We start from the raw sequence: 56,883 nt of genomic DNA on the forward strand, positions 1-56,883 counted from the left end.
CGACGTATGGCGCTCACCTCACGAAGCGAAAGCCCTGGTCGGAGTGCTTCCCGACGGCGTCCGGATGTTCGACAGGCTGAGCGGCCCGGAGCTGCTGGCGTACCACGGGCTGCTCCGCGGCATGCCCGCCGACGTGGTCGACCAGCGTGCCCGTGACCTGCTCGACGTCCTCGAACTCGGCGTCGACAACCGCACCTTGGTGGTCGACTACTCGGCCGGGATGAAAAAGAAGATCGGCCTGGCCTGCGCACTGTTGCACGCGCCCCGGCTGCTCGTGCTGGACGAGCCGTTCGAGGCGGTCGACCCGGTCTCGGCCGCGCTGATCCGCGACATCCTCCAGCGGTACGTGACCGGCGGCGGCACCGTGGTCTTCTCCAGCCACGTCCTGGAGGTGGTGGAACGCCTCTGCTCACACGTCGCGATCCTGTCCGACGGGGTGCTGCGCCTGCACGGCACACTCGCCGAGGTCCAGGCCGATCGACCGTTGCAGGACGTGTTCGTGCAGGTAGTCGGTGGCCGGGTGGCGACCGGCTCGGAGCTGGCGTGGCTGTGACCCCCTGGTCGTTCGTCCGCCTGAAGCTCCGGATCACCGGCAACGGCCTGCGCGGCCGCACCGCCAGGATCGTGGTCTTCGTCCTCGGCGCGGTCGCCGCCGGGTTCGCCGCGGTCGTCGGATACTCGGTCTTCGCGGTTCCCGGCCTGCTCGACAACCCGCGCGCCGCCGGTCTGCTCTTCCCGTTCGGTGGCGCGCTGCTCGTCCTCGGCTGGTTCTTCCTGCCACTGCTCTTCTTCGGTGTCGACGACTCGCTCGACCCGGCGCAGTTCGCGCTTCTGCCGCTGCCCCGCCGCACGTTGATCACCGGCCTCGCTGCCGCCGCGCTGGCCGGCATCCCGGCGCTGGCCACCCTCGCGGCCACGGCCGGAACTGTCGATTCCGCAGCCCGGCTCGGCGGGCCCGGCGCTGCGTTCGCCCAGGTGCTCGGCATCATTTCCGGGCTGGTCCTGTGCGTGGTGATCAGCCGGGCGCTGACCAGCGCGTTCGCCAGCGCGCTGCGGTCGCGCCGGGCCCGCGATCTGGCGACCATTCTGCTGGCCGTGGTGGCCGCATCGATCGGACCGGCCCAGCTGCTGCTGCTCGGGCTGGTGAACCGGGCCGACTGGGACAGCGCCGCCTCGATCGCCTCGATCGTCGGCTGGACCCCGCTCGCCGCCCCCTACACGCTGGGTCTCGATGTCGCGGCGGGACGGGTCTGGGCCGTACCCCTGAAGCTTTTGATCGTGCTCGTGATGATCGCCGCCATGCTCTGGTGGTGGAGCCGCACGATCGAAGCCGCGATGTCCGGCACCGCCGGCAGCCGAGCCATCGGCCGCGCCACCAGGAAGAACGACAATCGTGATCCGGTCGCGCGGCTGCTTCCCCGGTGGGCGCCGCGATCCCGGTTCGGCGCGCTGACGGCACGGGAGACCAGGTACTGGTGGCGCGAGACCCGGCGGCGGGCCGCGCTCATCACCCTCGCGGTCGCCGGGGTCTTCCTGCCGCTCTCCACCGTCTTCGGCACGGGCGGCGCGGGCGCCGGGGGACTCGCGGTTCTGGTGGGCGCGATCGCGCCCATCGGTTTGGCCAACCAGTTCGGGTACGAGGGAAGCGCGAACGCCACCAACCTGGCAACCGGAATCCCGGGCCGGCTGGAGGTGCACTCCCGAGCCGCCGCGCACGCCCTGTTCACCGTGCCGATGCTGCTGCTCGTCGCGATCGTCACCGGGTTCGCGGCGGGCGGACCGGGCGGCGTCCCGGCACGGGTCGGCATGCTGCTGGCGGTGTACGGATTCGGTCTCGCACTGGTGCTGCCGATCTCGGTGCGGTTCGCGTACGCCCTGCCGGATCCGACGACGCCGTTCGCGCTCTCCTCCGGCGGCGGCATCAGCAAGGCACTGCCCAGCCTGGGTGCGATGGTGGGCGCGCTGATCGGCGCGATCCCGGTGCTGATCGGCGCCTATCTGCTCGGCCCGGTCTGGACGTGGGTAGGTCTGCCGCTCGGTGCTGGGTACGGCCTGGGCGCGTACCTGATCGGAGCGAATCTGGCGGGATCCATGCTGGACCGGCGGATGCCGGAGGTGGTGGCCGCGGTGACGACGCGTTAGCGAATCTTGCGCAGCCCGTCGCGTTTCACGAAGATGACCCGTCGCTCAGTGGCGTCACCGGACGGGCCCAGCACGTAACCGTCGATCCAGAGCCAGCCGTCGTAGGTGATCCGCTGATCGACCCGGATCACCCGGAAGGTCAGGGATCGGGCTCCGGCGAACTGGACACTGGCCGCACCACCCACGTAAAGCACGTCCCCGGCCTGGGGCAACGCTTCACTCATAGGCGGGCCGCCTCCCGTCATCACCGCGATCGACATTACCCAAATCGGGTGATCGGATGACAGGTCGGCAACCGTCCACTTTCGAGTGCTGTCAGGGCCGCCCGGCCGTACGCGACTCGGGGCCGACCAGGCCGTCCTGGCGTACGAAGATCCGCCGCCGCTGCAGCGCGTTGCCGGCCGGACCGAGGACGTAGCCCTCCAGCCAGATCCAGCCGTCGTAGGTGACCCGCGGGTCGACCCTGATGATGCGGAATGTCAGCGCCCGATCGCCCGAGAACTGGACGCTCGCTTCGGCACCGACCATGACGATGTCGCCCGGTCGCAGCACCACTCGACGTCTCCCTCCGTGGACCAGCCGACTACAAAATAGTTCCTGATCAATTAAATGGGATAGCGGCATGCACAATCTGTAATAGGGAGAATGATCGGATGAACACCGACGAACCGGGCGGCCGAATTCACTCATCCGATCCGTTCGCCGTACCGGACTCGGAAAAATCGGCCGTACGCCGCCTCCGAGGCCGGTTCGCCGCGCCCGTCACGATCTGGACCACGCCCGGACCGGGCGGTCTCACCGTCTCGTCCACCGTGGTCGCCGACGGCGACCCGGGCCGGATCCTCGGCCTGATCGACGAGGAGAGCGACTTCTGGGACGCGGCCGCTCAGTCCGGGCGCTTCGCGGTCGTCACGCTGACCTCCGCCGACCGGCAGCTGGCCGACCGGTTCGCCGGCCTGATGCCGTCGCCGGGCGGTCTCTTCGCCATCGGCGACTGGCAGGACACCCCGTACGGCCCGGTTCCGGCCGGCACCGCCACCTGGGCCGGCTGCCGCCTGGAGAGCAGCCGCGAGTGCGGGTGGGCGCTGCTGGTCGAAGGGGTGATCGAATCGATGAGCGTTTCTGATCTCGGGACCCCGCTGGTCCACTATCGGGGGCGGTACACCGGGCTCGCCTGACTACCACTGGGCGCAATCAGACCACCACTGGGCGCAGACGACGACCGGCGGGCGGTGACCTGGCACACACCTTCGTACGGTGCCGGGACAAGACCGAGCCCGAAGGTGGTGAATCCCCGTGCCTGCTTCAGCCGATAGATACCTCGAAGTCCAGCGCTCCGAGGAGTTCGCTCAGCTCCGCCACAAGCTGCGCAGCTTCATCTTCCCGACGACGATCGCATTCATCGTCTGGTACGCCCTCTATGTACTGCTCTCCGCGTACGCGCGGGACTTCATGAGCATCAAGCTGATCGGCAACATCAACATCGCCCTGGTGTTCGGCATCCTCCAGTTCGTGTCGACGTTCGGGATCGCCTGGTTCTACGCCCGGTACGCGGCGAAGGAGCTGGACCCGCGCGCCGACGCCGTCTACAACGAGCTGGAGAACACCCCCGAGGCCGCCGCCACCACGCCTGAGGGGAGTGCCAGCTGATGGACTTCCTCTTCGCAGCAGAGGCGAGCACCAGCACCTCGCGCACCCTGACCATCACCCTCTTCCTGGTCTTCGTCGCGATCACGCTCGGCATCACGATCTGGGCCAGCCGCCAGACGAAGACCGCCACCGACTTCTACGCCGGCGGCCGGCAGTTCTCCGGCTTCCAGAACGGCATGGCGATCGGTGGCGACTACATGTCGGCCGCGTCGTTCCTCGGCATCGCCGGCCTGATCGCCCTCTACGGGTACGACGGCTTCCTCTACTCGATCGGCTTCCTGGTCGCCTGGCTCGTCGCGCTCCTGCTGGTCGCCGAGTTCCTGCGCAACTCCGGCAGGTACACGATGGCCGACGTGCTGGCGTTCCGGATGCGCCAGCGGCCGGTACGCACCGCGGCCAGCGTCTCCACCATCGTCGTGTCGATCTTCTACCTGATCGCGCAGATGGTCGGCGCGGGCGCGCTCGTCTCGCTGCTGCTCGGGATCAAGCCGGACACCACGTTCCTCGGCATGGACGCGAGCACCGCCAAGGTCGCCACGATCATCCTGGTCGGCGCGCTGATGATCGTCTACGTGACGGTCGGCGGCATGAAGGGCACCACGTACGTCCAGATCGTCAAGGCGTTCATGCTGATGAGCGGCGCGCTGATCATGGTGCTGCTGGTGCTGGCGCACTACAAGTTCAACCTGTCCGCCCTGCTCGGCGACGCGGCCGCGCAGTCCGGCAAGGGCGACGCCTTCCTGGAACCCGGCCTGCGGTACGGCATCGAGTCGGCGAGCGCCTCGGCCACGTTCTACAGCAAGATGGACCTGCTCTCGCTCGGCCTCGCGCTGGTCCTGGGCACGGCCGGCCTGCCGCACATCCTGACCCGGTTCTACACCGTGCCGACCAGCCGGATCGCGCGTAAGAGCGTGCTTTGGGCGATCGGCATCATCGGCACCTTCTACCTCTTCACCCTGGCCCTCGGCTTCGGTGCGGCGGCCCTGGTCGGTGGCGCGAACATCACGGCGCAGGACAAGGCCGGCAACACCGCCGCGCCGCAGCTCGCTCAGGTGCTCGGCATCGAATATCTGGGCGGCGAAACCGGCGGCGCGATCATGCTGGCGGTCATCGCGGCGGTCGCGTTCGCCACCATCCTGGCTGTTGTGGCGGGACTCACACTGGCCTCCTCGTCGAGCCTCGCGCACGACTTCTACGCCAGCGTGATCAAGCGAGGCAACGCCTCCGAGCGTGACGAGGTACGCGTCGCCCGATTCGCGGCCCTCGGCATCGGCGCGGTCGCGATCGCCCTGTCGATCTTCGCGCAGAGCCTGAACGTCGCCTTCCTGGTAGCGCTCGCGTTCGCGGTGGCGGCGTCGGCGAACCTGCCGGCGATCCTCTACAGCCTCTTCTGGCGCCGGTTCAACACGGCGGGCGCGCTCTGGTCCATCTACGGTGGCCTGGGCTCCGCGGTGCTCCTGGTGTTCTTCTCACCGGTCGTGTCCGGTTCACCGACGGCCATGTTCCCGGACCAGGACTGGCACTTCTTCCCGCTGTCCAACCCGGGCATCATCTCGATCCCGCTCGGCTTCCTCTTCGGCTGGCTCGGCACGATCATCTCCAAGGAGACCGACCCGGAGAAGTACGCGGAACTCGAGGTCCGGTCGCTGACCGGCCACGGGGCACACTGACTCGACACCTAGCACGGGCCGGCGAGTCGCCACGCCGGCCCGTGTGTCGAATCTCATAACCGGAGAAAATCTCCTACCTTCGTGCCGAAGCGAGCGGCGGGTCCAGATCCTTCGCCTTGACTACGTAATCTGGATCCATGTCAGCCACCTCCTCCCCTAGCGGCTACCCCTCCGGACGGGCGTCCGTGCCCGCTTATGGGGGCCGGGCTCAGGCCCGTCCCTCGGGAGGCACGCGCGACGACTACGACAACTACGACGACTACGCGCCGTCCGACCGGCCTCCGAGCGGGCCTGGCGGCCCCGGCGGTCCCGGTGGACCTGGCGGTCCCGGGCGCTCCTTCAAGGGACGCCGCCCGCGTCCGCGCTGGAAACGGATCGCGCTGGTGGTGGGCATCGTCCTGCTGATCCTGGCCGTGATCGCCGGCGTCTCGGCGTACGGATACTTCAATGGCCTGGACAACAACCTCAAGCGCACCGACGCGTTCTCCGAGATCACCGCTGAGCGGCCGGCCAAGACCGTCGAGGGCGCGTTCAACATCCTGCTGGTCGGCAGCGACTCGCGGGACCCGGACGCGAAACAGGACACCAAGAACGCCTGGCGCGCCGACACGCTGATGGTCATGCACGTCCCGGCCGACCACAAGTCCGCTCAGCTCGTCTCGATCCCTCGTGACCTCTGGGTGCAGATCCCGGCCGGCAACAACGACGCCTGCACCTCGGGCAGCCGGGCGAAAATCAACGCGGCCTTCGCGTTCGGCGGCATCCCCCGCGCCGTGCGGACCGTCGAGTGCATGACCGACGTGCGCATCGACCACGTCATGGCGATCGACTTCGGCGGCTTCAAAGAGGTCACTGACGCGATCGGCGGCGTCGACCTCAAGGTGGACCAGAGCATCACGTCGATCCACAAGCCGTACCGGAAGTTCACCAAGGGCATGATGCACATGGACGGCGCCCAGGCGCTGGACTGGGTGCGTCAGCGCAAGCAGTTCGCCCGCGGCGACTTCGCCCGCATGCAGCACCAGCAGGAGTTCCTCAAAGCCGTCATGGACAAGGCCGCGAGCGGCGGCACCCTGTCCAGCCCGACCAAGCTGGACGCCTTCCTCGACTCGGTCTCGGCGGCGGTCACGGTCGACGAGACGTTCTCGCTGAAGGACATGGCACTGCAGTTCCGCAGCCTGCGCGGGGAGAACCTGACGTTCATGACCAGCCCCAACAAGGGCAGCGACACCATCAGCGGCCAGTCCGTCGTGGTGTCCGACCGGGAGAAGGCAATCGCCCTCTACAAGGCGATGGCCGACGACAAGATGGCCGAGTACATGGCCGCAAATCCGGTCAAGAAGTAACTTCCGGCCGCAGGTGGGACGGCTTCTTCAGATTGAAACTTGGTAGATCTTCAGTTGTACGCAGGGTGTCCGTAAGGTTATGCAGCCCATCCTCCCACCCCCTTGGAGAGCTGCATGACCGTCACGGCCGACCGTCCGACGCCGTCATCGGATCTTGCCGCTCTGCTCGACCCCGACGCGCCTGACGGGCCACGGGAGATCCGGTCCCGCAAGGCGAAAAAGGTTCGCTCGCCGCTCTGGGCCCGGATCACCACATCGGTCGGTGTCGTGCTGCTGGTGGCGAGCGCGGGCGGGCTGGTCGGCGGCAAGGTTCTGATCAGCAAGACGACCGACAGCATCGCGCTCGAGAACCTGACCGGCGACGCCAAGAAGACCGAGGCCGAGGGCGGCGGCGCCACCCTCGATGGACCGATCGACATGCTGCTGATGGGCGTGGACGCCCGGGAGCGGTGGGCCGCCGACGAGCTGCGGTCCGACACGATCATCGTTCTGCACATCCCGGCCAGCCACGACCAGGCGTACCTGATCTCGATCCCGCGCGACACCGAGGTCACCGCTCCGGCGTTCGAGCCGAGCAAATACTCCGGCGGCACCGTCAAGGCCACCGAGGCGTTCTTCTTCGGCGCGCAGAACGGCGGCGGCTGGACCGGCGGCGCCCAGCTGCTCTCGAAGACCCTGAAAGCCGAGACCGGGATCAGCTTCGACGGCGCCGGCATCATCAACTTCGGCGGCTTCAAGCAGGTCATCGACGAGCTAGGCGGCGTCAAGATGTGCGTCGACCAGCAGGTCACCTCGAAACACATGAAGCTGGTCGGCGGCGAGCCGATGTGGCTGGCCGAGGCCCGCAAGACCGGCAAGCCGATGAAGGACGTCGTGCACGAGGTCGGCTGCAAGCAGATGGAGGGCTGGGAGGCGCTCGATTACGCCCGCCAGCGCTACGGCCTCAAGAACGGCGACTACGACCGCCAGCGCCACCAGCAGCAGCTGATCAAGGCGATGGCGAAGAAGGCCTCCAGCAGCGGCACTCTCACCAACCCGCTCAAGGTCAGCTCGATCATCAAGTCGGCGGGCGAGGCGCTCGTCCTGGACATCGGCGACATCCAGCTCACCGACTTCGTCCTCGGCCTCTCCGGCGTCGCGGCGAACGACATGGTGTTGCTCCGGACGAACAACGGGACCTTCTCCGGCAACGGCAACGGCCGCGAGGTCTTCAACGACACGAGCAAGGCCATGTTCCAGGCGGTCAAAGAGGACAAGCTGGCCGAGTTCGTACTCGACAACCCGGACGTCGTCGCAACCGAGAAGTGACGCCGTAATCTGTTCCCGTGTTCGGACCACACGTACCCAGCATCACCTCTGACGAGGTTCAGCCCGGCGCCTTCCTCCTCGACGTTCGCGAACCCGACGAGTGGACCGCCGGGCACGCGCCCGGTGCCCACCACCTGCCGATGATGGAGGTCCCGGCCCGGATGGCCGAGGTGCCGACGGACGGCGACGTGGTGGTGGTCTGCCGGGCCGGTGGACGCTCCGGTCAGGTCGTCGCCTATCTGATCAACCAGGGGTGGGACAACCTCCGCAACCTCGACGGCGGCATGCAGGCCTGGGCCGCCGCCGGGCGCGATGTAGTGAGTGAGGACGGACAGCCGGCCCGCGTGATCTGAAAGTCCCAGGGACATGCCCGCCGACAACTACCGTCCGCTCGTCTTCGCCCATCGTGGCGGGGCGGACGCATTGCCCGAGCACACGCTCGGGGCGTACCTGCGCGCGCTGGACGAGGGCGCGGACGGCCTTGAGTGCGACGTGCGCCTGACCCGTGACGGCCATCTGGTCTGCGTGCACGACGGGCGCCTGGAACGGACCAGCAACGGCCGGGGACGGGTCAGCGCCAAGACCCTGGCCGACCTGGAGACGCTGAACTTCGGCTCCTGGCACCCCGGGTACCCGGTGGAGGAGGAGCTGCCGGACCTGTCCCGGCTGCTCACCCTGGAACGGTTGCTGGAAGCGCTGCTCTCCTCCGGCCGGCGGGTCCGCCTGCTGATCGAGACGAAACACCCGTCCCGGTACGGCGCCGAGGTGGAACGCCGGCTCGTGCGGATGCTCCGTCACTACGGACTGGCCGACCCGAAGCCGGACGACCGCGTACAGGTCACCGTGATGTCCTTCGCGGCGCTCGCGCTGCGACGCATCCGCGCCCAGGCGCCAGGCGTACCGCGGGTCTTCCTCATGGAGTTCGTCCCGCCCGGCCTCGGCCGCGGACGGCTGCCCTTCGGCGCGCACGCCGCCGGACCCGGCGTCGAAGTGATCCGGGCACGGCCCGGGCTGCTGCCGGCGATCCGCGCGGCCGGACACCAGACGTACGTCTGGACCGTGAACGAACCGGCGGATCTCGAGCTGGTCCTGGCACACCGGGTGGATGGTGTGATCACCGATCGTCCCCGGTTCGTGCTGGACCAACTCGACAGAGTGTGACCTACGACACTCAACGGCCACGAGCTGCAGGATCCGCTTAGGTTCATCTGCCCAAAACCCGGCGGGCGAGGCACACTCGCAGACATGCCGGACCGCCGTCCCGACTACGTGACACTGACCCGGGGTCAGATCGCGGCGCTCGACCGCGTCAACACGGGTGAGCCGGGCCTGTCCGTGCTCCAGCAGTTCGTCCGTCTCGCGCAGGACGTGCTCGGCGCACGCGGCGCGGGCTTCGCGGAGTACGCGACGGGCCACGCCCGGATCATCTCGGCCACCGGCGTCTGCGAGCCGGCGCTCGGCCGCCGTGTGGAGCGGCCGGGCAACCCGTCGCTGCTGCCTCTCGACTCGGTGAACAGCGCGTTCGCCGGCAAGATCGAGGGTGGCGAGCTGCGCCACATGCTCGGCGCGCGTTGCGAGATGAACCGCGTGGTGGTCGGTTCCCTGCACGTCTACTTCGGCGATGACGACGGTGACCCCGGCCCCGAGCACCACGCCGTCATGGAGCTGATCGCCGGCCACCTGGGCCGTCTCTACGGGCGGCAGGCCGGGCTCCCGGTGCACCCGGAGCCGGCCCCCGAGCAGGCCCTGCGCCAGGAGGACCGCGACCTCTGGGTTGCGGTCACCAGCCACGAGCTGCGTACGCCGGTCACCGTCATCAAGGGGTACGCGGACACCCTCACCAACCACTGGGAGACGCTCGGCGAGCCGGGGCGCAGGGAGGCCGTCCGGGTCATCGGCACCCGCGCCGGCGAGCTGGCCCGTCTGCTGGACCGTCTGCTCTCGGCCACCACCGACGACGGCTCGGTCGGCACGTCACCGGCCGGCCCGTTCGACCTGGCCGAGGCGTTGCGTGAGGCGGCCGGCGAACTGCCCGGCGCCCTGCGGGGACGGATCCGCTTCGGCGAGCTGCCGGCCGGCCTGCCGAAGGCGTACGGAAACCGCGACTCGATCGCCACGATCCTGACCGAGCTGGCCACCAACGCCGAGCGCAACTCGGAACCGGACACCCCGATCGAGGTCTGTGCCGGCACCGACGACGACACGCTGCGGTTCCGCGTCTCCGACCAGGGCGTCGGCATCGCTCCGGAAAACGTGGAACGTGCCTTCGAGCGTTACTGGCGGGCCGGCGACAACGGCCGCCGGCCCGGCGCCGGCCTGGGCCTTTACCTGGTCCGCCGGTTGATAGAGCGCCAGAACGGCTGGGTCTCGCTGCGCCCGAGGGACAGCGGCGGCACGGTCGCCGAAGTACGCCTTCCGCGTGCCTGAATCCTGCCATTTCCGGACACGGGGTGGCCCACGTCACGGGTTCCGAGTAACAACCGCCTACGCTGTTTCCTCGTGAGCAAGCGTCGGAAGTCCCGCGAAACCGCCCCGAAGACCAAGCAGCGCGACATTTTCGTCGCCCGCCCCTTCGAGGGCCTGGCTGATGAGCCGGAGTGGGTCGCGCTGCGCGAGCTGGTCCCGGCGGCCTCCGCGCCGCTGACTCTCAAGCCCGAGGTCGTCGAGGAGTTCGGCGACCGCCCGGTCACCCTCTCCACCGTGCTGCCGATGGCCTGGCCGGCGATGACCCGCAGCGACGGCCGTGTCTTCATCGGCCTTCAGCGGCACGTCCAGTCCGGTGACGTCTCCCGCGACCTGGCCGTGGCGATCATCAGCGCGCTGCAGACCAAGCCCGGTGACACGGTCGCCGTCCCGGCGCTGCCCGGCGAGGGCCCGCGCCTGCAGGATCTCCTGGTCGATGGCCCGCTCGACATCACCATGCACGACGGCTTCGAGTACTGGCTGGACGCCGACCAGATCCAGGACTCCAACGTGCGGGCGTCGCTTGAGCGGGCGAACGCCTCCATCTACCCGACGGTCCGGCTCGCCGCCGCGAAGGCCGCGTACTGGTGCCGGGTCGCCCCGGAAAAGAGCCACATCCGCTGGGTGCTCCCGGAGGCCGAGGACCAGGCTCTGGACGCGCTGGCCCGGCTCTCCGCCGCGGGCGAGCTGCTGCTCGGCGAGAACACCAAGTTCGCCGGCATGTTCCGCGCCCACGGCGTGCTCGTCCCGGTCTGGGACGTACCCGGCGAGCCGGAGGGCACCGACTTCGAGGCCCCGCTCGCCGACTTCGCCAAGCGGTACGCCGACACTCTCGCCGTCAACGCGCCCCTCGACGCCGCTGCCCGCCGCGCCAAGCAGGGCCTGATCGGCCGCCAGCTCACGCTGCGCTGACCCGTTATGGGCTAGTTAGCGGATCGCGGGTAATCGGGCAGCTCATGCACCTTGGGCCGCCCCGGCCGCTGCCCAGCTCGGAACCGCTGATCCGGATCACTTCGATCCCGGCGCGTTCCAGCTGGGCGTTCGTCTCGACGTTGCGCTCGTAAGCGACACAGAGCCGAGGGGCGAGCGCCAGCGTGTTGTTTCCGTCGTCCCACTGCTCCCGCTCGGCGGTCACCGGGTCGAGGCCGGTGTCGATCACCCGAAGATGGTCGATGCCCATCGCCTCGGCGGCCGCTTCCAGGAACGGGCGTGGCGCGCGGACCAGCAGGTCGTCCTCGAGCCCCGTGGTCACGGTCCAGGCAACGAGCGAGCCGGCGACGTTGGGGTACATCACCACGGCGTCGACGTCGACCATCGTGCAGACGGTGTCGAGGTGCATCGTGGCGCGTTCCTGGGCGATCGGCACGGCCAGCACGGTGTGCGCGAGGCCGGCGGACAGCACCCGGCGAGCGAGCCGTTCGGCGCCGGCCGGGGTGGTGCGCTCGCCGACGCCGATGGCGAGCACGCCGGGCGCCAGGACCAGCACGTCACCGCCTTCGACGTGTTCCAGCGCCGGGTCGTACAGCAGTGGCGCCGCGGCGAAGCGCGGGTGATAGCGATAGATCGCCTGGGTCAGCGTGGTTTCCCGGCGGCGAGCCGGCATGGCCAGGCTGGTGACCGCCACCCGGTCGCCCACCCAGACCGACGAGTCGCGGGTGAAGAGCAGGTTCGGCAGGGGGTCGATCACGAAGTCGTACCGGTCCATCATTTCGTAGACCAGGCCGCCGGCGCCGGGCTTGATCTCCTCGTGCGCCAGGCCCGCCATCAGGACACCGGCCAGGCGCGCCGGTTCCAGATCGCGAAGGTACGACGTGACGACCGCCCGCAACGAGTCGCCGAGCCGTGGATCGGTCAGCACACCCGCGGTCAACTCCTCGCGGGCCTGCTCCACGGCAAGGGTCTCGGTCAGCAACGTTTCGAGGTACAGCACCTCGACGCCGCGGGACCGTAAGGCCTCGGCAAACGAGTCATGTTCCTCTTGGGCCCTGCCGACCCACGGAATAGCGTCGAAGAGCAGGGAGTCGTTGTTACGTGGCGTCAGCCGAGCCAGCTCAGCACCGGGCCGGTGCAGCAGGACGGTGCGCAGGGTGCTCACTTCACTGTCGACGTACACATGGCCGACGTTAGCGGGTACCGAGTGCGATCAGGTCGTGACGTTCTGACTAGATCTTGGGACGACCATGCATCCCACGGACGGTGGCGATAACTTGTCAGGGTGCGACGAGACTGCGGCACTCAGGCGTACACATGCACCATCCGAAAGAAGATGTTGTCCGTGAATGCGGCATTCATCCATAGTCCTTCACCTTTCTTTCCTCTCTCCAGACCTGTTCCGTAGGCACACGAGCACGTACGGTAGTTGGAAAAGAGAGCCCGACTGACCTTTTGCCGGAGGTCGCAGTGACTGTCTTCCCCGCCCGCCCCGCTCTTCCCGTCCCGACCAGGGCACTCACGCCCGCTGACCAACACCATTCAGGGCCATCCGCCCTGGAGCCTCCTCGTCTCACGCCCGTCGAGTGGGCGCGGCGTCGTCGCGCCGACCGCGACGCACGGCGTCTCGAGGCCGCCGGGGCTCGCGCGCTGACGCGACTCGACCGCCTCGGGCCCAACTGGCACATCGTCGACTGGCCTCGCACGGACGTCATGCAGGCGTACGCCGAGCCGGATCCCGCCGACGAGCGCGCCGGGTTCCTCGCCATCGGTCCCGGTGGCGTCTATGCGGTCACCGTCGCCGACCACGGCCGGTCCCGCGTCCTGATCGCAGGCGACGTCGTGCAGATCAACGGAAAGCGCCCGCAGTACATCGCGGAGGCTCGCCGGGACGCACGCCGGGCCGCCAAGGCACTCTCCGCCGCCGTCGGGATGAATGTGCCGGTGACAGCCGTGCTGGCGTTCGTCGGATCGGGCGTCATCAGCGTCCACGGTCTGCCGAAAGACTGCCTCGTCGCCACCGACAAAGAGCTCGACCGCTTGCTGATCGCCGGGGGCGCGAAAATCTCCCCGGCTACCGCCAGCAAACTCTCAGCCGTGGCACACCACCCGGGAACCTGGGCAAATGCGCCCTATCGGCCCGCTGGTGACTACCGTTGGTACAGCAACGGACAGACGGCCGCTGACAAGCGGCCGACCCGCCGGTAACGTTCCTTCCTGACGCCGTCGACGGCCGGCGCCGTGATCGAGTGATCGATCGCCGCGCCGGCGGTCGCCGCGATGGATACGAGGAGGAGCGGGTGGCGCATGTTGAGCTCTCCCTCTCGGGAGCGTTCGTACCCCAGGCCCGGACACCGGCCGAAGCCGAGTTCGTCACCAGCGTGGAGCGCTGGAGCGCGGCGGTGGCGATCGCCGAGGAGCCGTGTCTGGTCATCGACAACAGCGGTCTGATCCTGGCCGTCTCACCCTCGTGCAGCGAGCTACTCGGCCTGGGCAAGCCCGCTGAGGCGCTGGGCCAGCGGCTGAACGCCGCACTGCAGCTGATCGACTTCACCGCCGGCGCGGGCCGGCTGGAGGAGCCCGAGGCAGACAAGATTCCGCCGCTGCTCGCTGTGAGCAGCGAGCGTCTCGCGCGCGGGCTGCTGCGGGTGGCGGGCGACCCTCCGCTGACCGTCGACGCCGTCTCCACGCCGCTGCTGGCGGGTGATCGGGTGGCCGGTTCGCTGACCTTCCTATCCCCAGTACGGTACTGACGTCCGCTTTGTCCTCGAAGGTGTGGCGTTTGCCGCAGCTGAGGGGCATTGGTCGTTACACGCCCGCAACGTAGTCTGCCCTCATGCTGGATCTAGACCTGTTACCAGGTGAGTACGCGGTGTGCCGGTTGCCTGCCGGTTCGACCCTGCCCGCCTCCCTCACGACGGGTCCGGACGACAAGAGCGTCATCTCGGTGACCTGGGGTGTCGACGAGCTCTCGATCATCTGTCCGCAGCACCGGGCTCCGGCCGACGCGATCGCCGACACGGCATGGCGATGTCTGCGCGTGACCGGCCTGGATCTGAACCTCACCATGACCGGCGTGCTCGCCTCGCTGGTCGGCCCGCTCGCCGAGGCCCGCGTCAACATCGTGACCTTCTCGACGTACGACACGGATTACCTGCTGGTCCCGTCGGTACGCCTCACCGAGGCGGTAAACACGCTGACTTCGGCCGGCCACCGTATCGCCGGATGACGTCACGGCTCCTACGATGAGCCGGTGTCCCCCCGCACACGCCGTTTTCTCCCGGCCGCAGGTCTCCTGCTGATGGCCGGCTGCGGTGCGCCGCCCCCCGCGGCCCCCGCGTACACCGCTGCACCCGCGGTCAGCGCCCCCAGCGTGGCAGCCATCCCGTCGCTGCCGCCTGTCACGTTCGTTCCGCTGGACCCGACGACGACCGCGCCCCCGATAGCAACACTTCCGACGACATATCCGACGTATCCGACGTATCCGACGGCGACCGTGCCTACGACTTCGCCGGTGACCACCACCTCGCCGACGCCGTCGCCCACGCCGTCGCATGCGAAGAAGTGCACCGGTGAACCGACCGGCAAACAGATCCTCGCCCTGCTCAAGGGCAACCCCGCCGTTCCGGACGCTACGTTGAAGGTCGACGAGGGCCCGTTCTGCTCTGGCGTCTGGTCGTTCACCACGGTGAAGCTGGCCAGCGGCGACGCCGAGACCCTCTCCGTGGTCACCACCGGCAAGGGCAGCACCCTCACCCTGGTCACCGCGGGCACCGACGTCTGCAACCCCCGGGTGCAGGCCGAGGCACCGGTCGGCATCCGCGTACTGGCCTGCGGCTACTGAACCGGCTGAACACATAGACTGGCCCGATGCCCGGTACGCCGCCCACACGATTCGCCTACCTCGGTCCGGAGGGCACCTTCACCGAGGCCGCTCTGCGTACCCTCCCGGCCGCCGAGCGTGGGCTACGCACCCCGGCCCGCAGCGTCCCGGAGGCCCTCGAAGCGGTGCGTTCGGGTGAGGCGGACGCCGCCCTGGTCCCGCTGGAGAACTCGGTCGGCGGGGCCATCCCGGTCACCCTCGACGAGCTGATCACCGGCAGCCCGCTGATGATCACGCGGGAGGTGCTGCTGCCTGTCGAGTTCGTGCTGGCCGCGCGTACCCTCACGCCGCTCGCCGAGCTGCGGACGATCGCAGCGCACCCGCAAGCGTCCGCGCAGTGCCGGCACTGGCTCCAGGCGAACGTGCCGGACGCGGTCGTGGTCGACGTGCTCTCCAACGCCACCGCGGCGATCAGCGCGGCCGCCGGGGAGTACGACGCGGCCCTCTGCGCCCCGATCGGCGTACCCCGCAACAATCTGGCCGTGCTCGCTGAGAAAGTGGCGGACCGAGCCGAGGCGGTGACCCGTTTCGCGCTGCTCACCCGCCCGGGCGCACCGGCCGCTCCGACCGGCGACGACGTGACGTCACTGGCCGTCTCGATCCGGCACGACCAGGTGGGCGCGCTGCTCGCGGTGCTCACCGAGCTGGCGGTGCGAGGCATCAACCTGTCCCGCATCGAGTCCCGCCCGACCGGCGAGCAGCTCGGGACGTACGTCTTCTTCCTGGACTGCACCGGGCACGTGGCCGAGGCCCGGCTCGGCGAGGCCCTGCAGGGCCTGCGCCGGATCTGCGCCGAGGTGCGGTTCCTGGGCAGTTACCCCAAGCACCGGCTCCAGCCGGAGTCGCCGGTGGCGCCGCCACGCGGCCTCTCCGACACCGACTTCGCCGATTCGGCCGCCTGGCTGGAACAGCTGCGCAACCCGCTCTAGTCGTCGAAGAGGTTGTCCAGGATGCCGCCGCCTCCGCTGGATTTCGACGAGCCGTTGGCGGCGCCGGCCAGGCCGCCCGGCGGCTCCTCGGACGGCTGCACGATCACGAAGCCGTGGCCGCTGAAGCTCATCGTGAACCGCTCACCGGTGCTGCGGCCCAGCAGCGTGCCGAGGCTGAACTGCTCGGCCCGGTGAAACCCGGTCTGCAACGAGGCCGACCAGGCAATCGCGGCCTGCGGGTCGACATATGTCGGCGCGTCGACGTTGAGCACCACGGGCGTGCCGTTCGTCATCACGGCGATCCGCCCGGCGCCGGTGAAGACGCAGTTGAACAGACCGGCGCTGGACATCATCCCGGCGCCACCGACGACCTTGATGTCGTAGTTGAGCGTCGAGTCGAAGGCCAGCACGTTCGACCCGTTGATGGAGAGGGCGTCGCCCGGTTCCAGGTCGATGAGGTGGATGTCGGCGGCGCGCTCGGCCAGGAAGACGTCGCCGTGGCCGCGTACCCGCATGAGCGGCACACCCTCGCCGGTCAATTTCTGCTTGAGGAACTTGCCGAGGCCGCCCGAGCCGAGCGCCTCGAACTGCACCTGACCCTGGTACGCCACCATCGACCCGGTCCGGGCCATGAATTCGCCGTTCAGCTCAGCCTTGAGCAGCTTGGAGTTCTGGAGCCGCAGCCCGGGCTGAGCCGATTCCTTCTCGAGGTTTTCCGCTGAGAAAAGTTCGCTGCGCATGATCCCAGAGTAGAAACCGGGAGCAATTATCCCCAGCCGAGGTCGTGGAGTCGCTGGTCGTCGATCCCGAAATGGTGAGCGATCTCGTGCACCACGGTGATCGCGACCTCGTCGACCACGTCCTGCTCGCTGTCGCAGACCTGCAGCGTGGGATTGCGGTAGATGGTGATCCGATCGGGGAGCGTCCCTGCGTAATCCCAGCCTCGATCGGTGAGCGCCGTGCCCTCGTAGAGGCCGAGCAGGTCGTCCCCGCCGTCCGGCGGGGCGTCCTCGACCAGGAAGACCACGTTGTTCATGAGGGAGAGCAACTCGTTGGGCACCTCGTCCAAAGCGTCTCCGACGAGTTCTTCGAACCGTTCACGACTCATGTTCACCGGCACGGTCGTAATTGTGCCCGGAATACAGCGTTCGATGGGAAACCGGCGCGGCCGGAACCGCGCCGGCTCCAAAAAAGATCTAGGCGAGCTTCGCGACCAGGGTGATCGGAGCACCCGGCGAGAGAAGCTTGGAGATCGGGCAGTTCTCCTTCGCGCCCTCGGCGATCTTCTGGAAGGTCGCGTCGTCGATGCCCGGGACGTCGCCGACGGTCTCCAGTTCGATGCCGGTGACACCGAAGCCGCCGTCGACCTTGTCCATCCGGACCTTCGCGACGGTCTCCACCGACGTCGGCGTGAAGCCCGCGTCGGCGAGGCCCTTCGAGAACGCCATCGAGAAACAGCCGGAGTGCGCGGCCGCGATGAGCTCCTCGGGGTTGGTCCCCTCGCCCTCCTCGAAACGCGACTTGAAGGAGTAGTTCCCCTGCAAGCCGCCCTTACCGGTCTTGACAGTGCCGGAACCCTCGGTGAGGTTCCCTTCCCAGCGAGCTGAAGCAGTACGAATAGGCATGACCAGAACGCTAGCCCATCCGACGGCCGCTGGTCCGTAGTCGACGCAAGGGGCCATTATGGAGCGCATGTCCTCCGATTCCGAGTCAGTGATCGAGTTCGGTGCGCCCGAGGCCGCGGAAAAACCCCGCCGTTTCCCGTACCTTCGCGACCTCGGTTCGGACCGGCGGCTCCCGGCCCTGGTCGCCGGGATCGGCGGGGTCGCGGCCTTCGCCTCGTTGATCTCCGAGTGGCAGGTCACGACGATGGACAACATCGCCTTCGTCGACGGCGAGCCGGTCCAGTCGGAAATGTTCCCGGCCAACCTGATCGATCTGGGTGGGGCCGGCGGTGCGTACCTTGGTGGTCTGTTTTTGCTGGTGGCCACGGTTGTGCTGACCCTTTTCGGTCCGGTGGCCGGCCGGCGTTACACCCGGCTGGCCGGTCTGAGCGTCGGCGGCATGCAGATCGCTCTGCTCCTCGCGGTGATCCAGATGCTCGGCTCCCAGTCGCTGCTGGTCTCCCGGTTCCTGAGCGTGCAGATCAACGACGACCCGCCGGTGGTGGAGTACGGCCGAGGCATCTGGTGCGCCCTGGCCGGCGTGGCGGCCGCGCTGGTCGCCCTCTGGATCTCGGACCGGGCGCCGGACCCGGACGACAAAGAACGCCGCGTGATCACCCGGACGAACGACGAGGAACTGATGCCGGACACACCGCTGGAGCTGAGCATCACCCCGTCAGCGCCGTTCGCCCAGTTCCCCGGTGACCGCGATCAGCCGCACCGGCTCTAGCCGATCGGGACGCCGGGGGATATCCGGGTGCTGATCGGACCGAGGCCCCGGTAGGCTCGACAACCGTGATTGACCTGCGTCTGCTCCGGGATGACCCCGAACTGATCCGCGCCAGCCAGCGAACGCGCGGCGAGTCCACCGAGGTGGTCGACACGCTGCTGCGCGCCGACGAGGAGCGTCGAGCCGCCACTCAGCGGTTCGAGGCGGTCCGGGGCGAGCAGCGGTCCATCGGCAAGGACGTCGCCAAGGCTTCCGGGGACGAGCGGGTCGCGCTTCTCTCGCGTACCAAGGAATTGGCGCAACAGGTGAAAGCGGCGGAAGCCGCGGCAGGCGAGGCCGAGCAGGCACTGCGTCGCGCGCACCTGGCCGTGCCCAACGTCGTCGAGCCGGGAGTGCCGGCCGGTGGCGAGGATGATTTCGTGGTGCTGCGCGAGGTCGGAGTGAAGCCGGAGATCGCCAATCCCAAGGACCACCTGGAGATCGGTGAGGCGCTGCGCGCGATCGACACCGAGCGTGGTGCGAAGGTGTCCGGTTCGCGGTTCTACTTCCTCACCGGCGTCGGCGCGTTGCTGCAGCTCGGCATGCTGCAGCTCGCGATCCAGCAGGCGGTCGAGCACGGGTTCATCCCGGCGATCACGCCGACCCTGGTGCGGCCGGAGTCGATGGAGGGCACCGGGTTCCTCGGCGCGCACGCCAGCGAGATCTACCGGCTGGAGGCGGACGACCTCTACCTGGTCGGCACCTCGGAGGTGGCCCTCGCGTCCTACCACTCGAACGAGATCCTCGATCTGAACGACGGTCCGGAACGGTTCGCCGGCTGGTCGACCTGTTACCGGCGCGAGGCCGGCTCGCACGGCAAGGACGTGCGCGGCATCCTGCGGGTTCACCAGTTCGACAAGGTCGAGATGTTCTCGTTCTGCAAGCCGGAGAACGCGATCGCCGAGCACCAGCGACTGCTCGCCATGGAAGAGGAGATGCTGGCCAAGGTCGAGATCCCCTATCGGGTGATCGACGTGGCGGCCGGTGACCTGGGCAGCAGCGCGGCCCGCAAGTACGACTGCGAGGCCTGGGTGCCGTCGCAGGGCCGGTACCGCGAGGTCACCTCGACGTCGAACTGCACCACGTTCCAGGCTCGGCGGCTCAACGTCCGATACCGGGACGAGAACGGCAAGTCGCAGACCGCCGCGACGCTGAACGGGACGCTCGCCACCACCCGGTGGCTGATCCCGATCCTGGAGAACCACCAGCAGCCTGACGGCTCGGTCCGGGTGCCGAAGGCGCTCCAGCCGTTCCTCGGCCGCGAGGTGCTCGAACCCGTCAAGTGATCGCAACCGGCCGGCTACCAATTGTCATGGCAGCTGGTAGCCGAGCCGGTGTAGCGTTCTCCTTCCGCCCTCCGCGGGGGTTTCACCAAACCCTCGGAGGTCACGATGCTCAAGCCCGGTCTCCCCAAACTGATCGCCACGGACCTCGACGGCACCCTCGTCCGCTCGGATGACACCGTTTCGGCTTACACCCACGAGGTGCTGGACCGGGTTCGCGCGGCGGGCATCCGCATCGTCGCGGCGACCGGCCGCGGGCCGCGCCTCACCTCACTGGTTCGCAACGACATCCGCGTCGCCGACTTCCTCGTGCTGGCGCAGGGTGGCTGGGTGCTCGACCAGGCCGAGTCGCGGTACCTCCGCCAGGCCCGGCTTCCCGGCGAGGCCCTCGGACAGGCCCTCGCCTCGATGGAGTCCGCGATCGGCAGCCCGCTCTCGGTGATGTTCGAGGCACTGGAGCACGACGAGTCCCCGCTCTGGGGTGACTACGACCCGACCTGGCGTTACCCGGTGACGGTCGAGACGCGTACCCGGGCCGAGTGCCTCACCGGCGAGGTGATCAAGGCGTTCGCCCGGTCGTTCGATCACCACGTCGACGAGCTGCTCGCGGTTGCCCGGCGGGTCGTTCCGGCGGACCTCGCGACGGTTACCCAGGCCGGCCTCGACTACGTGGAGATCTGCCCGGCCGGCGTCGACAAGGGCACCGGCTTGGCCGTCGTCGCCGAGACGGTCGGCGTCGACCCGGCGGACGTGCTCGTCTTCGGCGACATGCCGAACGACCTCCCGATGTTCGCCTGGGCCGGCTGGGGCCGGGTCGCGGTGGCGAACGCCCACCCGGAGCTGCTCGCACAGGCCGACGCCGTGACGCTGACCAATGATCAGGACGGTGTGGCGGTGTTCTTGGACGAGCTATTGTCGAGGTGATGAGCTTTCGCCTGGTAGCCACGGACATCGACGGCACTCTGATCAATAACGAGCGGGTTCTCACCAGGCGCACTCTTGACGTTCTGGCCCAGGTTCCGGTCCCGGTCATCCTGGTGACCGGCCGCCCGTTGCGCTGGCTCGACCAGCTCCAGGACCAGCTGCCGCACCCGCTGCCGGCGGTCTGCGCGAACGGCGCGGTGATCTACGACCCGCACACCGACGAGGTGCTGCGCGCCGACTCGATGCCCGTCGACGTCCTGCTCGACGTGACAAAACGCCTGCGCGACGCCGTCCCCGACATCGTCCTGGCCGTCGAGGTCGACGACGGCCGCTCGTTCCTGCACGAGGAGGCCTGGCCGATCCGCTGGGCCGGCGACCACAAGATCCAGGTGATCGGTTCCCCGTCGGAACTGACGTCGGCGCCGGCGGTCAAGCTACTGGCCCGCTCCGCCTCAGCCGACCCCGACGACTTCCTGGCGCTGGTCAGCAGCACCCTGGGCGGCATCGCCGAAGCCACCCGCTCCTCCTCGTCAGCCCTGGTCGAGATCTCCGCCGCCGGCGTGACAAAAGCCGCCGGCCTGGCCTGGCTCTGCGAACGCGACGGCATCACCGCCGACCAGGTCCTGGCCTTCGGCGACATGCCCAACGACATCCCGATGCTGACGTGGGCAGGCCGAGCGGTGGCGGTCGGCAACGCCCACCCAGCCCTGCAGGCGGTGGCCGACGAGATCTGCGACACCAACGACAACGACGGCGTAGCCCGCTACCTGCAAAAAACCTTCAACCTTTAACCCTTTTCAGTACGCCCAACCCGAGGTCCCGCAGTCCCGAGGCACCTGACGTCCATGCCCCGGCGCGACCCGCCGCCGGCTCCGGCGCGACCCACCGCCGGCCCCGGCTCCGGCGCCACCGGCCCCGGCGCGACCCGCCGCCACCGCCGCCGGCTCCGGCGCCACCCCCCCAGCCCCAACCGCCCGCCGCGGCCCCGGCGCCCCCAAACCCAAACCGCCCCGCGACCGGCCCCGCGACCGCTCCCGGCCCCGCGACCGCTCCCGGCTCCCGGCCCGGCCCGGCATTCAGATCAACCCAAGCGCGACACGCACAAGGAGCGCCGGCCCACGTCGCGCCGAATTCGGGCGGACACGGACGCGGGTGGGAGTCACGGCGGAGACGCCAGCCACGGCGCGGGCGCCAGACGCGTCGCGGGCGCCAGACGCGTCGTGGGGTCGCGCCTCAAGTCGACACAGAGCAGCGATTCCCAGCAGGCGTGGCCCGAGCGTGTGGAGTTCGGGTGCGGAGCGCACCACAAAACAACGCAGCCGAACGACCCCGAGGCGTGCGTGTGGATTTGAGGTGCGAAACGTACCCAAAGTCGACACAGAGCAGCGACTCCCAGCGGACGCGCCCCGAGCGTGTCGAGTTTGGGTGCTGTACCTGCGGAGCCGCACCGAAGTCGACACGCACGAGCGGCTTCAGGCGTGCCGTTGGCGACGGACGGGTGCGGGTACCGGTGCGGCTGCCGCTGATCTTGTGCGGTTTCGGCGGTGGATCGACCGCAACGTCACTTGATTGCCTGCGGGCTTTGGCCGAGCTTGGCATGCCCCGCTCCGGCTCGTTCCCGTGGTCGTTTCAAGGCCCGTAGAACAGCCGTGAGAGCGAGCCGGACCAGGGCTCGGAGCCCGGCGCAGCGCCGTTGATTCGCAGCCCTGCTTGCCCCGAACTCCCGACGCCGCATAAGGGGACGCCGCCTGAGGAAACGCCGCGCGAGGCCACGCCACGTGACGGCACGCCACGTGACGGCACGCCACGTGACGGCACGCCACGTGACGGCACGCCACGTGAGGGGCCGCCGGGTGAGGGGCCGCCGGGTGAGGGACCGCCGGGGGTGGCGCCCTTGGGCGCCGGCGGGAGGGACGCCAGTTGTCTCGGGCTGACGGCACCCCCGTGGCTGCGGTTGTCCAAGCCGTTTTTCGTACCAAATATGCGCTTTAAACCGGCCCCACCGTCGTCGGCGTCTCCACTAAGCGCGACAAAACCACCATGCTTCGCGTAGACGTCACGAACGACTCGGCGCGCAGCTTCTCCAGCGCCTGCTCCAAATGACCGATATCAGCTGCCCGGAGATGCACCAACGCGTCCGCCTGGCCGGAGACCGTGTACGCCGCAACCACCTCAGGATGCCGCCGAGCAGCCACCGTGATCTGGGCCGGCGTGGTCCGCCCCGTACAAAACAGCTCCACGAACGCCTCGGTGGTCCAGCCCACCGCGGCCGGCTCGATCACCGCCGTGAATCCCTTGATCACGCCGCTGGACCGCAGCCTGTCGACCCGGCGTTTCACGGCCGGGGCGGAGAGGGAGACCTTGGCGCCGACCTCGGCGTATGAGGCGCGGGCGTCGGCCACCAGCAACGCAATGATTCGCTGGTCAATCGCGTCCATCTGCAACGATTCGCCTCCGAGGAGCAAGATTTCTAGCTGTTTGCTGCACCGCAGCCTACCTACCCTTTAGTTTCATGAGCTACATCGAGCGATCGCCGCGAAACAGGACATATCTCATGTGTCCGCCGGAGCATTTCACGGTGGAGTACGCCATCAACCCGTGGATGGACACCAAGATCCCGGTCGACGGCGCGCTGGCGCTCAAGCAGTGGGAGTCGCTCCGCAACACTCTCACCGATCTTGGTCATCTGGTGCACGTGCTCGACGCGCGGCCCGGCCTGCCCGACATGGTCTACTCCGCGAATGGCGCGTTCTCCGTCGACGGCACGGTCTACGGCGCCCGGTTCAAATACCCGCAGCGCGCCGACGAGGCCGCCGCCCATCAAGCGTTCTACTCCGAAAAACCCGACAAGTGGCGATTTTTCGCCCCCGAGCAAGTAAATGAGGGTGAAGGCGACTTCGCCTACCTCCCCGCTGCCCACGGCGGCATCGTCCTGGCCGGATACGGCTTCCGCACCGATCCCGCCGCCCACGCCGAGGCGCAGGAGGTTCTCGGTCGCCCGGTCATCTCACTCAAGCTGGTCGACCCGGCGTTCTACCACCTGGACACCGCCCTCGCGGTCCTCGACGACCGGCACGTCACCTATTACCCCGACGCGTTCTCACCGGCCTCCCAGCGAGTGCTGGCCCAGCTCTTCCCGGACGCGCTGCTCGCCGACCGCTCCGACGCCGAAGCCTTCGGCCTCAACCTGGTCAGCGACGGCCGGCACGTGATCCTCAACACCGAGGCCACCGCGATGGGTCACAAGGTGCGCGCCGCCGGATATCTCCCGGTCCACGTGAATCTTTCCGAGCTGAAACTCGGCGGCGGAAGTGTCAAGTGCGCCGTGGCGGAGTTGCGGGCGTAACGCCACGAGATCGGGTGCGCAAAGATAGAACCATGACCGACGACACCCGCACCACTGAGCACTCCGAAGACGGCTCCGTCATCGTCGTGGGCCCGGACGGCCGTCCGATCGGCACATTCCAGGAGGACGGCTCGCTGACTCCGGAGGAACCGGGCAACCTCATCGAGCAGCCCGCGAAGGTCATGCGCATCGGCAGCATGGTCAAGCAACTGCTCGAAGAGGTGCGCGCCGCCCCGCTCGACGAGGCCAGCCGCGGCCGCCTGCGGGAAATCCACCAGCGCTCGATCAAGGAGCTGGAGGACGGCCTCGCACCCGAGCTCCGCGAAGAACTGGAACGCCTCTCGCTGCCGTTCGAGGGCGACACCCCGCCGAGCGAGGCCGAGCTGCGCATCGCTCAGGCCCAGCTGGTCGGCTGGCTGGAAGGCCTCTTCCACGGCATCCAGGCCGCATTGGTCGCCCAGCAGATGGCCGCCCGGCTCCAGCTCGAATCCATGCGCGGCGGCAGCGGCCGCCCAGCCCTCCCGGTCGGCGGCAGCCTCATCCCCGGCCGCCAGGCACCTGGCGAAACCCCCGGCAACACAGGCCAATACCTTTAGTACGCACAACGCAAGCGCCCGCAATTCCGAGGCGACTGACGCCCCTCCCGCCGGCGCGCTCCGCCGCCGGCACCGGCGTCCCCTCACGCTCGGCCCACCGCGATCTAGGCAAGTTCGGCCCACATGGGAGACCGGGACTTGCCTAGATCGGCGGTCAGCTGACGGCTAGAGGTACATCCCGGGGCGGTGCTCGTCGGACGGGCGGTCCTTGGCCGGCACCGGCTTGTCGCCCTCGCCGAAGAAGCGCTTGCCGCCGAACTCACCGTGCAGCCGGTCGTCCAGCTCATCGGCGAGGCCCGTCATCACCTGCACGGCCAGCATGAGGTGGATGGCCTGGAAGTTGCGGCCGAACACCGGGATGGACGCCCACACCGTGTCCTGCGCGACGTACAGCCGACCGATCGGCATCCGGTTGGTCAGCTCGGAGAGCTTCACGTAAAGCTGCTCGGTCGGCTCGATCTCGGTCAGCACCGGCGAGAAGACGTCGACCAGGGGCGGGTTGTCACGCACCCGCACGAAGACCATCGCCGAGCCGGCCCGGATGCCGATGTCGCCGTCGGCGTCCACCTGCAGCTGGTCGACAGTGGTCTTCGACATGGTGGCGACGACCGTGCGGACGCGCTCCTCCAGCGGCACCACGTCGACATCCACGTTCGCGAGGGCGGCCTCCAGGGCCGCGTCGTCCTCAAGCCCGCCCAGGTCGGCCTCGCCACCGATGGACGGCTCGTGCCGGGCCGTTCCGAGCGGGGCCGACTCGATCGGCTCGTCCTGCTCGTCGTGGACCAGGTAGACCAGGAACGCCGGGTGCGGAGCGCCGTACACGTCGCGCAACGTGCGGGAGACCACGGTGGCGAGCTGGCTCGCCGTCTCCTGTGAGCTCCGCACGCCGAACGAGTCGCCCGAGCCCGGCAGCACGCCGGGCGGAGACCAGCCGAGCGCGACCATGTCGGCCACCGCGGTGCGGTTCATCCGGTAATCCGTGGGGAGTTCGGCGTTACCCACCGCTAGAGCCTCGACGACACCGTCCTGGAGAACCCGCAGACTCACCGAGTAGACGGCGGTGCCGGTCCCGGACGCGGTCGGGTCCAGGGTGATGTCGACGTGAGCATCCGGCGGCAGCGCCGGCAGCAGCGCGGCGAGCGCGGCGGCGAACTCCCGCCATGCGTCAGTGACCTTCGCTCGCAGGTCTGCCGTGGTCGGCTCCTCGAGCAGAATGCTTTCGTCCGGCGTCATGATCGCCACCTCCGTTCCCGTCACCCTATCGAGCGGCGGCGGGGCGTGAACGCCCTCCTGGGAGGTATGTCCGGCGTCAGCTTTGATCTTTGCGATCGCCCCAGGTCAGCGACCGGGCACTGATCTTGCGAGCCACTTCCGCCGGGTCCGCTCCGCGGCCCACGGCAAGACCCATGAGGTACGCGGTGACCGGCGCACCCGGCCGAAGCACGTTGTGCGCGACATCGCGTGCCACGTCGAGCAGCTCATCGGTCGGCACCTCGTCGGGCCGGACACCGAGTTCGGGCCCGATGACCGCGAGCCAGTCGTCCAGCTCTTTCATCTACCGGGCCCATTCCTCGGCGGTGCGCAGGTCGTCGTCGGTGTCGCAGTCGAACCACGGCGGCGGACCGGGACGGCGCCAGGAGACCTCGGCGACCCGTACCTTGTCCAGCAGCGACCGCACCGAAGCGCCGTGCAGGTCACCGCGCTCCTCGGCGAGCCGGTCCAGCGCCGCACGCAGCGATTTCGTACGCCACACACCGCACAGCACCTGAAGATGGCCCTCGGCGTCCCGATAGACAGCGCCCTCCATCGGCGCCGACTCCATCGTCAGCCGCAGCACGTCGATCGCCTCGCCGGTCAGGAACGGCAGGTCGGCGGCGAGCAGAGCGGTGAACGCGATCGTGTCGGGGACCAGCGCCAGCCCGGCCGCGGCGGCCGCGACGGGCCCGCCACCGGGCGGCTCCTCGCGGGTCACGTGCACCGAGACCGGCAGGTCGGACGGCACGCGGCCGACCACAACCCGGGGGTCGGCGTCATGAACTGCGGCCAGGACACGGGTCAGCATCGACTGGCCGGCAACCGGCAGAGTCGGCTTGTCCGCACCGCCCATCCGCCGTGCCGCACCACCGGCCAGGACCACCGCCGCAAATCCCCCCACGTGAGTACCGTATCCCGACCACGTGCCGGACGTGACCGCGCGCTCACTTCAACGCCGTGTGGTGGACGTCGCCGTACGCTTCTCACATGGGTAGGAACGTGACGCGGCGCACCGTGGTCAGCGTCGACCTGGGCGCGTCGCCGCCCACCCGGCGGCGGCCTGACGAGCTCGCCGCCGAGGAACCGCTCGAGATCCGGGTGCGGAAAAAACCGCTCGCTGTGACCATGCGCACTCCCGGCCACGACATCGATCTCGCGATGGGATTCCTGCTGAGCGAGGGCGTCATCGGCAAGGCCGATGACGTGCTGACCGCGCAGCTCTGCGCCGGCACCGACACCCCGAACACGTACAACGTGGTCGACGTGGTGCTCGACCCGCACGTGCCGCCGCCGGTCACCGACCCGAGCCGGAACTTCTACACGACCAGCTCGTGCGGGGTCTGCGGCAAGGCCAGCATCGACGCGATCCGCACCCGGTCGAAATTCGAGGTGGCCGGCGACCCGCTGGAGATGCCGGCACGCGTCCTGGCCGAGCTGCCGGAGACGTTGCGCGCGTCGCAGCGGACCTTCGACCGGACCGGCGGGCTGCACGCGGCCGGTCTCTTCACCGCCGCCGGCGACCTGCTGGTGCTGCGCGAGGACGTCGGCCGGCACAACGCTGTCGACAAGGTGCTCGGCTGGGCGCTGCGGGAGGGCCGGCTGCCACTGGCCGGGCATGTGCTGATGGTCTCCGGCCGGGCCAGCTTCGAGCTGACCCAGAAGGCGTGGATGGCCGGGCTTCCGCTGCTCGCGGCCGTTTCGGCGCCCAGCACGCTCGCGGCGGAGCTGGCCGACGAGGCCGGGATGACGCTGGTCGGCTTCCTGCGCGGCCAGCGCATGAACATCTACACCGGAGCGCAGCGCGTAACGTTCTGACCACGTGACGTTCGGACGACGGTAAAGCCGCCAAGTCAGTCACATTCATCTATGCGAAACAGGCTGCGGTCATGTCTGTTTCGCGCAGAACACTCCTGTTGACCACCGCCGGCGCGGCCACCGTCATCCCGCTCACCGGCGCCGCGGCGCCCTATCGCGGGCCGCTGCGGGCCGATCCGTTCACCCTGGGAGTCGCATCCGGTGATCCGGATCCGGACGGCTTCGTGCTCTGGACCAGGCTCGCCCCGGTCCCGCTCGCCGCGGACGGCCTCGGCGGCATGCCGTACCGCAGCGTGCCGGTGGCCTGGGAACTCGCCGCCGACGAGAGGTTCCGCAAGGTGATCCGCCGCGGCGTGGCCGTGGCCCGTCCCGACCGCGGGCACAGCGTCCACGTCGAGTTGGACGGCCTGTCGCCGGGGCGGGAGTTCTTCTACCGCTTCCGCGCGGAGCGGTTCACGTCACCGGTCGGCCGGACCCGTACCGCTCCGGCCCGCTCGGCCCGGGTGGCCGCGCTCGCCATGTCGTTCGTCTCCTGCTCCCAGTACGAGCACGGCTATTTCACCGCGTACCGCCGGCTGGCCGAGGACGAGCCGGAGCTGATCCTGCACCTCGGCGACTACCAGTACGAGTACGCACCGGACACCTACAACATCCCGGGCGGGAACCCGCGCGACCACGAGGGGCCGGAGACCGTCACGCTGGCCAATTACCGGCAGCGGCACGCCCAGTACAAGACCGACCCCGACCTGCAGGCCGCGCATGCAGTGGCGCCCTGGGCCGTGGTCTGGGACGACCACGAGACCGAGAACAACTGGGCCGACGAGGTACCCGAACAGCCCGACCCGAACTTCCTGGCCCGCCGGACCGCCGCGTTCCAGGCGTACTACGAGAACATGCCGCTGCGCCGTACCTCGGTGCCGCGTGGGATCGACCTCCAGCTGTACCGGCGTCTGCACTGGGGCCGGCTCGCCACGTTCCACATGCTCGACACCCGTCAGTACCGCGACGACCAGGGCTGCGGCGACGGATACAAGGACTGCCCGGCCGCGTACGACCCGGCGCGCAGCATCACCGGCCCCGAACAGGAGAAGTGGCTGCTCGACGGCTTCCGGCGGTCCACGGCTCGCTGGGACGTGCTCGGCCAGCAGGTCTTCTTCGGCCAGCGGGACAACAACTCGGGCCCGTCGAAGGTGCTCAGCATGGACTCCTGGGACGGATACCAGGCTTCCCGGGAGCGGATCACCCGCGGCTGGGTCGACGCGGGCGTCCGCAACCCGATCGTGCTCACCGGCGACGTGCACGCGCACTGGGCCGACGAGCTGAAGCTTGACTACGACGACCCGACCTCGAAGACCGTCGGCACCGAACTCGTCTGCTCCTCGATCACCTCGGGCGGCAACGGCGCCGACGTGGCGAGCGGCAACCACCCGTGGGCCGCCTGGAACCCGCACCTGCGCTTCTACAACAACCAGCGAGGGTACGTCCGGACCACGATCACCCAGGACTCGCTGACCGCTGATTTCGTGGTTCTTCCGTACGTGACGACCGCTGGGGCGCCGGCGCACACGCGGGCCACCTTCGTCGTCGAGGACCGGGTACCGGGACTGCACCAGGTGGCGGACAACCCGGCCCCGGCCACGTCGCTGCGAGCCGGAAACGATCTCGGCGAGCAGACCGTCCAGCAGGAGACCGACCGTCCCTGACCTCGGTCACCGGGCCTGTCTCGGTCACCGGGCCTGTCTCGGTCATCGGGCCCGCCTCGTGCGGCGGGCCCGGTCCGGGCGTGCCGCCGAGCCGACCATGTGCGGCGACAGCCCGAACCCGAGCACCTGATGCAACAGACCCGCCAGCTGATGCTGTGGCTCGACGGCGAGGGCGCGGTCCACCGCCACCCGCGCCAGAGCGCCGTTCCCAGCACGCCAGGCGGTGAAGCCGAGCAGGCAGGCCGGCGCCGGTACGTAGACCGGCTCGACCCGGCGCAGCACGTCGGTCCAGAGCTGGATCCGCCACTCCTGCGGCCGGATCCGGTCCAGCGCGTAGTCCTCCACGGCACGGTCCACCAGCAACGCGCCGAGCCAGGCCAGCTCGTCCGGGTCGAGCGGGCGGGACGAGCGATATCGGGACTCCGCCTGCCGGACCGCGATCTGGCCGGCGCGGCAGATCCGGCGGGCGTACTGTTTCGCGCCCAGGTCGTCGGCGAGCAGCTCGGCGAACCGTTTCCGGGCCCGCTCGGTGGCGGCCGACATGGCCTCCCGTTCATCGCCCTCCACCGGCGCCACCCGGGCGACCAGGTCACGTCGGCTGGGCAGCGCTACCTGCCCCCGGTACGTCGCCTCGGCCGCGATCACACTGTCCGGCGGCAGGCACGGCGTCCCGTCGTCCGGACAGCAGCCCAGATCCGCACAGAAGTACGACCACCAGCGTCCTTCGGTCACCCGGAGTGCGTCGTTGAGGCGTACCCCAGAGGAGCTCAAGGCGACCGCCAAGCGCGACACCGCGGGGTCGACTTGGGCCGCAGGCCCGAAGCCGACCACGACGAGTGACTGGATCTGCTGGCGGGCCACCGTCGCGGCCACCGTTCGCGCGAGTTCCTGGGCTTCACCGTCGTCGCAGTCCGGTGGAGGCAGTTCGTAGCAGGCGCCGAAATTCACGTCGTGCCCGTTGAGGCCGATCACGATGACGCTGTTGGCCGGGTGGTAGCCGAGCACGAACGGCACGATCGCGATCAGGTCGGACGGGGTGCGGACGATGAGCGGGCAGTCGGTTGTCATGCCCGGCAGAATTGCGGCAATTTCAGGGCGGCCGCGTGCCTCGTTCGTTTCCTGTGGACAAAGTGTCCACAGCCTCTAGCTTTTGAAAGGCAGCTCGTGGAGCTGGAGGCCTTCCTCGTGCCAGGCGTTGCTGTGCCGGTCCAGGTTCATGGTCAGCTCGATCGAGGAGACCACGTCGTAACCGGCCGCGTGCAGGCTGCGGATTGCGTCGACGTTGCGTGACTCGGGGGAGATGGTCAGCGACGTCATGTTCCGGTTCTTTGCCTCGTCCGCGACGTGCTGCAGCAGCAGCCGGCCGACGCCCTTGTGCCGGTGCGTCGCGGTGACGACCACCGGCTCGACCTCACCGGCCCGGCCCCGCATGATCAGCCCGACCATCCCGATGACCCCGTCGTCGGCGTGGTCGGCGACCCAGAGCCCGGAGAGATCGAGCCTCGTCAGGTACTCCTCGAAGCCTGCTCCGCCGTCGTCGGCGGTCTCCCCGTACATCTCGTTGTGCTGACGAGTGAGCTCCGCCCACAGGTGCCTGCCCGCCGAGTGATCGCTCGGGCGATAAGAACGCACAGCGACAGGGGTCATGCCGCCCATCATGCCTTCGAATTGGGATGTTCGTCACCAGAAGCGCAAGATAAGCGGGTGGACATGGCGTACCTGCGCGCGCATCCCCAGCACCTCCCGACATTTCTCACTCATCAACGGATCCGGGAGACGCCGGTGGGGGCGGGTGTGTGCGTCGCGCGGCGGTTGACGCTTGATGACGGAACGTCGCTTTTCGCTAAGAACTGGCCTTCCGATCCCGCGCCGCCGGGGCTGTTCACCGCTGAGTCGTCGTCACTCGGGTGGCTTCGAGACGCCGGTGCGGTGCCCGTACCCGAGGTGATCGTCGCGCTGCCGGACCTTCTCGCCCTGGAGTGGGTCTCGCCGGGGTCTGCTTCCGCTTCGGCGGCGGCTGCGTTTGGGCGTCAGCTGGCGGTGCTGCATCGCAGTGGCGCGTCGTCGTTCGGCGCTGGCTGGCCGGGCTGGATCGGGCCGCTGCCGCTGGACAACTCCCCTCCTACCTCTACTCCCTCCACTCCCTTTGCTCCCTTTGCTCCCTTTGCTCCCGGCGATTGGGGGTCCTGGTTCGCGGAACGCCGCCTGCTGCCGTACCTCCGGCTTTCAGCCGATCGCGGCGCGCTCTCCAGCGAGGACGTCACGGCCGTCGACAAGATCATCAACGCTATTCATCGGTACGGGGGGTCGGAGGCGCCCGCTCGCATCCACGGAGATCTGTGGCCGGGCAATCTGCTCTGGGGTGCTGATGGGCGGGGTTGGCTGGTGGATCCGGCTGCTCATGGGGGTCACCGAGAGACGGATCTCGCCACGCTGCGGCTCTTCGGCGGGGTGGCGTTCTTCGACCTGATTCTCGGGAGTTATCAGGAGGAATGGCCGCTAGCTGACGGGTGGCAGGAGCGAGTGCCCTTGCACCAGTTGCATCTTTTGCTGGTCCACGCGGCGGCGTTCGGAAATGGGTATCGCAGTGCGGTGATGGGCGCGGTGGACGCGCTTATGCGGGCTTGAACGGGTGCTTACCATCGCTTCTGCGTGTGAGCTTCTGGCGGCTTTCTCGACTTCTGCCCATACAGCGATATGCGTAACGGCGATTCGGTCCTGGAGCGGCTAGATTCGATGTTGTGAGCCTCTTCCAGAGATCAGCACCCGTTCGCGTCCGGTGGCGTCCGTGACCGTGCTCGCCGACCGGTTCGGCCGCATCGCGACCGACCTGCGTGTCTCACTCACCGACCGGTGCAACCTGCGGTGCACATATTGCATGCCCGCAGAGGGTCTGGCCTGGATGCCTCAGCCCGACCAGCTCACTGACGACGAGGTCAGCCGGCTGGTGCGGATCGCGGTCGAGCAGCTCGGTGTCACCGAGGTCCGATTCACCGGCGGCGAACCGCTCATCCGCCGCGGCCTGGTCGGCATCATCGCGGCCGCCGCGAAACTCACGCCCAAGCCGAAACTGTCGGTGACGACGAACGGCATCGGCCTGGACCGGACCGCGATCGCCCTGAAAGAGGCCGGCCTGGACCGGGTGAACGTCTCACTCGACACCATGGACCCGGCCCGCTTCCACACCCTGACCCTCCGCGACCGGCACTCCGACGTACTGGCCGGCCTGCGCGCCGCCGCCGACGCGGGCCTGACCCCGGTGAAAATCAATACTGTGCTGATGCGCGGGGTCAACGACGACGAGGCCCCGGCTCTGCTGCGCTTCGCTCTGGACCACGGTTACCAGCTTCGCTTCATCGAGCAGATGCCGCTTGACGCGCAACACCAGTGGGACCGGCACGTCATGGTCACCGCCGAGGAGATCCTGGCAGCCCTGGAACCGTTCGCCCTGCAGCCTGACGATGTTTCACGTGGAACGGCGCCGGCCGAGACCTGGCTCATCCCGGGCTACACCGACGCCGCCGGCCAACCGGCCCGAGTCGGCGTGATCGCCAGCGTGACCAGGCCGTTCTGTGGGGACTGCGACCGTACCCGCCTCACTGCCGACGGCCAGGTCCGCAACTGCCTCTTCGCCACCGACGAGAGCGACCTCCGCAAACTGCTCCGCGGCGGCGCCACCGACGACCACATCGCCGATGCGTGGCGAGCCGCAATGTGGGGCAAGCGAGCCGGCCACGGCATCGACGACCCCACATTCCTCCAGCCCGCCCGCCCGATGTCCGCAATCGGAGGCTGACCCAGTGCTGACCGTGCGCTATTCGGAGGCTGACCCAGTGCTGACCGGGCACCGTTCGGAGATTGACCCAGTGCTGACCGGGCGCCGTGCAGAGATTGACCCAGTGCTGACCGGGCACCGTTCGGAGGCTGACCAGTGCTGACCGTGCGCTATTTCGCCGGTGCCCGAGCCGCGGCCGGCGGGGTGTCCTCAGAGCCCGCTGAAGCCGCAACGGTGAACGAGCTGACGCAGCTGCTGACCGACCGCCACGGCGAACGGCTGGCCCTGGTCATGAAGGCAGCCAGCTTCCTGGTCAACGGCCTGGCCTGCCACGACCGCGCCGCCGAGCTCCCAGCCGGCGCAACGGTGGACGTACTACCCCCGTTCGCCGGCGGCTGATCAGTCCTGGCCGAGCAGGTGGTCACACAGATCTCGTCGCTTTCGACGTCGGCCAGCGCTTGCAGGCAGGTGCCCGCGTTCGCGACAGCAGCCGACCGCCGGCGGCCGGACAGGACGCTCGTCGTCACGCTTCCCAACAAGCGACTTCCTCAATAGACCGCCAGGTCGGCACTGGCACACAGCCGAACCCGCATCTAAGCAGCCGAGGCACACAAAAGCTCACCGTGCGCCCCCGCCCCGGCCGAGCGAGCCCAACCGTGCGCCCCTGTCCCGTGGCAATCGGTCACGTCCGCTGGCGTGGTGTAAGAGGCGGCCAGCGCTGATCCGTGTGTGTTGATCTTATGCGGCGATCGCGGTGGTTTCGACGATTTCGGTGTCGTGTTGCTCGGTATCGATGCTGGTCAGGCGTGCTTTACGGAGAACATCAAGGCCCATGTAGCGGCGTCCTTCGACCCATTCGTCGGTTTGCTCGGCCAGGACCGCGCCGACGAGGCGGATGATCGCGGCCCGGTTCGGGAAGATCCCGACAACGTCGGTGCGGCGCCGGATCTCCTTGTTCAAGCGTTCTTGCGGATTGTTCGACCAGATCTGACGCCACAGCTCCCGCGGGAACCCGGTGAAGGCGAGCAGGTCACCGCGGGCGTCGTCGAGGTGCTCGGCCGCGTCGGGGAACTTCGCGGCGATCGTGTCGAGAACCCGCTCGAACTGCGCCCGGACAGCGTCGGCGTCGGGCTGGTCGAAAATCGTACGGACCAGCGTCGCGACCCACGGCTGTGCGCTCTTCGGGACCTTCGCGAGCAAATTACGCAGGTAGTGGGTGCGGCAGCGCTGCCACTGCGCCCCCGGCAGCGCGGCGCCGATCGCGTTGACCAGACCACGGTGAGCGTCGGAGACGACCAGACGGACCCCGGACAGCCCACGGGCGGTCAACGAGCGCAGGAACGCCAGCCAGCCGGCACCGTCCTCGTCGGACGTGACGTCGAGACCCAGTACCTCACGGCCGCCGTCACCGTTGACACCGACCGCGACCAGGGCGTGCACGTTCACCGTCCGGCCGTTCTCCCGCACCTTGATGACCAGGGCATCGACCCACACAAACGTGTACGGGCCGGCGTCCAGAGGCCGGTTACGGAACGCCTCGACCTGGACATCGAGGTGGCGGGCCATCTCCGAGACCTGCGACTTCGACAGAGACTTGACGCCGAGCTGCTCGACAAGTTTCTCCACCCGCCGTGTCGACACACCAAGCAGATACGACGTCGCGACCACACTGACCAGGGCCTGTTCAGCCCGGCGCCGGTGTTCGAGCAGCCAGTCCGGAAAGTATGAACCCGTGCGCAGTTTCGGGATCGCCAGCTCGACCGTGCCGGCCCGGGTGTCCCACTCCCGCTGGCGGTATCCGTTACGCGAGTTGGTGCGCTCGTCGCTGCGTTCGCCGTAGCCGGCCCCGCACAGGGCGTCGGCCTCAGCAGACATCAACGCGTCCGCGAAAGTTTTCACCATCACCCGCAGTACATCAGGGCTCGCCGATTCCAGATGCTGGCCCAGCAGCTCAGTGACGTTCAAACTCTCTGTTGCGGCCATCGCAGGTCTCTCCTTCGTGATCTTCAAGCAATCCGAAGGATCTGCGGTGGCCGCCTCTTACGTCCTGGAAAGTCCAGGTCGTACACCACTTCGGTGGACGTGACCGTGCAATCGAAGCCCCACTGTGTGCCCCCATCTCGCCCGAGTGAGAGCTCACCGTGTGCCCTGGTCTCGCCCGGCGCCCGAAAAGGTCCACTTCGTCACCACTCAACCAGGATCCCCCTGCGATCTTGAGCGTTCTCGCACCCTGGAAAGTCGAAAATCGCTCAAGATCTGCGGGGTGCCTCGGTTGCAGAAGCGCTTCGGCCCATGCGTGGGCACAAAGACTTCGACCGGACGAATGCGTCCAAACCTCGCCGCAAGCAGTGAGCGCAGGAGCCGCCATGACCGCGGAATAAGGCAAGCGCGCCACAAGTCCGGCGCGCCACAAGCCCGGCGCGCCACAAGCCCAGCCCATAACAATCCCGACGCGCCACAAGCCCGACCCGCCACAACCCAGCCCACAACAACCCCGACGCACCACAAAGCCCAACGCACCACAACCCAGCACGCATCAAGACAGACTCACTCAAACCGTGCGCACGCCCACCAACACCCACCCCCGACCCCCGACTGAGAGGGACCTCACCCGCGCCCCACCACACGTCGGCGACACTGATTCCGGCAAGCTGAACAAGCACGGGCACCGAAAGGAAACCCCAGTTGATCTTCAACACGCTGGTCGTGATCAGCATTGTGGCGATCCACTGGTACCTCTGGAAACGCCTCGTCCAAGACACAACCCACCAGGGCCTGCCCCGCCGCATCGGCACAGCAATCGTCATCGCCCTGGGGATTTCAATGCCGATGACCCTCTTCGGCGTCCGCGACGGCTACTTCCCGTGGCTCTACTGGCCCGGATACATCTGGGTAGCGGTCATGTTCTACCTACTAGTCACCCTCTCCATCCTCGAAATCCCGCGATGGATTCGAAGGCGCAAAACACTGACCCGCACCCCGCAAACAACCCCTGAAAAACCAAACGAAGACCGACGGCTCCTTCTGGCGCGCGGCACCGCCATCTTCGCGGGCCTCACGGCCGCGAGCATCACAGGGTACGGAGTAAAAACCGCAGCCGGCCCACCAAGAATCAACCGCTTCCACATGCCGATGACCAAGCTGCCAAGACGCATGGACGGCATCCGCCTGGCAGTCGTCTCGGACATCCACATCGGCCCGACAACCGGCGCAGAGCACGCGCGACGCGTCACCCAGGTGATCAATTCGGTGAACGCGGACATCGTCTGCGTCGTCGGCGATCTGGTCGACGGCACGGTGGCGCAGATCGGCCCATTCGTCGCGCCGCTAGCCGGAATTCAATCGAAAAAAGGCACCTACTTCGTAACCGGTAACCACGAGTACTACACCGATTACACCGAGTGGATCGACGAGGTGGCCGAGTTCGGAATGCGGCCCCTGCGCAACGAACGGGTGGAACTCGACGGCCTGGATCTGGCCGGCGTCAACGATCTGGACGGGGAAATGTACGGCGACCCCGCCGATTTCGCACTAGCTCTCGGTAACCGGGACATGACCCGTCCGGTGGTCCTGATGGCACACCAGCCGGTGGCCGCCGAGAAGGCCGCGCCCTACGGCGTGGATCTCCAGGTCTCCGGTCACACCCACGGCGGCCAGATGGTGCCGTTCAACCTGCTCGTCCGGCTGTCGCAGCCGGTAGTCTCCGGCTTCGGGAACGTGGACGGCGTGCCGATCTTCGTGACCAACGGCGCCGGTTCGTGGGGCCCGCCGGTTCGGGTCGGCGCCCCTCCGCAAGTCACCGTCATCGAACTGCGTTCGGCGTGACCAATCAAGATCGGTAAGTGTGTTTGAGCGTGGCGATTCGTGGCGGCACCGAGGGCCGTGACAGGATGCGGGACGTGGAGGTCACCGCGGGAACTTACGTCGCGGACCTTCACATTCACTCGCGATACTCGCGTGCCTGCAGCCGTGATCTGACGTTGCCCAACCTGGCGTGGTGGGCCCGGCGCAAGGGCATCGCCCTTCTCGGCACCGGCGACTTCACCCACCCGGCCTGGTTCGAGCATCTCAGGGAGAGCCTCGAGCCGGCCGAGCCCGGACTGTTCCGCCTGACCAAAGACGACGAGACCCAGGTGACCAAACGCCTGCCCGGCTCGCTCAGCGGCACGGCTCCGGCCCGGTTCATGCTCAGCGTCGAGATCTCGACGATCTACAAACGGGACGATCGGACGCGCAAGGTCCACCACCTTTTGTACGCACCGGACTTCGCCAGCGTCGAAAAGATCAACACTGCCCTGGCGCGGATCGGCAACCTGACCGCGGACGGCCGGCCCATCCTCGGCCTGGACTCGCGCGACCTGCTCGAGATCACCCTGGAGTCCGGCGGATACCTGATCCCGGCGCACATCTGGACGCCCTGGTTCTCGGCGCTCGGCTCCAAGTCCGGCTTCGACGCGATCGCCGACTGCTACGCCGACCTGGCCGAGCACATCACCGCGGTGGAAACAGGCCTCTCGTCGGACCCGGCGATGAACTGGCGTGTCTCCAGCCTCGACAAGTACCGCCTCGTCTCGAACTCGGACGCGCACTCACCGGCCGCGCTGGCTCGTGAGGCCACGCTCTTCTCCGGCACCCCCGATTACTTCGCGGTGAAGGACGGCATCGGCCTGGCCGGCACGCTCGAATTCTTCCCGGAAGAGGGCAAGTACCACGCGGACGGGCACCGAGCCTGCGGCGTGAACTGGGATCCGGCGAAGACCCGTGAGACGCAGGGCCGCTGCCCCGAGTGTGGCCGGCCGCTGACCATCGGCGTCCTGAGCCGGGTCGAGGACCTGGCCGACCGGCCGGTGGGCTTCCAGAAGCAGCAGCACGTCGAGCACCTGATCCAGCTGCACGAGATCATCGGCGAGATCCACGGTGTCGGCCCGAAGTCGAAGACCGTCGAGGCCCAGCTGAACCACCTGGTCGCGACGCTCGGCCCGGAACTGGACATCCTGCGCAACGTTCCGGTCGACGACATCGGCAAGGCGGGCGGCGAGGAGCTGCGCGAGGCGATCACCCGGCTGCGGCGCGGCGACGTCCGGCGGGTCTCGGGCTACGACGGCGAGTACGGCGTGATCACCTTGTTCGAACCGGGTGAGCTGCGGAACCGCAACAGCGCACCGCAGGTGGAGACGCTGTTCGACATCTCGCCGGTTGACAAGCCGCTCGACAAACCGCGCAAGCCGGAGCCGGCCGCCAAGCCGAAGAGCCACAAATCGACCCGAGAACGCCCGGCCTCCCCGCCCCTCGCGCCCCCGCCCAGCCCGCACGAGCCGTTCGAGCCGATGCTTGCCGGCATGGAAGAGGTCGGCACCGGCCTGCTGGACCGCCTCGACGCCATGCAGCGGGTGGCCGCGTCCGCACCGGGTGGTCCACTGCTGATCGTGGCGGGCCCCGGCACCGGCAAGACCCGCACGCTGACGCACCGCATCGCGTACCTCTGCGCTGAACTGGGCGTCTTCCCCGAACGGTGTCTGGCCATCACGTTCACCCGGCGGGCCGCCGCCGAGCTGAAGGAACGCCTGGACACGCTGCTCGGTGACGTGGCCGAGGACATCACTGTCGGCACGTTCCACTCGCTCGGCTTGACCGTGCTGAAGGAGAACGCCAAGGCTGCCGGTCTCGGCGCGAACTGGCGGATCGCCGACGAGAAGGAACAGGCACAGGCCCGGGAGCAGGCCGGTGTCGACGATGCCGCGTACCGAAAGCTGCTCCGCCAGCAGGACCTCGTCGACCTGGACGACCTGATCAGCCTGCCGGTGTCGCTGCTGCGCGACGACCAGGCGCTTGTCGAGCGGTACCGCAAGCGCTGGCAGTGGATCTTCGTGGACGAGTACCAGGACGTCGACGAGCTGCAGTACGAGCTGCTGCGCCTGCTCAGCCCGCCGGACGGCAACCTGTGCGCGATCGGCGACCCGGACCAGGCGATCTACTCGTTCCGTGGCGCCGACGTGCGGTACTTCCTGCGCTTCAACAGCGACTTCGTCGACGCCCGCCTGGTACGCCTGACCCGCAACTACCGCTCCTCGGCACCGATCCTGGCCGCCGCGGTCCAGGCCATCGCACCGTCCTCGCTGGTCAGCGGCCGCCGGCTGGACCCAGCCCGGCTTGACCCGGAGTCACCGTTGGTCGGCCGTTACCCGGCGCGCAGCGTCGCCGACGAGGCCGACTTCGTGGTCCGGACCATCGACGAGCTGGTCGGCGGCCTCTCCCACCGATCGCTGGACTCCGGCCGGGTCGACTCCCGCGCCACGGTCACCGGAACCCTGTCGTTCTCCGACGTCGCGGTGCTGTACCGCACCGATGCGCAGTCCGGCCCGATCCTCGATGCGCTCTCCCGGGCCGGCGTGCCGGTGCAGAAGCGCTCGCACAACCGGCTGCGCGACCGGCCCGGTGTCCAGGTCATCGCCCGCGAGCTTCGCCACGCGGGCGGGCTGGGTGGTTCGCTCGCGGCGCGGGTCAAGCTCGCTGCTCAGGTCCTTGCCCAGCGGTACGCGGCACCGACCCTGGACGGCGAACAACTGGCCCCCGAGGACGTCTGGTCGGCCGCGGACCTGCTGATCCCGCTGGCTCTGCGGGTCGGCGACGACCTGCCGCTGTTCCTGCAGCAGCTGGAGACCGGCGCCGAGGTGGACGCGCTGGACCCGCGCGCCGAAGCGGTCAACCTGCTCACCCTGCACGCCGCGAAGGGCCTTGAGTTCCCGGTGGTCTTCCTGGTCGGCTGCGAGGACGGCCTGCTGCCGCTGCGCTGGCCGGGTTCGACCCCGACGGACGACGAGATCGCCGAGGAGCGCCGGCTGTTCTTCGTCGGTCTGACCCGGGCACAGGACCGGCTCTACGTGAGCTACTCGGCGAAGCGATTCCGGCACGGCAGCGAGCGCGAGCAGTCGCCGACGCCGTTCCTGGACGTTATCGATTCGGGGCTGTTCGAGCGGCTGGGCGAGGCCGCGCCCTCAAAGCCGAAGGATCGCCAGCTCCGCCTGCTCTGAAATCAGCCTGCGAACAGGCCCGTGAATAGGTCTGCGAACAGGCCTGCGAAAAATGCCCGCGATTCCGGCAACGTCCGGATCCGTGCCGCGCGCTACCGTGGCAGGCAGCGAATTCCGCTTCTGGAGGAACCCCGATGTCGCAGAACGGGCCGTTCCCTGGCCAGCCGTGGCCTGGCCGGCACACCGAGGAGCCGTACTCGGAACCGTCCGACCCCTGGGGCGAGCACGAGCCGTCGCAGCCGTGGAGCCCACCACCGGCCCCGCCGATCCCGCAGCAGCAGCCGTACGCAGCGCCGCAGTGGAACCAGCCGCTGCCGCCGCCCAAGCGCGGGTTCGCGATGGGCGCCCTGGTCGCGGTGCTCAGCGTGCTCGTCGGCGGCGGGATCGCGACGGCGGCCTGGTTCGTGGTGAACCGCGACGACGACAAGGCCGCGCCGGTCGCCACTGAAACGACCGCGCCGGTCGGCACCGGCCCGCGCCCGCAGGCCAGCGAGGACGCCAGGTTCGCGGCAAAGGGTCAGTGCGTCCGCAACGACGGCACCAACCTGGAACCGAAACTGCGCGTCGTGGCGTGCGCGGCGAACACGTACGAGGTGCTGAAACGCGTTGACGGCCGGACCACCGGCGACAAGGACGCGATGGGCAAATGCGCCAAGGTCGAGGGGTACACCAAGTGGTACTACTACGACACCGAGTACGACGACGTCGACGTCGTTCTCTGCCTACGCGAGTATGGGAAGGTCTAGCAAATTCGCTAGATACCTCTAGAGGCCGGTCGAGAGTGAATTCGAGCGGACTCTAGCGTTCACACTAGACAGCCCGATACTGTGCTACGCCATGGATCCCGTGCGGAACCCGTACGCTCCCGGCGCCGGCCAGCGCCCACCAGAGCTGGCCGGGCGAGGCCGTGAGCTGGACGTCTTCGACATCGTGCTGGAGCGGGTCGCCCGCGGCCGGCCGGAGCGCAGCCTGGTCCTGACCGGCCTGCGCGGCGTCGGCAAGACGGTGCTGCTCAACACTTTGCGGTCGGCGGCGATCGGCCGCCTCTGGGGCACCGGCAAGATCGAGGCCCGGCCGGACCAATCGCTGCGCCGCCCGGTCTCCGGCGCGCTGCACATGGCGATCCGCGAGCTGGCGCCACACCACCGCGACCCGGACCGGGTGGACGAGGTGCTCGGCGTGCTGAAGGCGTTCGCGCTGCGGTCAAACGACGGGAACGCGAAGCTGCGGGACCGCTGGGCGCCCGGCATCGACGTGCCACCGGCCCGCGGTCGGGCTGACTCCGGCGACATCGAGATCGATCTGGTCGAGCTCTTCACTGACGCGGCCTCGCTCGCCACCGACGTCGGCACCGGGATCGCCCTCTTCATCGACGAGATGCAGGACCTCAGCGCCACCGACGTGTCGGCGCTCTGCGCGGCCTGCCACGAGTTGTCGCAGCTCGGCGCGCCACTGATCGTGGTCGGCGCCGGCCTGCCGCACCTGCCGGCCGTGCTGTCCGCCGCGAAGTCGTACTCCGAGCGCCTCTTCCGGTACGCCCGGATCGACCGCCTGGACCGCGACGCCGCCGACCTGGCCCTGGGTGTGCCGGCCGACCGTGAGGGCGTCGAGTACGAGCAGGAGGCCCTCGACCTGCTCTACGAGAAGTCCGGCGGCTATCCGTACTTCGTCCAGGCGTACGGGAAAGCGACCTGGGACCACGCGCCGCAGACCCCGATCACGGCCAACGACGTACAGGTCGCGGCGCCCGAGGCGGAGGGTGAGCTGGCGGTCGGCTTCTTCGGCTCCCGGTTCGAGCGGGCCACCCCGGCCGAGCGGGAGTACATGCGGGCCATGGCCGTGCTCTCCAGTGATCCGGGCAACGACATGGACGCCGCCGTGCCGACCTCGGACATCGCAACCTCGCTCGGGCGGAAACCGGCCAGCCTGTCCCCGGCCCGGGACGCGCTGATCAAAAAAGGACTCATCTACTCCGGCGAGCGCGGCACGGTCGCCTTCACCGTCCCGCACTTCGGCCGCTACCTCAGAACGCAGCCGGTATGACACCGCCACTGCGGGTATAACGAAGTTCATGAAGCCCGTTCGCAGCGCCGCCCGAGCCATGCTCGCCTCGATCTTCGTGATCAGCGGGGCCCGCGTACTGATCCAGCCCGGTGAGGGCCGGATCGCAGCGGCCCGGCGGGTCACCGACCCGATCACTCCCCTCCTGGAGAAGGCGGATCCGCGCCTGCCCACCGACCCCGCGACGCTGGTCCGGGTCAAGGCCGCCGCCGACATCGTGGCCGGGCTCGCGCTCGCCACCGGTCGTTTCACCCGCCCGGCCGCCGCGGTGCTCGCCGCCGGCCTGGTGCCGACCACTCTGGCGGGCCACCCGTTCTGGGCCGCGGCGAAAGAGGATCGGGCCAACCAGCAGATCCACTTCCTGAAGAACCTGGGCCTGCTCGGCGGTCTGCTGCTCGCGGCCGCGGACACCGAGGGCAAGCCCGGCCTGCGCTACCGGACCAGCCACGCCGTCGACCGGTCACAGCGTCAGGTCAAGCGCGCTGTGCGTACCGCCAAGCGCGAGGCACGCATCGCCGCGCTCTCCGCCTCGGCCGCGCGCAAGATTCCTGGCTGATCTTGAAACCACTCGTCCGGCTGATCCCGCCACTTAGATTGTCCTGATAACAACCTCTAAGCGGCCTTTGCGTTAAAGCGGACGAGGGGCCGCACGGTCGGTCTGCGCCTTCTAAGCTCACTTCCGCCCGGCTACAAACCTGCCGCCCACTCTCACCTGGTTTGCCCATTTCTGGGACCGGCCGAGAGAGGGCGACAGCCGTGCCGTGCCCGGAGGACGAGACGGGGGTCGCTCCATGCCGGCAATCGAGAAGGGTGCGCGCCGCGCTGCGCGCAGGCGTTCAGCGTTCCTGACGCTGGGCGGTCTGCTCACGCTCCTGCTCATCACCATCTGCATTCATGGGTACGCGTTAAGCACCCTGGAAGTCCAGTTGGCGGCAATCCGCTCCTGGATAATCGGGGACGGAATCTATACGTACCGTGAGGACGGCACCCCGTTCGGCGCCGCGCTCTCCCCAGTCCTGGCCCTGATGCTGGCGCCCCTCGTGGTTCTACCGTTGCCGGTGGCCGGCTGGCTGCTCGCGCTGACCAGCCTGGCCGCGCTGATGCTGGCCCTGATGGTGCTGGCCGGCCCGGCCGCCCGCGAGCACGGCCGCAGCCGCACCGGGATCGTCCTGGCCCTGACCGCCCTAGCCCTGCTGGCCGGCCCGGTACGCGCCACGATCGGCCTGGGCCGTGTCGACCTGATCCTGTTCGGCCTGGTGGCGGCGGACCTGGTGGCCCTGCGCCGGGCGACGCTGGCCCGGCAACGCTGGTGGCGCAGTCGTTCCGCCACCGGTGACCGATCGCCCGCCGCACGGCTGCGCCGCGTCTGGTTCACCGGCGGCTGGGCCGGCGTCGGCATCGGCCTGGCCGGCGCGATCGCCGCCGGCCCGCTCCTGCTGATCGGATACCTGCTGGTCAGCAAACAGCGCCGGGCCGCACTGACCGCCCTGATCACCGCCACCACGGTCTCGCTGTGCGCGCTGATCGCCGCACCCTCGGAGACCCTGACCTGGTACCGCACCACCCTCTGGGAGATCGACCGCGCCGCGCCGCTCAGCGATTCGGGCAACCAGTCGCTGGCCGGTGTGCTGGCCCGCCTGTACGGCGACTCCGCGCCACCGGTGCTGGTCTGGATCTCGTTCGGCGTGCTTCTTTTGGCGGTCGGCCTGATCCGGGCCCGCTCGGCACACGCCGACGGCGACGAGACCGCGGCGTTCACCCTGGTGGCCCTGGCCGGAGCGGCGGCCGGACCTGTCACGTCGCCCGGCGAGGCGATCTGGCTGCTCCCGGCAGTGCTGATCCTGGCCGACGAAGCGATCCGCCGCCGGTTGGGCACCCGGCTGCCGCGCTCCCGTTTCACCGGCGTCGGCTTCGCGGCGGCCGGCCTGGCCGGTTACGCCCTGATGGTGCTCGACCCGCTCGCCGCCCAAACCTGGAACGGTTACGCCCTGGCCCTGATCTTGCTGGTCAACGCCCTGCCGTGGCGGCACGACAGCATGCCGGCCGCACCGGTTCGCCGGCCGATCCGGCGCGCTGCCGCGATTCCCGGGCCCCGCGGGGGCTGAGCCCCAGGGTCTAGGGGCAGTTCACCCACTCCTCGGTGCCGTCCTGGAAGACCTGGCGCTTCCAGATCGGCAGCCGGGCTTTCGCCTCGTCCACGAGCCGCGCGCACGCCTCGAACGCGGCCGCCCGGTGGGCGGTGCTGACCGCGGCGACAAGCGCAACGTCGCCGATCTTCAGGGTGCCGACCCGGTGTGAGACGGCCACCGCGTAAACCGCCGGGTCGGCGGCGATCTCGTCGGCCACCTCCCGGAGGATCGCGGCGGCGGTCGGGTGGCCCTCGTATTCCAGCAGGGTCACGCCTCGCCCGTGGTCGTGGTCGCGCACCACGCCCTGGAAGGAGACCACCGCACCGGCCCGCACGTCGGCCACCGCGGCCTCGTGCGCGGCCAGATCCAGCGGTTCGTCGACAACCTCGGCGTGTGTCACCACGCCAGCCATGACAGTCACTCAGCGCTCCCCGGGCAGCAGTGGAAGGGGCAGGAAGGGCACCAGGTCGCCGGCCTGCGCCTGAGTTTCGGGGCGGACCACGACGAACCCGTGCGAGTTGGCCAGGCCGCGCAGCATCGCGGAGCCGACGTGCCCGACCGGTGTCGCGGTGCGCCCGGCCGGATCGAGCGCGGCCAGAGCCAAGTGGGTGAAACCGCCCCGGCCGGGCACGGCAGTGCCGGCCTCGACCTGCGGCAGCGGCGGCAACGGACGGCCACGCAGACCGGCCAGCAGCGGCGCGACGAGCGTGACCAGGGCGATCACCGCGGACTGCGGATTGCCGGGCAGGCCGGCGAGGAACCGCGGACGGTCGCCGGGCACCCGGGCCAGCAGCATCGGGAACCCGGGGCGGACCGCCACCGTGTTCACGATGTACTCCGCACCGAGCTCGGCCAGTGCGGGGTGCAGGTGGTCGACCGGGCCGTGCATGGTGCCGCCGGTGGTGCAGATCAGGTCGGCCTCGTCGAGCCCGGCCCGGATCGCATCGAGATGAGCGGACAGGGTGTCCTTGACCGGCCCGGTCACGCCGGTGACGGTCGCGCCGTAACGGCGCAGCCAGCCGGGGACCTGCGGGCCGAGCGAGTCACGGACCCGGCCGGCGCCGGGTGGGCCCTCGGTCAGCAGCTCGTCGCCGAAGACCAGCATCGCGGCGCGCGGCTCCGGATAGACCGCGAGGTCCTGGTAACCGCAGGTGGCCGCGACTCCGATGACCGCCGGGTCGACAGCTGTCCCGGCCGCCAGCAGCTCCTCGCCACGGCTCGCTTCCTCGCCCGGCAGACGCCAGTCCGGGATCTGGCCCCGGCGCGGCTCACCGGAGACCCGGCCGTCCGCACCGGTCGTCGAGTCCTCAATCCGGACCAGAGCGGTCGCGCCCTCCGGCACCATCGCGCCGGTGGCGATCTCGACGCAGGCGCCGTCGCTGCGCAGCGGCAGCGGTGTGCCGCCGGCCAGCACCCGGCCCTCGGGAAGCCACGGCCCGGGGCCGCGCACCGCCCAGCCGTCGATGCTGGAGGTGGGGAACGCGGGCAGGTCGGTGAGCGCTCGCAGCGGCTCGGCGAGGGTCCGGCCGTCCGCGGCGGCGAGCGGGATCCGCTCGGCGTCACCGGCCGCTGCCAGGCCCGCCGCATATGCCAGAGCCCGCGCCTGCTCCCAGTCGACTGGGCCCTCGGTCACACCGGTCGTGTCGGTCACCCCGTGAGCCTATCGCCGAGACATCAATGATCTCCGCCGCGGATCTGGTCGACGGTGTGTTTCAGGATCGGCCCGAGCACGGCCAGCCCGTCCTTGGCCCCGCCCGTCGATCCGGGCAGGTTGACGATCAGGGTGCGGCCGGCCACACCGGCGAGGCCACGGGAGAGCGCCGCCGCCGGCACCCGATCCCGGCTGTACGCGCGAACCGCCTCGGCGATGCCCGGGATCTCGAAGTCGAGCAGTCCCCGGGTCGCCTCCGGCGTGCGGTCGGTCGGGGTCACGCCGGTGCCGCCGCTGGTCAGCACCACGTCGAACCCCTCGTCGAGGGCGGCTTTCAGCGCCTCGGTGACCGGGTCGCCGTCCGGCACGACCACCGGGTCATCAACCTCGCAGCCGAGCTCGCGTAATCCGCTGACGAGGCGCGGGCCGCTGGTGTCGGCGTAGACGCCGGCCGCCGCGCGGTTCGAGGCGACGATCACCCGCGCTCTCACGGGCGGTCCTCCGGGCGTACCCAATCTCCGGTCTTGCCGCCCTCTTTGCGCAGGACGCGGACGGCCTCGAGGCTCGCGGCCGGGTCCACCGCCTTGATCATGTCGATCATCGCGAGGCCGGCCGTGGCGACCGCGGTGAGTGCTTCCATCTCGACGCCGGTGCGGTCGGCGGTCTTCGTGGTCGCGGTGATCTCCACTGTGGTGTCACCCGGTGTCAACTCCACGGTGACACCGTGCAGTCCGATCGGGTGACACAGCGGGATCAGATCCGGGGTGCGCTTGGCGCCCATGATGCCCGCGAGGCGGGCCACCGCGAGGGCGTCTCCCTTGGGCAGGCCGTCGCGGCGCAACAGGTCGATCACCTCGGCCGTGGTGCGAACCCGGCCTGCGGCGACGGCACGGCGGTTGCTGACCGCCTTGGCCGACACGTCGACCATCCGGGCAGCGCCGGTCTCGTCGACATGAGTCAGCTGGAATTCCTGGGGCATACCGGGAGCTTATAGAGCGCCGGCGGTCATCGCGTTCGCATCACTGCCGTATTGGCTTCACACTTTGTCCATACCGGGAGGTCATGCTTCCGGCACTGGTCAGGGCGGGCGCGGACACGGACGAAAATGAATTTCGGAATGCGATTGTCATTGCATTGAGTCGCCATTCCGAAACTGTCGGTGACGAAGTTGCGATCTATTCTCGCATTCTGCGCATAGTTACACGATCCACTTGAAACCGACATGCTCAGGACCCTAAGTTCTGTCCTGTCGCGACAGACAAGTGCCAGATCCCCGTCACCGGAGCACCTTTCCGGCGGCGCCCGCCCAAAATGAGGAGAAAGCCATGCGCGGCAGCAACGACTGGAGCTGAGGACGGCAGTGCGCGACAAGGCGTGCATGAATAGCCTGATGGCCTGGAGCGACGAGGCGATTGCGCTCGGCAACGAGGCGACATGACTGAGACCAGCACTAACGACGACGCGACCGATCGGCGGCTACGGCTGCTCATCGGTCTCGTCGTCGTTGCGGCGTTGATCACGACGGCCGGCTGGGTGCTCTACCTTCTGCACAACCCCGGGCCGCTTCCGGCGCCGTGGGCGTTGGCCCTGCTCAGCGTGGCGGTGGTGGCCGCCAACCGGCTCAAGGTCTCAGTCCGCATCCGGTCCAGCTTGGACGGCACGACCTGGGGCGAGGTCCCGGTCCTGGTCGGCCTGGTCCTGTTCCCGGCACCGTGGGTGGTCCTCTGCTCGGTCGCCGGCGTCACGGCCCTCAAGATCTTCGCCCGTCAGGGTTCCCTCAAGACGGTGTTCGCGGCCGCCAAGGAAGCGCTGACCGCGAGCGCGGCCGGCCTGGTCTTCCTGGTGGCGGGCGTCCGGCCGGACATGCTCGAACCGTCCTTCGCGCCACTCGCCATCGTGGCCGCCCTGGCCGCGTTCACCCTTGTCGACAACGTCGTCTTCGTGCCGGTCATGGCGGTGAACACGCAGACGAGCGTCCGGCTCGCCGCGCTGAAGAACAGCAAGCGCAAGCTCCTCGGCTTCCTCGGCCAGCTCGCCGCCAGCCTCCTGGTGGCCGGTCTGCTCGCCGCCGAGGCGAACATGCTGCTCCTGCTGGTCGTCCCACTCGTTGTGGCTTGCATGCACCTCTGGCAGTCCCGCAGCGCCCGCACCCGCGAGGAACGCGAGTCGTGGCAGCGTCTGGCGAAAGCGACCGACGAGCTGAACGCGGTCGACCTCACGCAGGTGCTGCACGCGGCGACCACCCGTGCGGCGCAGATCTTCTCAGCGGCCGAGGCCACGATCGACGTGACCGCAGGCGGCGCCCGGCGCACCGTGCGCGCCACCGAGTCACACGTGCTCACCGACGGACCGCTGCTCACGGCGCCGCCGCAGCGGGACGAGAAATCGGTCGACCTGGTCGCGCACGACGGTGGCATGCGTGTCGGCGTCCTGCGGCTCGGCTTCGGCGGCGCGGTCCGCCTCACCGAGGTCGAGCAGTACAAACTGCGCACTTTCGCCTCCGCGGTCTGCACCGCCATCCGCAACGCTCAGGCGTACGCGGAGCTCGCCCGGATCGCCGCGGAGAACGAGTACGCCGCCACCCACGACCCGCTCACCGGCTTGGCGAACCGGCGCCGGCTCTACGAGCACGCCGGTGACCTCTACCAGAGCACCGATCAAGCCGGCCTCTTCGCGCTGCTGCTGATCGACCTGAACCACTTCAAAGAAGTGAACGACACCCTCGGGCACGCCGCCGGCGACGACGTCCTGCGCGAGGTCGCCGGCCGGCTCAGCGACGCGGCCGCCGAGGGTGACCTGGTGGCCCGGCTCGGCGGTGACGAGTTCGCGGTGCTGATGACCGGCCTGCCGACACCGGCGCTGGCCACCCACCGCGCCACCTCGATGCTCACGTCGCTGGACGCCAGCATCGAGGTCGAGGGCATGCAGATCACAGTGGACGCTGCCGGCGGCATCGCCCTGGCGGCCGGCAGCGGCGGTGTCGAGGAGCTGATGCGCCGCGCCGACATCGCGATGTACCAGGCGAAACGCACCGGTGAGCCGACTGCCATCTACGTGCATGCCCGGGACACCGCCGATCTGGAACGGCTCATGCTCACCGGCGACCTGCGGCGAGCCGTCGCCGAGCACGAGTTCGCCGTCGAGTTCCAGCCGATCGTCGACCTGGGCAGCGGCGAGGTCGTCTCCGCCGAGGCGCTGGCCCGCTGGCGGCACCCGGCGCAGGGCAGCCTCACCCCGGTCCAGTTCCTGGAAACGGTGGAACGCTCCGGTCAGCTGCCCGCGTTCGCCGACGCGGTGCTGGAGCAGTCACTGATCGCCATGCAGACCTGGCGGGAGGCCGGCTTCGACCTTCCGGTGGCGGTGAACGTGTCGCCGCGCAGCCTGCTCGACCCGAAATTCCCGGCCACCGTGCTGGCCCGGCTGGCCCGCCACGACGTACCGGCCAACAGGCTCACCCTGGAACTCGCCGAGACACTCACCATCAGCCAGCTCGACGTGGTCGAACGCGCGCTGGCCGAGTTGCGCAACGCCGGCGTCCGGCTGGCGATCGACGACTTCGGCACCGGCGTCTCGTCGCTCTCGGTGCTCTCCCGGATCCCGGTGCACCAACTCAAGATCGACCGCGAGTTCGTGGCGGCCGTGGAGACGTCGGCGGAAGCGTCAGCGGTCATCCGGACCACCGTCGACCTGGCGCGCAACCTGCACCTCACGGTCGTGGCCGAGGGGGTGGAGAGCGAACCGCAGCGTCGCGCCCTCTGGGAACTGGGCTGCCTCGCCGGGCAGGGCCACCTCTTCGCCCGGCCGTACTCGGCGGCCCGCTTCCTCGCGGCGCTGCAACGCGGGTCCGGTGGCCGTCCCGGTGTGCTCGCGGCGGCCCTGCACGACGCCGGCGCCGTGGTGCGGATGCCGGTGCGCCGAGCAGGCGGCACCGGGAGATCGTCTCTGCCACACTTGCCCGCGTGACCGACCTGCCCAAAACGACCGGCCTGCTCAGACGTGTGGACCGGGCTGGCGGTGGGCTCGTTGCCGACCTCGTGCTCTACGTGTTGTCCGCCGCGTTCGCACTGATCACCGCGCTCACCTCGACGTTGCTCCCGCATCGCGCGTGGGGCTCGGTGGCGGCGTGGGGTTACGGGGCGGCTGCTCTGGTTGTGGTGGTGCAGCTCTTTCGGCGTACCCAAGGGTCTCGGTCCGGTCTGGATTTTTCCGCGGGCCGTGCGGTCGTCGCGTGGGCGACCTGGGCCGCTGTCGCGCTGTTACCGATGATCATTCAGGCGGTGCAGCGAGCCGGCGGGCGCACCGATCGCGCGCAGGAAGAGGTGGTGGTCGTCGAGCACATGGGCGAGTCGCTGGTGCACACCGGCACGCCCTTTCTGAGCCGCGCCGAGATCGCCGCGCTCCCGCTCGACGAACGTCTGCTCGGTTATCGGCCCTACCAGCCCGGCATGTCCATTTTCGGTCTTCCGCGGGCCATTGCCGGTGATCATTGGTGGACCGACGCGCGGATCTGGTTCGCGATCTTGACGGTGGCCGCGCTCGCCGCGGCCGTCACCCTTCTGCGTTCCCACCCCCATCGGGTACGCGCGATCCAGGCGGCCACCGTCCTCCCGGTGACCGCGCTGACCCTGGCGACCGGTGGCGACGACATTCCGGTCCTGGCCCTCTGCCTGCTCGCGCTGGCCCTGGCCGCGACCGGCCGGTTCGGCTGGTCGGGCGTCGCGGTGGGAGCGGCCGCCGCCTGCAAGCTCTTCGCCCTGCCGGTGGTCGCCGTGCTGGCGGTGCTGGCCGTGGTGACCGGTCATTGGCGCCGGTTCCTGCCGGCCGCGATCGGTCTGCCGCTGCTGGCGCTGATCCCGCCGCTGCTGGTGAACGCGGACTCGCTGATCGAGAACGTGCTGCGGTTCCCGCTCGGGCACGGCCTGGTCACCAGTCCGGCGCAGTCGCCGTTCCCCGGTTATCTGATCTCGCAGATCCAGCCCGGCGGGCGTTACATCGCCATGGCCCTGCTGGTCACGGCGGCTGCGGGCATCGGACTGCGGCTGATCCGGCGGCCGCCGCGAACGGCCGCCGCGGCGGCGTTGTTCTGCGGCTGGGGGCTGCTCGCCGCGATCCTGCTGATGCCGACCACCCGTTTCGGGTACGTCCTGTACCCGGCGGCGTTGCTGACGTGGGTTTCTTGTTTGCCAGGCCCTGTGCTGTCCGGGGCCGGACACAGCCAAGACACAGGTACAACGGCTGCATCGGATGACACAGCCTTGTACCGTCAATGAAATGATGACCTGTCCCAAGTGTCATGGCGAGATGCGGGTCTACGAGCGCAGCGGCGTGACGATCGACCAGTGCGGCGAGTGCCGCGGGATCTTCCTGGACCGCGGCGAGCTTGAGAAGCTCTTCGCCGCCGAGGCGTCGTTCAACGCCCGGCCGGCAGGCCCGGGGCAAGCTCCGCCGCCCCAGGCGCCGGCTCCGCATCACCAGAGCCACCAGCCCGGTTACCCGCCGCCTCCGCCGCCCCCGCCGGCTTACGGCGCTCCGGGTTACCCGCCGCCCGCTCCGGCGTACGGTCGCCCGGCCGCCTACGGCCACCACGGGCACTACCGTCAGCAGCACCACGGGCACTACCGGCGCCGGAGTTTCCTCCACAACCTGTTCGACTGAGCCGTCAGGTTCGTCGTTCGTCAGGGCCGATCGGGCCGCGACCTGTTTCCGGGTCGTGGCTGGGTCGGCCCTTGCTTTTTGCCCTGTCCACGCTTTGGGAAATTCTGTTCCCGGTCCCCACATGAGGGCTCTCCGGCGCGTCCACGCTGAGTGATGACGCCTATTCCTTTTTTGGCATTCGCGGTGCCATTGATCACTGTCGGTGACCACCAAGCGGAGTCGGCCCGTCACTTAAGAGCGAACTATTTCGATAAGGCTCTCTTTTCGTGTGCGTTACGAAGTTACAGAAATACGCAACGTCGCGGATCTTGGGTATTGTCACGTCGCCCCCTCTTGCGGTGAACGGAGGAAGAACCGTGACTGAAACCCTGCGGACCGACCTCGAAGACGTGTACGGACGATACGAAGAATTACGCTCCGGAGTGGACGAACTGCAACGCAGCATCGCCACGATGCAGGTGAGTTCCGAGTCCGAGGACGGCGCTGTTCGCGCCACTGTGGACGCCGACGGCCGCCTCATCAATCTGACGCTGAACCCGGACGCGTACCGGGAATGGGACGCCAACACGCTGGCCCGTGTGATCGTCCAGACCGTGCAGAACGCCTCGGCCGACAAGTACGACCAGATCGAGAACCTGGTGACAAACCACCGGCCGGCCGAGACCGAAGCCTGACGACGTTCGCCCCGGGTGGGGGCCGCGGCGTCTGCGCCGCGACCCGGGTCTTGTCGTTTTGAACAGCTATGTGGTTCAGATGGCTGCTTTAGATGGCTGCCTCAGATGGCTGCTTTAGATGGCTGCCTCAGATGGCTGCTTTAGGTGGCTGCTTTAGATGGCCATGTCCACGAACCGCGACAGGTGCAGCTGCGCCGCCACGGTGACCGTGTCCGTCGGGCCGTTACGGTGCTTGGCCACGATGAAGTCGGCCTCGCCGGCTCGCGGTGACTCCTTGTCGTAGTAGTCGTCGCGGTGCAGCAGGATCACGACGTCGGCGTCCTGCTCGATCGAGCCGGACTCACGCAGGTCGGACAGCTGCGGCCGCTTGTCGGTCCGCTGCTCGGGACCACGGTTCAGCTGGCTCACCGCGATCACCGGGCACTCGATCTCCTTGGCCAGCAGTTTCAGGCCACGGGAGAGCTCCGAGACCTCCTGCTGACGGCTCTCGGTCTTTTTCGGTGAGGACATCAGCTGGAGATAGTCGATGACGAGCAGGCGCAGGTTGTGGCGCTGCTTGAGTCGCCGCGCTTTCGCTCGGATCTCCATGAGGTTCATGTTGGGCGTGTCGTCCACGAAGATCGGCGCCTGACTGATCTCGCCCATCCGGCGAGCCAGTTTCGTCCAGTCGTCGTCGGAGAGCTGCCCCGACCTCAGGTTGTGCAGCGGCACCCGAGCCTCGGCGGAGAGCAGACGCATCACCATCTCGATCTTGCTCATTTCGAGCGAGAAGATGGCGCTGGCGTGGCCGTGCTGGATCGCCGCGTTGCGGGCGAAGTCCATGCTCGCCGTCGACTTACCGAGACCGGGACGGCCGGCCACGATGATCAGCTGGCCGGCATGCAGACCGTTCAGTAGACGGTCGAGGTCCTGGAAGCCGGTCGGGACGCCGGTCATCATGCCGCCGGACGCGCCGACCGCCTCGATCTCGTCGAGGGTGGGCTGGAGCATGTCGCCGAGGGCCGCGAAGTCCTCGCTGACGCGTTTCTCGGTGACGTCGTAGATGGCCTGCTGGGCCAGGTCGACGATGTCGTCGACGTCGCGGCCACCGTTGCCACCGGTGCCGTAACCGAGCTGCACGATCTTCGTACCGGCCTCGACCAGGCGGCGCAGGATCGCGCGCTCCGAGACGATGCGGGCGTAATAGGCGGCGTTGGCCGCGGTCGGCACGCTCTCGATCAGCGTGTGCAGGTAGGGCACCCCGCCGATCCGCCCGAGGTCGCCGGAGTCCGCCAGGGCCGCCGACACGGTCAGGGCGTCGGCGGGCTCACCCCGCCCGTAAAGATCAAGGACGACGTCGTAGATCGTCGAGTGCACCGGACGGTAGAAGTCGGTGGTCTTGAGGATCTCGACGACATCAGCGATCGCGTCCTTGGAGAGCAGCATGCCGCCCAGCACGCCCTGCTCGGCCGCGACATCCTGCGGTGGAGCCTTGTCGTAACCGCCGCCGCCGCCACCACCGCCCGAGCCGTTGCCGCCCTTGCCCCCCGAACCCCCGCCGGCTTGCGACGGTGGACGAGACTCCGGCCTTGCGTCATCGGTGATCGACACCCGGAGACTCCTTCCGCTGGCAATGCCTGGTTGTCACACCCACTTGTCACGCCCGCTTGTCACGATCGAACAACCTGGGTACGACACTTTCGGCTGAACCTCGGGCCGAGTTCAGAGAAAGTCTCCGATCAAAAACGGCACCCGGGGCTGGACCACTGTACGAATCCGGCCCCCACCTGCCCAACTACGTCGGTGGACGAGCCTCGGGACAACCTCGGGACAACCTGTGGACATCTGCCTTTTGCCTGTGCACAGCATGTGGACAACTCTTGGGGATGTGAGCGGCACCCCTCGCCCTAGCAGGAGTTTTGTCATCCCCACCTGTGGAGGGCAGAAAAGGTTCCGGATCAGGGGAAATACCGTCTCGGGTGAGCAAACCGTCGCGCTGAGGCGTTGCGGTTCCGTCCTGAGCACGTCACCCTTTGCACGTGGACCAACGGGAGTGGGACTACGGCGCCCGCATGTCGCGCGAGAGGCGCGCTGCGGAGGCTTGGCCCACCCGGGAACCGGAACCTGATCCGGAACCCAGATGGGCCTCGCTCACTGACACCGGCAGCATGGCGCCGAGTGACGAGGCGCTCACGTGGCAGCGCCGGGCTGACGCCTGGGCGCAGAACGCCGACGTCGAGGTTTACGACGGCGGTGGCGGTCACGCTGTGGAACCGGCCGATAACCGCTGGTCCGATGTTGCCTCCACGGGGCGTACCGCCCTTCCCGCCGACGGCACCGGCTGGCGCACCGAGACGGCCGAGTGGCGGGCCACTGGCGCACGCTGGCGACAGACCACCGAGTGGCGCTCGTCAACCGGCTCCCACGTGTGGCGATCCACCACCGAGGCCTGGGAGTCCGACGAAGAACTCGCCCGGGCCAACGAGCAACCCGCCATCTCCGGCACTGCCTGGCCCACACCCGCGCAGGAGGAGAGCAGCGGCGACAGCCCCGCCTCCTGGCAACGCCGGGCCACCACGCCGGTCGAACAGACACCATCGTGGCAGCAGCCGTCCACCTCCACCCCGTCGTGGCAGCAGCCGGCCTCTTCTTCGGCTCCCTCGTGGCAGCAGCCGGCCTCTTCTTCGGCTCCCTCGTGGCAGCAGCCGGCCTCTTCTTCTTCGGCTCCCTCGTGGCAGCGCTCCAGTGGGTCGTGGGACAACCGCGTACCCGAGCAGCAACAGCCCGGCCCGGGCGAGAACACGACCGGCCTGGCCCGCTGGGAGCGCACCGACGCTCCCGGCTGGCAGACGTCACCCGTCGAGGACGCGCAGCACCTGGTTCGTGAGGACGATCGGGCTGCTTGGCGGCGCGATTCGGCGTCCCGGGACGAGCCGCCGCGACGAGGCCGCCGCCGCGCCCCCGAACCCGACTCGGCGCCCTCCGGCGGCACCGGCTGGTCAACAGGATCAGAATCGGACACCTGGGAAAGCCACACGGACACCGGCAGTATCCCCGCCTGGGGTGCTGAACCCTCCACCAAGGGTGGACAGCCGCGCCGCTACAACAAGGGCGGCGGCGACTGGCGTGAGGACACCTCTTCCTGGAGCGCCGAGCCGGACACCAGCAACTGGACCCGCGACCCGGACACCGGCCAGTGGAGCCGCGCCGAGGACGACCCGCGCGTGCTCGCCTGGCGCGCCGAGGCGGCCCGCCGCGAGTCGGTGAAGGGCGACGAGGCCCCGGACGAGTCCCTGCCCACCCGCACCGGCAGACGCTCCCGCCGCGACGACTTCAGCGGCGCCGGCGGCGCTGGTGGCGCTGGTGCTCCTGGCGGCGTTGGTGCTCCTGGCGGCGTTGGTGGCTCTATTGGTGCTGGTGGTCCCGGCGGCGTTGGTGGCGCGCGTTCTGGTGGCCCTGGTGATGGGCGCTCGCGTGGTTCTGGCCGGGGGGCTGGTAACCCGCGTGGCGGCGTTCCGGGGGGTCCGCTACCGAGCAGCGGGGTGCCTTCTCCGGACGCGGCGTGGCCGACCAGTTCCGTGCCCGTCGACCCGCCACAGACCGGCTCACGCGGCACCGCGATGCTGCCGGCCCCGCGAAGCGGCATGCCGAGCAGCCGCCCGCGAAGCGCACTTCCCGCCTCGAACGGCGCAGCTCCCGGCAGCGCCCCGTGGACCGGCGCCTCCGCACCTGGCGCTTCCATGCCGGGTAGTTCCATGCCGGGTAGTTCCATGCCGGGTGGGTCGGCGCCGGGTGGTTACGACACGGGCCAGCTCCGTCCCAGTGACACGGGCCAGCTCCGCCGCGATGACAGTGGCCGCTTGCGCCCCGGCGACACCGGCCAGTTCCGCCGTGATGACAACGGTCGGCTCCGCCCGGGAGACACGGGCCAGCTGCGCCGCGACGACAGCGGCCGCCTCCGGCCCGGCGACACAGGCCAATTCCGCGGCGACGACAGCAGCCGCGTCCGCCCAGGCGATAGCGGACAAATCCGCCCTGGTGACACCGGCCAGTTCCGGTCCGGGGATTCCGGCCAGTTCCGGTCCGGCGGGTTCCCGGCTGACGAGCGTCGGGGCCGCGAGGAACGAGGCGCCGATGGCTATGCGGCGACTCCGCCCGGCGGCGGCCGTCGCCGGGCCCAGGAACCCGACCCTGGCACGGAGCCCTGGCAGATCCGCCGCGACGCCGAACGCCCCGGCCCGCTGCCCCCACGC

General features: G+C 69.0%; 56 protein-coding genes (2 of these 56 cut by a window edge). 38 read left to right on the forward strand and 18 right to left on the reverse strand.

Going from position 1 to position 56,883, the window contains the following annotated elements; translation table 11 throughout:
* Together ACQP2E_RS38080 and ACQP2E_RS38085 are read left to right on the forward strand one after the other, a co-directional pair.
* Positions 1–553: the 3' portion of an ABC transporter ATP-binding protein gene (locus tag ACQP2E_RS38080; RefSeq protein ID WP_433827770.1), read on the forward strand. Its footprint begins 233 nt before the window's first position; the window shows 553 of its 786 coding nt (coding positions 234–786); its start codon lies off the left edge, out of view; its stop codon occupies positions 551–553.
* Complete coding sequence (locus tag ACQP2E_RS38085) at positions 544–2,142, forward strand: ABC transporter permease (protein WP_433827771.1); 1,599 nt, start codon at positions 544–546, stop codon at positions 2,140–2,142. The genes ACQP2E_RS38080 and ACQP2E_RS38085 overlap by 10 nt, the downstream gene beginning before the upstream one ends.
* Here the strand turns inward: ACQP2E_RS38085 and ACQP2E_RS38090 are convergent.
* Together ACQP2E_RS38090 and ACQP2E_RS38095 are read right to left on the reverse strand one after the other, a co-directional pair.
* On the reverse strand, positions 2,139–2,366 hold the full coding sequence (locus ACQP2E_RS38090) for a hypothetical protein (RefSeq protein WP_433827772.1): 228 nt from the start codon (positions 2,364–2,366) through the stop codon (positions 2,139–2,141). The genes ACQP2E_RS38085 and ACQP2E_RS38090 overlap by 4 nt on opposite strands.
* Before the next feature lie 91 nt (positions 2,367–2,457).
* A complete protein-coding gene (locus tag ACQP2E_RS38095; RefSeq protein WP_433827773.1) occupies positions 2,458–2,697 on the reverse strand; it encodes a hypothetical protein in 240 nt (79 codons plus the stop codon).
* Positions 2,698–2,795: 98 nt separating this feature from the next.
* On the opposite strand from ACQP2E_RS38095, the gene ACQP2E_RS38100 reads away from it, so the two are divergent.
* From ACQP2E_RS38100 to ACQP2E_RS38140, 9 genes are all read left to right on the forward strand, one after another.
* Positions 2,796–3,320, forward strand: a complete 525-nt coding sequence (locus ACQP2E_RS38100) for a flavin reductase family protein (protein WP_433827774.1) — start codon at positions 2,796–2,798, stop codon at positions 3,318–3,320.
* Positions 3,321–3,438: 118 nt separating this feature from the next.
* On the forward strand, positions 3,439–3,792 hold the full coding sequence (locus tag ACQP2E_RS38105; RefSeq protein WP_433827775.1) for a DUF485 domain-containing protein: 354 nt from the start codon (positions 3,439–3,441) through the stop codon (positions 3,790–3,792).
* The gene (locus ACQP2E_RS38110; protein ID WP_433827776.1) at positions 3,792–5,462 is read left to right on the forward strand and encodes a solute symporter family protein; all 1,671 of its coding nucleotides are present in this window, start codon (positions 3,792–3,794) and stop codon (positions 5,460–5,462) included. The genes ACQP2E_RS38105 and ACQP2E_RS38110 overlap by 1 nt, the downstream gene beginning before the upstream one ends.
* A 137-nt stretch (positions 5,463–5,599) precedes the next feature.
* Positions 5,600–6,808, forward strand: coding sequence for an LCP family protein (locus ACQP2E_RS38115; RefSeq protein WP_433827777.1), 1,209 nt, complete (start codon positions 5,600–5,602; stop codon positions 6,806–6,808).
* A 114-nt stretch (positions 6,809–6,922) separates the two neighbouring features.
* Entirely contained in the window at positions 6,923–8,116 is a 1,194-nt protein-coding gene (locus ACQP2E_RS38120; protein ID WP_433827778.1) for an LCP family protein, read from the forward strand.
* A 17-nt stretch (positions 8,117–8,133) separates the two neighbouring features.
* Complete coding sequence (locus ACQP2E_RS38125) at positions 8,134–8,469, forward strand: rhodanese-like domain-containing protein (RefSeq protein WP_433827779.1); 336 nt, start codon at positions 8,134–8,136, stop codon at positions 8,467–8,469.
* Between the two features lie 13 nt (positions 8,470–8,482).
* Complete coding sequence (locus ACQP2E_RS38130) at positions 8,483–9,277, forward strand: glycerophosphodiester phosphodiesterase (RefSeq protein WP_433827780.1); 795 nt, start codon at positions 8,483–8,485, stop codon at positions 9,275–9,277.
* Positions 9,278–9,361: 84 nt separating this feature from the next.
* A complete protein-coding gene (locus ACQP2E_RS38135; RefSeq protein ID WP_433827781.1) occupies positions 9,362–10,543 on the forward strand; it encodes a sensor histidine kinase in 1,182 nt (393 codons plus the stop codon).
* A 72-nt stretch (positions 10,544–10,615) separates the two neighbouring features.
* The gene (locus ACQP2E_RS38140; RefSeq protein ID WP_433827782.1) at positions 10,616–11,491 is read left to right on the forward strand and encodes a DUF5926 family protein; all 876 of its coding nucleotides are present in this window, start codon (positions 10,616–10,618) and stop codon (positions 11,489–11,491) included.
* Between the two features lie 4 nt (positions 11,492–11,495).
* Here ACQP2E_RS38140 and ACQP2E_RS38145 read toward each other — a convergent pair whose 3' ends face one another.
* Positions 11,496–12,692 carry an arginine deiminase gene (locus tag ACQP2E_RS38145; RefSeq protein WP_433827783.1) on the reverse strand — a complete coding sequence of 399 codons (1,197 nt, stop codon included), beginning with the start codon at positions 12,690–12,692 and terminating at the stop codon, positions 11,496–11,498.
* A 287-nt stretch (positions 12,693–12,979) separates the two neighbouring features.
* On the opposite strand from ACQP2E_RS38145, the gene ACQP2E_RS38150 reads away from it, so the two are divergent.
* The 5 genes from ACQP2E_RS38150 to pheA all read left to right on the forward strand — a co-directional run bounded on the left by ACQP2E_RS38150 (position 12,980) and on the right by pheA (position 16,321).
* Complete coding sequence (locus ACQP2E_RS38150) at positions 12,980–13,717, forward strand: hypothetical protein (RefSeq protein WP_433827784.1); 738 nt, start codon at positions 12,980–12,982, stop codon at positions 13,715–13,717.
* Between the two features lie 92 nt (positions 13,718–13,809).
* On the forward strand, positions 13,810–14,262 hold the full coding sequence (locus ACQP2E_RS38155; protein ID WP_433827785.1) for a PAS domain-containing protein: 453 nt from the start codon (positions 13,810–13,812) through the stop codon (positions 14,260–14,262).
* Positions 14,263–14,345: 83 nt separating this feature from the next.
* Positions 14,346–14,738: an ACT domain-containing protein gene (locus tag ACQP2E_RS38160; RefSeq protein ID WP_433827786.1), complete on the forward strand. Its 393-nt coding sequence runs from the start codon at positions 14,346–14,348 to the stop codon at positions 14,736–14,738.
* A gap of 285 nt (positions 14,739–15,023) precedes the next feature.
* Positions 15,024–15,353: a hypothetical protein gene (locus ACQP2E_RS38165; protein ID WP_433827787.1), complete on the forward strand. Its 330-nt coding sequence runs from the start codon at positions 15,024–15,026 to the stop codon at positions 15,351–15,353.
* 26 nt (positions 15,354–15,379) lie between these two features.
* Complete coding sequence (pheA, locus tag ACQP2E_RS38170; RefSeq protein ID WP_433827788.1) at positions 15,380–16,321, forward strand: prephenate dehydratase; 942 nt, start codon at positions 15,380–15,382, stop codon at positions 16,319–16,321.
* Here pheA and ACQP2E_RS38175 read toward each other — a convergent pair.
* The 3 genes from ACQP2E_RS38175 to ACQP2E_RS38185 all read right to left on the reverse strand — a co-directional run bounded on the left by ACQP2E_RS38175 (position 16,318) and on the right by ACQP2E_RS38185 (position 17,946).
* The gene (locus tag ACQP2E_RS38175) at positions 16,318–17,061 is read right to left on the reverse strand and encodes an AIM24 family protein (RefSeq protein WP_433827789.1); all 744 of its coding nucleotides are present in this window, start codon (positions 17,059–17,061) and stop codon (positions 16,318–16,320) included. The genes pheA and ACQP2E_RS38175 overlap by 4 nt on opposite strands.
* Positions 17,062–17,087: 26 nt before the next feature.
* Positions 17,088–17,435: a metallopeptidase family protein gene (locus ACQP2E_RS38180; protein ID WP_433834252.1), complete on the reverse strand. Its 348-nt coding sequence runs from the start codon at positions 17,433–17,435 to the stop codon at positions 17,088–17,090.
* 82 nt (positions 17,436–17,517) lie between these two features.
* Positions 17,518–17,946, reverse strand: a complete 429-nt coding sequence (locus ACQP2E_RS38185; RefSeq protein WP_433827790.1) for an OsmC family protein — start codon at positions 17,944–17,946, stop codon at positions 17,518–17,520.
* Positions 17,947–18,013: 67 nt separating this feature from the next.
* Between ACQP2E_RS38185 and ACQP2E_RS38190 the strand changes: the two genes are divergently transcribed.
* From ACQP2E_RS38190 to ACQP2E_RS38205, 4 genes are all read left to right on the forward strand, one after another.
* On the forward strand, positions 18,014–18,715 hold the full coding sequence (locus ACQP2E_RS38190) for a hypothetical protein (protein ID WP_433827791.1): 702 nt from the start codon (positions 18,014–18,016) through the stop codon (positions 18,713–18,715).
* A gap of 65 nt (positions 18,716–18,780) precedes the next feature.
* Positions 18,781–20,040: a serine--tRNA ligase gene (gene serS / locus ACQP2E_RS38195; RefSeq protein ID WP_433827792.1), complete on the forward strand. Its 1,260-nt coding sequence runs from the start codon at positions 18,781–18,783 to the stop codon at positions 20,038–20,040.
* Between the two features lie 105 nt (positions 20,041–20,145).
* Positions 20,146–20,961: an HAD family hydrolase gene (locus ACQP2E_RS38200; RefSeq protein ID WP_433827793.1), complete on the forward strand. Its 816-nt coding sequence runs from the start codon at positions 20,146–20,148 to the stop codon at positions 20,959–20,961.
* Entirely contained in the window at positions 20,958–21,752 is a 795-nt protein-coding gene (locus ACQP2E_RS38205) for an HAD family hydrolase (RefSeq protein ID WP_433827794.1), read from the forward strand. Before ACQP2E_RS38200 ends, ACQP2E_RS38205 begins: the two co-directional genes overlap by 4 nt.
* A gap of 1,197 nt (positions 21,753–22,949) precedes the next feature.
* Here the strand turns inward: ACQP2E_RS38205 and ACQP2E_RS38210 are convergent.
* Positions 22,950–23,405 (reverse strand): Lrp/AsnC family transcriptional regulator, encoded by a 456-nt coding sequence (locus ACQP2E_RS38210; protein ID WP_111651083.1) that lies wholly within the window; start codon positions 23,403–23,405, stop codon positions 22,950–22,952.
* Positions 23,406–23,473: 68 nt separating this feature from the next.
* On the opposite strand from ACQP2E_RS38210, the gene ddaH reads away from it, so the two are divergent.
* Together ddaH and ACQP2E_RS38220 are read left to right on the forward strand one after the other, a co-directional pair.
* The gene (gene ddaH / locus ACQP2E_RS38215) at positions 23,474–24,307 is read left to right on the forward strand and encodes a dimethylargininase (RefSeq protein ID WP_433827795.1); all 834 of its coding nucleotides are present in this window, start codon (positions 23,474–23,476) and stop codon (positions 24,305–24,307) included.
* Positions 24,308–24,339: 32 nt separating this feature from the next.
* A complete protein-coding gene (locus ACQP2E_RS38220; protein WP_433827796.1) occupies positions 24,340–24,903 on the forward strand; it encodes a bacterial proteasome activator family protein in 564 nt (187 codons plus the stop codon).
* A 165-nt stretch (positions 24,904–25,068) separates the two neighbouring features.
* On the opposite strand, the gene ACQP2E_RS38225 is transcribed toward ACQP2E_RS38220, so the two are convergent.
* The 3 genes from ACQP2E_RS38225 to mobA all read right to left on the reverse strand — a co-directional run bounded on the left by ACQP2E_RS38225 (position 25,069) and on the right by mobA (position 27,040).
* Entirely contained in the window at positions 25,069–26,136 is a 1,068-nt protein-coding gene (locus ACQP2E_RS38225; protein WP_433827797.1) for a T3SS (YopN, CesT) and YbjN peptide-binding chaperone 1, read from the reverse strand.
* A 76-nt stretch (positions 26,137–26,212) separates the two neighbouring features.
* Positions 26,213–26,458 carry a DUF6457 domain-containing protein gene (locus tag ACQP2E_RS38230; RefSeq protein WP_433827798.1) on the reverse strand — a complete coding sequence of 82 codons (246 nt, stop codon included), beginning with the start codon at positions 26,456–26,458 and terminating at the stop codon, positions 26,213–26,215.
* Complete coding sequence (gene mobA, locus ACQP2E_RS38235; protein WP_111651012.1) at positions 26,459–27,040, reverse strand: molybdenum cofactor guanylyltransferase; 582 nt, start codon at positions 27,038–27,040, stop codon at positions 26,459–26,461.
* Between the two features lie 104 nt (positions 27,041–27,144).
* On the opposite strand from mobA, the gene fdhD reads away from it, so the two are divergent.
* Together fdhD and ACQP2E_RS38245 are read left to right on the forward strand one after the other, a co-directional pair.
* Positions 27,145–27,972 carry a formate dehydrogenase accessory sulfurtransferase FdhD gene (fdhD, locus tag ACQP2E_RS38240; RefSeq protein ID WP_433827799.1) on the forward strand — a complete coding sequence of 276 codons (828 nt, stop codon included), beginning with the start codon at positions 27,145–27,147 and terminating at the stop codon, positions 27,970–27,972.
* A 71-nt stretch (positions 27,973–28,043) separates the two neighbouring features.
* The gene (locus ACQP2E_RS38245) at positions 28,044–29,675 is read left to right on the forward strand and encodes an alkaline phosphatase D family protein (protein WP_433827800.1); all 1,632 of its coding nucleotides are present in this window, start codon (positions 28,044–28,046) and stop codon (positions 29,673–29,675) included.
* Positions 29,676–29,717: 42 nt separating this feature from the next.
* On the opposite strand, the gene ACQP2E_RS38250 is transcribed toward ACQP2E_RS38245, so the two are convergent.
* Positions 29,718–30,743, reverse strand: coding sequence for a DUF4192 domain-containing protein (locus ACQP2E_RS38250; protein ID WP_433827801.1), 1,026 nt, complete (start codon positions 30,741–30,743; stop codon positions 29,718–29,720).
* Between the two features lie 75 nt (positions 30,744–30,818).
* Positions 30,819–31,322 (reverse strand): GNAT family N-acetyltransferase, encoded by a 504-nt coding sequence (locus tag ACQP2E_RS38255; protein ID WP_433827802.1) that lies wholly within the window; start codon positions 31,320–31,322, stop codon positions 30,819–30,821.
* A gap of 57 nt (positions 31,323–31,379) precedes the next feature.
* Between ACQP2E_RS38255 and ACQP2E_RS38260 the strand changes: the two genes are divergently transcribed.
* From ACQP2E_RS38260 to ACQP2E_RS38270, 3 genes are all read left to right on the forward strand, one after another.
* Entirely contained in the window at positions 31,380–32,303 is a 924-nt protein-coding gene (locus ACQP2E_RS38260; RefSeq protein ID WP_433827803.1) for a fructosamine kinase family protein, read from the forward strand.
* Between the two features lie 151 nt (positions 32,304–32,454).
* Positions 32,455–33,471: a GTP 3',8-cyclase MoaA gene (gene moaA / locus ACQP2E_RS38265; RefSeq protein ID WP_433827804.1), complete on the forward strand. Its 1,017-nt coding sequence runs from the start codon at positions 32,455–32,457 to the stop codon at positions 33,469–33,471.
* 135 nt (positions 33,472–33,606) lie between these two features.
* The gene (locus ACQP2E_RS38270; protein WP_433827805.1) at positions 33,607–33,849 is read left to right on the forward strand and encodes a MoaD/ThiS family protein; all 243 of its coding nucleotides are present in this window, start codon (positions 33,607–33,609) and stop codon (positions 33,847–33,849) included.
* Positions 33,850–34,188: 339 nt separating this feature from the next.
* Here ACQP2E_RS38270 and ACQP2E_RS38275 read toward each other — a convergent pair whose 3' ends face one another.
* Positions 34,189–35,433, reverse strand: coding sequence for an IS256 family transposase (locus ACQP2E_RS38275; protein ID WP_433827806.1), 1,245 nt, complete (start codon positions 35,431–35,433; stop codon positions 34,189–34,191).
* Between the two features lie 702 nt (positions 35,434–36,135).
* Here ACQP2E_RS38275 and ACQP2E_RS38280 point away from each other — a divergent pair.
* From ACQP2E_RS38280 to ACQP2E_RS38305, 6 genes are all read left to right on the forward strand, one after another.
* Positions 36,136–37,275: a metallophosphoesterase gene (locus ACQP2E_RS38280; RefSeq protein ID WP_433827807.1), complete on the forward strand. Its 1,140-nt coding sequence runs from the start codon at positions 36,136–36,138 to the stop codon at positions 37,273–37,275.
* A 65-nt stretch (positions 37,276–37,340) separates the two neighbouring features.
* Complete coding sequence (locus ACQP2E_RS38285; protein ID WP_433834254.1) at positions 37,341–40,481, forward strand: UvrD-helicase domain-containing protein; 3,141 nt, start codon at positions 37,341–37,343, stop codon at positions 40,479–40,481.
* A gap of 134 nt (positions 40,482–40,615) precedes the next feature.
* The gene (locus tag ACQP2E_RS38290; protein ID WP_433827808.1) at positions 40,616–41,227 is read left to right on the forward strand and encodes an LppU/SCO3897 family protein; all 612 of its coding nucleotides are present in this window, start codon (positions 40,616–40,618) and stop codon (positions 41,225–41,227) included.
* 91 nt (positions 41,228–41,318) lie between these two features.
* Positions 41,319–42,524 (forward strand): AAA family ATPase, encoded by a 1,206-nt coding sequence (locus tag ACQP2E_RS38295; RefSeq protein ID WP_433827809.1) that lies wholly within the window; start codon positions 41,319–41,321, stop codon positions 42,522–42,524.
* A gap of 28 nt (positions 42,525–42,552) precedes the next feature.
* Complete coding sequence (locus tag ACQP2E_RS38300; RefSeq protein ID WP_433827810.1) at positions 42,553–43,098, forward strand: DoxX family membrane protein; 546 nt, start codon at positions 42,553–42,555, stop codon at positions 43,096–43,098.
* A gap of 235 nt (positions 43,099–43,333) precedes the next feature.
* On the forward strand, positions 43,334–44,647 hold the full coding sequence (locus ACQP2E_RS38305; RefSeq protein ID WP_433827811.1) for a glycosyltransferase family 87 protein: 1,314 nt from the start codon (positions 43,334–43,336) through the stop codon (positions 44,645–44,647).
* A 10-nt stretch (positions 44,648–44,657) separates the two neighbouring features.
* Here ACQP2E_RS38305 and ACQP2E_RS38310 read toward each other — a convergent pair whose 3' ends face one another.
* From ACQP2E_RS38310 to moaC, 4 genes are read right to left on the reverse strand one after another with little or no spacing between them, the layout of a single operon-like run.
* A complete protein-coding gene (locus ACQP2E_RS38310; RefSeq protein ID WP_433834256.1) occupies positions 44,658–45,083 on the reverse strand; it encodes a molybdenum cofactor biosynthesis protein MoaE in 426 nt (141 codons plus the stop codon).
* A gap of 9 nt (positions 45,084–45,092) precedes the next feature.
* Complete coding sequence (locus ACQP2E_RS38315) at positions 45,093–46,322, reverse strand: molybdopterin molybdotransferase MoeA (protein ID WP_433827812.1); 1,230 nt, start codon at positions 46,320–46,322, stop codon at positions 45,093–45,095.
* 23 nt (positions 46,323–46,345) lie between these two features.
* Positions 46,346–46,837, reverse strand: coding sequence for a MogA/MoaB family molybdenum cofactor biosynthesis protein (locus ACQP2E_RS38320; RefSeq protein WP_433827813.1), 492 nt, complete (start codon positions 46,835–46,837; stop codon positions 46,346–46,348).
* Complete coding sequence (moaC, locus tag ACQP2E_RS38325; RefSeq protein WP_433827814.1) at positions 46,810–47,301, reverse strand: cyclic pyranopterin monophosphate synthase MoaC; 492 nt, start codon at positions 47,299–47,301, stop codon at positions 46,810–46,812. Before moaC ends, ACQP2E_RS38320 begins: the two co-directional genes overlap by 28 nt.
* A gap of 455 nt (positions 47,302–47,756) precedes the next feature.
* Here moaC and ACQP2E_RS38330 point away from each other — a divergent pair, with 455 nt between their 5' ends.
* The 4 genes from ACQP2E_RS38330 (at position 47,757) to ACQP2E_RS38345 (ending at position 52,651) form a co-directional block, all read left to right on the forward strand.
* Entirely contained in the window at positions 47,757–50,285 is a 2,529-nt protein-coding gene (locus ACQP2E_RS38330; protein WP_433827815.1) for a putative bifunctional diguanylate cyclase/phosphodiesterase, read from the forward strand.
* A 5-nt stretch (positions 50,286–50,290) separates the two neighbouring features.
* Positions 50,291–51,592, forward strand: a complete 1,302-nt coding sequence (locus tag ACQP2E_RS38335) for a glycosyltransferase 87 family protein (protein WP_433834258.1) — start codon at positions 50,291–50,293, stop codon at positions 51,590–51,592.
* Position 51,593: 1 nt separating this feature from the next.
* The gene (locus ACQP2E_RS38340) at positions 51,594–51,977 is read left to right on the forward strand and encodes a zf-TFIIB domain-containing protein (RefSeq protein ID WP_433827816.1); all 384 of its coding nucleotides are present in this window, start codon (positions 51,594–51,596) and stop codon (positions 51,975–51,977) included.
* Between the two features lie 356 nt (positions 51,978–52,333).
* Positions 52,334–52,651: a YbaB/EbfC family nucleoid-associated protein gene (locus ACQP2E_RS38345; protein ID WP_433827817.1), complete on the forward strand. Its 318-nt coding sequence runs from the start codon at positions 52,334–52,336 to the stop codon at positions 52,649–52,651.
* Positions 52,652–52,804: 153 nt separating this feature from the next.
* Here ACQP2E_RS38345 and dnaB read toward each other — a convergent pair whose 3' ends face one another.
* Positions 52,805–54,241, reverse strand: a complete 1,437-nt coding sequence (gene dnaB / locus ACQP2E_RS38350) for a replicative DNA helicase (protein ID WP_433827818.1) — start codon at positions 54,239–54,241, stop codon at positions 52,805–52,807.
* A 557-nt stretch (positions 54,242–54,798) separates the two neighbouring features.
* On the opposite strand from dnaB, the gene ACQP2E_RS38355 reads away from it, so the two are divergent.
* Positions 54,799–56,883: the 5' portion of a hypothetical protein gene (locus tag ACQP2E_RS38355; RefSeq protein ID WP_433827819.1), read on the forward strand. Its footprint extends 2,730 nt past the window's final position; only the first 2,085 of its 4,815 coding nucleotides appear in the window; its start codon is at positions 54,799–54,801; its stop codon lies beyond the right edge, outside the window.

The sequence above is a fragment of the Actinoplanes sp. CA-015351 genome (genome assembly GCF_050955685.1).
In the GTDB taxonomy this organism is placed as follows: domain Bacteria; phylum Actinomycetota; class Actinomycetes; order Mycobacteriales; family Micromonosporaceae; genus Actinoplanes.

Bases quoted from the DNA above. Each gene is read 5' to 3' on its own strand.
- ACQP2E_RS38090 (WP_433827772.1), bottom strand. From the start codon at position 2,366: ATGAGTGAAGCGTTGCCCCAGGCCGGGGACGTGCTTTACGTGGGTGGT.
- ACQP2E_RS38100 (WP_433827774.1), top strand. From the start codon at position 2,796: ATGAACACCGACGAACCGGGCGGCCGAATTCACTCATCCGATCCGTTC.
- ACQP2E_RS38110 (WP_433827776.1), top strand. From the start codon at position 3,792: ATGGACTTCCTCTTCGCAGCAGAGGCGAGCACCAGCACCTCGCGCACC.
- ACQP2E_RS38115 (WP_433827777.1), top strand. From the start codon at position 5,600: ATGTCAGCCACCTCCTCCCCTAGCGGCTACCCCTCCGGACGGGCGTCC.
- ACQP2E_RS38120 (WP_433827778.1), top strand. From the start codon at position 6,923: ATGACCGTCACGGCCGACCGTCCGACGCCGTCATCGGATCTTGCCGCT.
- ACQP2E_RS38130 (WP_433827780.1), top strand. From the start codon at position 8,483: ATGCCCGCCGACAACTACCGTCCGCTCGTCTTCGCCCATCGTGGCGGG.
- ACQP2E_RS38135 (WP_433827781.1), top strand. From the start codon at position 9,362: ATGCCGGACCGCCGTCCCGACTACGTGACACTGACCCGGGGTCAGATC.
- ACQP2E_RS38160 (WP_433827786.1), top strand. From the start codon at position 14,346: ATGCTGGATCTAGACCTGTTACCAGGTGAGTACGCGGTGTGCCGGTTG.
- pheA (WP_433827788.1), top strand. From the start codon at position 15,380: ATGCCCGGTACGCCGCCCACACGATTCGCCTACCTCGGTCCGGAGGGC.
- ACQP2E_RS38175 (WP_433827789.1), bottom strand. From the start codon at position 17,061: ATGCGCAGCGAACTTTTCTCAGCGGAAAACCTCGAGAAGGAATCGGCT.
- ACQP2E_RS38185 (WP_433827790.1), bottom strand. From the start codon at position 17,946: ATGCCTATTCGTACTGCTTCAGCTCGCTGGGAAGGGAACCTCACCGAG.
- ACQP2E_RS38190 (WP_433827791.1), top strand. From the start codon at position 18,014: ATGTCCTCCGATTCCGAGTCAGTGATCGAGTTCGGTGCGCCCGAGGCC.
- ACQP2E_RS38200 (WP_433827793.1), top strand. From the start codon at position 20,146: ATGCTCAAGCCCGGTCTCCCCAAACTGATCGCCACGGACCTCGACGGC.
- ddaH (WP_433827795.1), top strand. From the start codon at position 23,474: ATGAGCTACATCGAGCGATCGCCGCGAAACAGGACATATCTCATGTGT.
- ACQP2E_RS38220 (WP_433827796.1), top strand. From the start codon at position 24,340: ATGACCGACGACACCCGCACCACTGAGCACTCCGAAGACGGCTCCGTC.
- ACQP2E_RS38225 (WP_433827797.1), bottom strand. From the start codon at position 26,136: ATGACGCCGGACGAAAGCATTCTGCTCGAGGAGCCGACCACGGCAGAC.
- ACQP2E_RS38230 (WP_433827798.1), bottom strand. From the start codon at position 26,458: ATGAAAGAGCTGGACGACTGGCTCGCGGTCATCGGGCCCGAACTCGGT.
- fdhD (WP_433827799.1), top strand. From the start codon at position 27,145: ATGGGTAGGAACGTGACGCGGCGCACCGTGGTCAGCGTCGACCTGGGC.
- ACQP2E_RS38245 (WP_433827800.1), top strand. From the start codon at position 28,044: ATGTCTGTTTCGCGCAGAACACTCCTGTTGACCACCGCCGGCGCGGCC.
- ACQP2E_RS38250 (WP_433827801.1), bottom strand. From the start codon at position 30,743: ATGACAACCGACTGCCCGCTCATCGTCCGCACCCCGTCCGACCTGATC.
- ACQP2E_RS38255 (WP_433827802.1), bottom strand. From the start codon at position 31,322: ATGACCCCTGTCGCTGTGCGTTCTTATCGCCCGAGCGATCACTCGGCG.
- ACQP2E_RS38275 (WP_433827806.1), bottom strand. From the start codon at position 35,433: ATGGCCGCAACAGAGAGTTTGAACGTCACTGAGCTGCTGGGCCAGCAT.
- ACQP2E_RS38285 (WP_433834254.1), top strand. From the start codon at position 37,341: ATGCGGGACGTGGAGGTCACCGCGGGAACTTACGTCGCGGACCTTCAC.
- ACQP2E_RS38290 (WP_433827808.1), top strand. From the start codon at position 40,616: ATGTCGCAGAACGGGCCGTTCCCTGGCCAGCCGTGGCCTGGCCGGCAC.
- ACQP2E_RS38295 (WP_433827809.1), top strand. From the start codon at position 41,319: ATGGATCCCGTGCGGAACCCGTACGCTCCCGGCGCCGGCCAGCGCCCA.
- ACQP2E_RS38300 (WP_433827810.1), top strand. From the start codon at position 42,553: ATGAAGCCCGTTCGCAGCGCCGCCCGAGCCATGCTCGCCTCGATCTTC.
- ACQP2E_RS38305 (WP_433827811.1), top strand. From the start codon at position 43,334: ATGCCGGCAATCGAGAAGGGTGCGCGCCGCGCTGCGCGCAGGCGTTCA.
- ACQP2E_RS38310 (WP_433834256.1), bottom strand. From the start codon at position 45,083: ATGGCTGGCGTGGTGACACACGCCGAGGTTGTCGACGAACCGCTGGAT.
- moaC (WP_433827814.1), bottom strand. From the start codon at position 47,301: ATGCCCCAGGAATTCCAGCTGACTCATGTCGACGAGACCGGCGCTGCC.
- ACQP2E_RS38330 (WP_433827815.1), top strand. From the start codon at position 47,757: ATGACTGAGACCAGCACTAACGACGACGCGACCGATCGGCGGCTACGG.
- ACQP2E_RS38340 (WP_433827816.1), top strand. From the start codon at position 51,594: ATGATGACCTGTCCCAAGTGTCATGGCGAGATGCGGGTCTACGAGCGC.